50 protein-coding genes (1 of these 50 running past the window's edge) are annotated in these 57671 nt (G+C 57.6%); 29 read left to right on the plus strand and 21 right to left on the minus strand.

Going from position 1 to position 57671, the window contains the following annotated elements:
- The 5 genes from AABO57_09195 to AABO57_09215 all read left to right on the plus strand — a co-directional run.
- The coding region (locus AABO57_09195) for an amidohydrolase family protein (GenBank protein MEK6285900.1) at nt 1–1057 on the plus strand (1057 nt) is incomplete at its 5' end.
- Nucleotides 1054–1821, plus strand: a complete 768-nt coding sequence (locus tag AABO57_09200; GenBank protein MEK6285901.1) for a creatininase family protein — start codon at nt 1054–1056, stop codon at nt 1819–1821. The genes AABO57_09195 and AABO57_09200, both read left to right, overlap by 4 nt.
- A gap of 105 nt (nt 1822–1926) precedes the next feature.
- Nucleotides 1927–3042: a DNA methyltransferase gene (locus tag AABO57_09205; GenBank protein MEK6285902.1), complete on the plus strand. Its 1116-nt coding sequence runs from the start codon at nt 1927–1929 to the stop codon at nt 3040–3042.
- Between the two features lie 313 nt (nt 3043–3355).
- Nucleotides 3356–6166: a protein kinase gene (locus AABO57_09210; GenBank protein ID MEK6285903.1), complete on the plus strand. Its 2811-nt coding sequence runs from the start codon at nt 3356–3358 to the stop codon at nt 6164–6166.
- Between the two features lie 281 nt (nt 6167–6447).
- Nucleotides 6448–7578 carry a hypothetical protein gene (locus AABO57_09215; protein MEK6285904.1) on the plus strand — a complete coding sequence of 377 codons (1131 nt, stop codon included), beginning with the start codon at nt 6448–6450 and terminating at the stop codon, nt 7576–7578.
- Nucleotides 7579–7857: 279 nt separating this feature from the next.
- On the opposite strand, the gene AABO57_09220 is transcribed toward AABO57_09215, so the two are convergent.
- Together AABO57_09220 and AABO57_09225 are read right to left on the minus strand one after the other, a co-directional pair.
- On the minus strand, nt 7858–8337 hold the full coding sequence (locus AABO57_09220) for a DUF4126 family protein (protein ID MEK6285905.1): 480 nt from the start codon (nt 8335–8337) through the stop codon (nt 7858–7860).
- A gap of 92 nt (nt 8338–8429) precedes the next feature.
- The gene (locus AABO57_09225; GenBank protein ID MEK6285906.1) at nt 8430–9404 is read right to left on the minus strand and encodes an aldo/keto reductase; all 975 of its coding nucleotides are present in this window, start codon (nt 9402–9404) and stop codon (nt 8430–8432) included.
- A gap of 226 nt (nt 9405–9630) precedes the next feature.
- On the opposite strand from AABO57_09225, the gene AABO57_09230 reads away from it, so the two are divergent.
- Nucleotides 9631–9882 (plus strand): hypothetical protein, encoded by a 252-nt coding sequence (locus AABO57_09230; protein MEK6285907.1) that lies wholly within the window; start codon nt 9631–9633, stop codon nt 9880–9882.
- Nucleotides 9883–10177: 295 nt separating this feature from the next.
- Nucleotides 10178–12526 carry a hypothetical protein gene (locus tag AABO57_09235; GenBank protein MEK6285908.1) on the plus strand — a complete coding sequence of 783 codons (2349 nt, stop codon included), beginning with the start codon at nt 10178–10180 and terminating at the stop codon, nt 12524–12526.
- A 425-nt stretch (nt 12527–12951) separates the two neighbouring features.
- Here AABO57_09235 and AABO57_09240 read toward each other — a convergent pair whose 3' ends face one another.
- The 3 genes from AABO57_09240 to AABO57_09250 form a co-directional block, all read right to left on the minus strand.
- On the minus strand, nt 12952–14457 hold the full coding sequence (locus AABO57_09240; protein ID MEK6285909.1) for a sigma-54 dependent transcriptional regulator: 1506 nt from the start codon (nt 14455–14457) through the stop codon (nt 12952–12954).
- A 111-nt stretch (nt 14458–14568) separates the two neighbouring features.
- The gene (locus tag AABO57_09245; protein ID MEK6285910.1) at nt 14569–16548 is read right to left on the minus strand and encodes a response regulator; all 1980 of its coding nucleotides are present in this window, start codon (nt 16546–16548) and stop codon (nt 14569–14571) included.
- A gap of 69 nt (nt 16549–16617) precedes the next feature.
- Nucleotides 16618–16809 carry a hypothetical protein gene (locus AABO57_09250; protein ID MEK6285911.1) on the minus strand — a complete coding sequence of 64 codons (192 nt, stop codon included), beginning with the start codon at nt 16807–16809 and terminating at the stop codon, nt 16618–16620.
- A 287-nt stretch (nt 16810–17096) separates the two neighbouring features.
- On the opposite strand from AABO57_09250, the gene AABO57_09255 reads away from it, so the two are divergent.
- From AABO57_09255 to AABO57_09275, 5 genes are all read left to right on the plus strand, one after another.
- Nucleotides 17097–18188 carry a hypothetical protein gene (locus AABO57_09255; protein ID MEK6285912.1) on the plus strand — a complete coding sequence of 364 codons (1092 nt, stop codon included), beginning with the start codon at nt 17097–17099 and terminating at the stop codon, nt 18186–18188.
- Nucleotides 18189–18197: 9 nt separating this feature from the next.
- Nucleotides 18198–19604: a glycosyltransferase family 4 protein gene (locus tag AABO57_09260; GenBank protein ID MEK6285913.1), complete on the plus strand. Its 1407-nt coding sequence runs from the start codon at nt 18198–18200 to the stop codon at nt 19602–19604.
- A 59-nt stretch (nt 19605–19663) separates the two neighbouring features.
- The gene (locus tag AABO57_09265; protein ID MEK6285914.1) at nt 19664–20176 is read left to right on the plus strand and encodes a hypothetical protein; all 513 of its coding nucleotides are present in this window, start codon (nt 19664–19666) and stop codon (nt 20174–20176) included.
- A gap of 118 nt (nt 20177–20294) precedes the next feature.
- Complete coding sequence (locus AABO57_09270) at nt 20295–21401, plus strand: hypothetical protein (protein ID MEK6285915.1); 1107 nt, start codon at nt 20295–20297, stop codon at nt 21399–21401.
- 69 nt (nt 21402–21470) lie between these two features.
- Entirely contained in the window at nt 21471–22910 is a 1440-nt protein-coding gene (locus tag AABO57_09275) for an aldehyde dehydrogenase family protein (protein ID MEK6285916.1), read from the plus strand.
- A gap of 17 nt (nt 22911–22927) precedes the next feature.
- Here AABO57_09275 and AABO57_09280 read toward each other — a convergent pair whose 3' ends face one another.
- Nucleotides 22928–23200: a helix-turn-helix domain-containing protein gene (locus AABO57_09280; protein ID MEK6285917.1), complete on the minus strand. Its 273-nt coding sequence runs from the start codon at nt 23198–23200 to the stop codon at nt 22928–22930.
- Nucleotides 23193–23507 carry a transcriptional regulator gene (locus AABO57_09285; GenBank protein MEK6285918.1) on the minus strand — a complete coding sequence of 105 codons (315 nt, stop codon included), beginning with the start codon at nt 23505–23507 and terminating at the stop codon, nt 23193–23195. The genes AABO57_09280 and AABO57_09285 overlap by 8 nt, the downstream gene beginning before the upstream one ends.
- A gap of 305 nt (nt 23508–23812) precedes the next feature.
- On the opposite strand from AABO57_09285, the gene AABO57_09290 reads away from it, so the two are divergent.
- On the plus strand, nt 23813–24877 hold the full coding sequence (locus AABO57_09290; protein MEK6285919.1) for a PQQ-binding-like beta-propeller repeat protein: 1065 nt from the start codon (nt 23813–23815) through the stop codon (nt 24875–24877).
- 238 nt (nt 24878–25115) lie between these two features.
- On the opposite strand, the gene AABO57_09295 is transcribed toward AABO57_09290, so the two are convergent.
- A complete protein-coding gene (locus tag AABO57_09295) occupies nt 25116–25427 on the minus strand; it encodes a hypothetical protein (GenBank protein MEK6285920.1) in 312 nt (103 codons plus the stop codon).
- Between the two features lie 389 nt (nt 25428–25816).
- Between AABO57_09295 and AABO57_09300 the strand changes: the two genes are divergently transcribed.
- From AABO57_09300 to AABO57_09335, 8 genes are all read left to right on the plus strand, one after another.
- Nucleotides 25817–26425, plus strand: coding sequence for an ABC transporter ATP-binding protein (locus AABO57_09300; protein ID MEK6285921.1), 609 nt, complete (start codon nt 25817–25819; stop codon nt 26423–26425).
- Nucleotides 26425–29865, plus strand: a complete 3441-nt coding sequence (locus tag AABO57_09305) for an FtsX-like permease family protein (protein ID MEK6285922.1) — start codon at nt 26425–26427, stop codon at nt 29863–29865. Before AABO57_09300 ends, AABO57_09305 begins: the two co-directional genes overlap by 1 nt.
- A 13-nt stretch (nt 29866–29878) precedes the next feature.
- Nucleotides 29879–31126, plus strand: a complete 1248-nt coding sequence (locus tag AABO57_09310) for a PQQ-binding-like beta-propeller repeat protein (protein ID MEK6285923.1) — start codon at nt 29879–29881, stop codon at nt 31124–31126.
- Between the two features lie 136 nt (nt 31127–31262).
- Entirely contained in the window at nt 31263–32699 is a 1437-nt protein-coding gene (locus AABO57_09315) for an MFS transporter (protein ID MEK6285924.1), read from the plus strand.
- 225 nt (nt 32700–32924) lie between these two features.
- Nucleotides 32925–34190 (plus strand): PQQ-binding-like beta-propeller repeat protein, encoded by a 1266-nt coding sequence (locus AABO57_09320; protein ID MEK6285925.1) that lies wholly within the window; start codon nt 32925–32927, stop codon nt 34188–34190.
- A gap of 153 nt (nt 34191–34343) precedes the next feature.
- Nucleotides 34344–35684, plus strand: a complete 1341-nt coding sequence (locus AABO57_09325; protein ID MEK6285926.1) for a PQQ-binding-like beta-propeller repeat protein — start codon at nt 34344–34346, stop codon at nt 35682–35684.
- A 189-nt stretch (nt 35685–35873) separates the two neighbouring features.
- A complete protein-coding gene (locus AABO57_09330) occupies nt 35874–36395 on the plus strand; it encodes a protein tyrosine phosphatase family protein (protein ID MEK6285927.1) in 522 nt (173 codons plus the stop codon).
- 13 nt (nt 36396–36408) lie between these two features.
- Nucleotides 36409–37104: a hypothetical protein gene (locus tag AABO57_09335; protein MEK6285928.1), complete on the plus strand. Its 696-nt coding sequence runs from the start codon at nt 36409–36411 to the stop codon at nt 37102–37104.
- A gap of 14 nt (nt 37105–37118) precedes the next feature.
- On the opposite strand, the gene AABO57_09340 is transcribed toward AABO57_09335, so the two are convergent.
- From AABO57_09340 to AABO57_09365, 6 genes are all read right to left on the minus strand, one after another.
- Nucleotides 37119–38339, minus strand: coding sequence for an Ig-like domain-containing protein (locus tag AABO57_09340; protein ID MEK6285929.1), 1221 nt, complete (start codon nt 38337–38339; stop codon nt 37119–37121).
- Nucleotides 38340–38346: 7 nt separating this feature from the next.
- Nucleotides 38347–39459 carry a hypothetical protein gene (locus AABO57_09345; protein MEK6285930.1) on the minus strand — a complete coding sequence of 371 codons (1113 nt, stop codon included), beginning with the start codon at nt 39457–39459 and terminating at the stop codon, nt 38347–38349.
- Nucleotides 39460–39607: 148 nt separating this feature from the next.
- A complete protein-coding gene (locus AABO57_09350) occupies nt 39608–39808 on the minus strand; it encodes a DUF433 domain-containing protein (protein MEK6285931.1) in 201 nt (66 codons plus the stop codon).
- 63 nt (nt 39809–39871) lie between these two features.
- Nucleotides 39872–40372: a hypothetical protein gene (locus tag AABO57_09355; GenBank protein MEK6285932.1), complete on the minus strand. Its 501-nt coding sequence runs from the start codon at nt 40370–40372 to the stop codon at nt 39872–39874.
- 50 nt (nt 40373–40422) lie between these two features.
- Complete coding sequence (locus tag AABO57_09360; GenBank protein ID MEK6285933.1) at nt 40423–41760, minus strand: PQQ-binding-like beta-propeller repeat protein; 1338 nt, start codon at nt 41758–41760, stop codon at nt 40423–40425.
- A 139-nt stretch (nt 41761–41899) separates the two neighbouring features.
- The gene (locus tag AABO57_09365; GenBank protein ID MEK6285934.1) at nt 41900–42592 is read right to left on the minus strand and encodes a DUF2470 domain-containing protein; all 693 of its coding nucleotides are present in this window, start codon (nt 42590–42592) and stop codon (nt 41900–41902) included.
- Between the two features lie 109 nt (nt 42593–42701).
- Here AABO57_09365 and AABO57_09370 point away from each other — a divergent pair, with 109 nt between their 5' ends.
- The 7 genes from AABO57_09370 to AABO57_09400 all read left to right on the plus strand — a co-directional run bounded on the left by AABO57_09370 (nt 42702) and on the right by AABO57_09400 (nt 47778).
- The gene (locus tag AABO57_09370; protein MEK6285935.1) at nt 42702–42941 is read left to right on the plus strand and encodes a hypothetical protein; all 240 of its coding nucleotides are present in this window, start codon (nt 42702–42704) and stop codon (nt 42939–42941) included.
- Complete coding sequence (locus AABO57_09375) at nt 42938–43282, plus strand: type II toxin-antitoxin system PemK/MazF family toxin (protein MEK6285936.1); 345 nt, start codon at nt 42938–42940, stop codon at nt 43280–43282. Before AABO57_09370 ends, AABO57_09375 begins: the two co-directional genes overlap by 4 nt.
- 133 nt (nt 43283–43415) lie before the next feature.
- Entirely contained in the window at nt 43416–44189 is a 774-nt protein-coding gene (locus AABO57_09380) for a DUF5677 domain-containing protein (GenBank protein MEK6285937.1), read from the plus strand.
- 72 nt (nt 44190–44261) lie between these two features.
- On the plus strand, nt 44262–44813 hold the full coding sequence (locus AABO57_09385) for a carboxymuconolactone decarboxylase family protein (protein MEK6285938.1): 552 nt from the start codon (nt 44262–44264) through the stop codon (nt 44811–44813).
- Nucleotides 44810–45604 (plus strand): glucose 1-dehydrogenase, encoded by a 795-nt coding sequence (locus AABO57_09390; GenBank protein ID MEK6285939.1) that lies wholly within the window; start codon nt 44810–44812, stop codon nt 45602–45604. The genes AABO57_09385 and AABO57_09390 overlap by 4 nt, the downstream gene beginning before the upstream one ends.
- Nucleotides 45605–45723: 119 nt before the next feature.
- Nucleotides 45724–47025 (plus strand): MFS transporter, encoded by a 1302-nt coding sequence (locus AABO57_09395; protein MEK6285940.1) that lies wholly within the window; start codon nt 45724–45726, stop codon nt 47023–47025.
- A gap of 330 nt (nt 47026–47355) precedes the next feature.
- A complete protein-coding gene (locus tag AABO57_09400; GenBank protein ID MEK6285941.1) occupies nt 47356–47778 on the plus strand; it encodes a DoxX family protein in 423 nt (140 codons plus the stop codon).
- Between the two features lie 149 nt (nt 47779–47927).
- Here the strand turns inward: AABO57_09400 and AABO57_09405 are convergent, their stop codons facing one another.
- Nucleotides 47928–49454, minus strand: a complete 1527-nt coding sequence (locus AABO57_09405; GenBank protein ID MEK6285942.1) for a hypothetical protein — start codon at nt 49452–49454, stop codon at nt 47928–47930.
- A 175-nt stretch (nt 49455–49629) separates the two neighbouring features.
- On the opposite strand from AABO57_09405, the gene AABO57_09410 reads away from it, so the two are divergent.
- Nucleotides 49630–50676 (plus strand): MBL fold metallo-hydrolase, encoded by a 1047-nt coding sequence (locus AABO57_09410; GenBank protein ID MEK6285943.1) that lies wholly within the window; start codon nt 49630–49632, stop codon nt 50674–50676.
- A gap of 274 nt (nt 50677–50950) precedes the next feature.
- Here AABO57_09410 and AABO57_09415 read toward each other — a convergent pair whose 3' ends face one another.
- The 6 genes from AABO57_09415 to AABO57_09440 form a co-directional block, all read right to left on the minus strand.
- Nucleotides 50951–52513 (minus strand): PQQ-binding-like beta-propeller repeat protein, encoded by a 1563-nt coding sequence (locus tag AABO57_09415; GenBank protein MEK6285944.1) that lies wholly within the window; start codon nt 52511–52513, stop codon nt 50951–50953.
- 64 nt (nt 52514–52577) lie between these two features.
- Nucleotides 52578–53069: a hypothetical protein gene (locus AABO57_09420; GenBank protein MEK6285945.1), complete on the minus strand. Its 492-nt coding sequence runs from the start codon at nt 53067–53069 to the stop codon at nt 52578–52580.
- Between the two features lie 18 nt (nt 53070–53087).
- Complete coding sequence (locus tag AABO57_09425) at nt 53088–54437, minus strand: PQQ-binding-like beta-propeller repeat protein (protein MEK6285946.1); 1350 nt, start codon at nt 54435–54437, stop codon at nt 53088–53090.
- A 59-nt stretch (nt 54438–54496) separates the two neighbouring features.
- Nucleotides 54497–55882, minus strand: coding sequence for a PQQ-binding-like beta-propeller repeat protein (locus tag AABO57_09430; protein MEK6285947.1), 1386 nt, complete (start codon nt 55880–55882; stop codon nt 54497–54499).
- 215 nt (nt 55883–56097) lie between these two features.
- The gene (locus AABO57_09435; GenBank protein MEK6285948.1) at nt 56098–57492 is read right to left on the minus strand and encodes a PQQ-binding-like beta-propeller repeat protein; all 1395 of its coding nucleotides are present in this window, start codon (nt 57490–57492) and stop codon (nt 56098–56100) included.
- Nucleotides 57493–57604: 112 nt separating this feature from the next.
- Nucleotides 57605–57671, minus strand: the final stretch of a protein-coding gene (locus tag AABO57_09440; protein MEK6285949.1) for an ankyrin repeat domain-containing protein. The gene runs 734 nt beyond the window's last position; the window shows 67 of its 801 coding nt (coding positions 735–801); the start codon falls outside the window, past its right edge; it ends in the stop codon at nt 57605–57607.

The raw sequence follows: 57671 nt of genomic DNA on the forward strand, positions 1-57671 counted from the left end.
CGCGTTCGGTCTCAGCTCGGGGTTGTTTTACGTGCCCGGTACTTTCACCCCAACAGACGAGGTCATTGAGCTGGCGCGAGTCGCCGCCCGTTTCGGCGGCATCTACATCTCGCACATGCGCGACGAAGCGGCGGGCATAGTCGATAGCGTCAAAGAGACGATAGCGATAGGCGAACGCGGCGGGCTTCCCACTCAGGTGACTCACCACAAAATCATCGGTCCCGCGAACTGGGGAAAGAGTCTCGAGACGTTGCGCTTGATCGACGAAGCGCGTGCGCGTGGAGTCGACGCGACGATCGATCAGTATCCTTACACCGCTTCGAGCACGAGCATTCAAGCGGCGCTGCTTCCCGCGTGGGCGCAAGAAGGTGGCCGCACTGAGATTATGAAGCGGCTCAAGGACCCGGCGACGCGCGCGCAGATCAAAGCAGAGACCATCAGGATCATCAAACACGAGCGCGGCGGCGGAGATCCAAAGAATATCGTCATCGCCGGCTGTGGATGGGATTCGTCGCTTGCGGGGAAGAACCTCGCCGATGTCGCTCGCTTGCGTGGAATGGAGCCGACGGTTGAAAACGCCGCCGAAGCCGCCTTGTGGATCGTTGAAAGCGGCGGCTGCGGTGGAATTTTTCACGCGATCAACGAAGCAGACCTCGAGAGGATCCTCAAACATCCGGCGACGATGATTGGCTCGGATGGTGAGATTCCGATCTTCGGACAAGCTCACCCGCATCCACGAAGCTACGGCACGTTTGCTCGAGTTCTGGCCGTGTACGTTCGCGACCGGCACACGATCACGCTCGAGGACGCGGTGCGAAAGATGTCTTCGTTCCCGGCCCAGCGTCTCGGCTTGATCGATCGCGGGCTGCTGCGGCCCGGAATGAAAGCCGACATCGCCATCTTCGATCCCGCTCGCGTACGCGACGCCGCGACGTTCGAGCGGCCGCACCAATACGCCGAAGGTTTTTCAGCGGTGATTGTGAATGGGCAGGTCGTGTTCGAGCGAGGAGGGATGACCGCGGCTCGACCCGGCAAGGTTTTGTACAAACGACAGTGAGCAACGACGTGAACGTGTTTCAAAACCAGACGTTGAAGGACGCGCGTGAAGCCATCTCGCGCGGCGTTGTTGTGATTCTGCCGGTCGGCTCTACCGAAGCTCACGGACCGCACTTGCCGCTCGCGACCGACGTCATCATCTCTGAAGAGATGTCGCGTCGCGCTGCTGAGAAGCTCAACGCACACGGCGTCGAAACGCTCGTCCTGCCCGCGGTCGCTTACAGCGTGACCGATTTCAGCTCAGAGTTTCCCGGCACCATTTCAATAAAGAGGGAAACGGCTGTCGCGTTGCTACACGACATCTGTGTGTCGCTCTACAAACAAGGCGCGCGGCTTGTCGCGGTAGCCAACTCGCACCTTGAGCCGGAACACGTCGCGTCAATCAACGAAGCGATCGAAAAGGTTAAGCAGGAAACCGGCCGCACGGTCGCGTTTCCCGATAAACGAAGGCGACGATGGGCCGGGACGCTCACGGAAGAGTTTCGCCGCGGCGATTGCCACGCCGGATCATATGAGACTTCGTTGGTTATGGCTGCCCGGCCCGATCTTGTGCGAGAAGAGATTCGCCGGTCGCTTGATCGAGTCCCCATCTCGATCTCGGAAAAGATCAGGGAAGGCGCGAGCACTTTCACCGAAGCGGGCGGGACGGAGGCGTACTTCGGCGATCCGCAAGCGGCCTCGCGAGAAGAAGGCGAGGCAACCTATGAAGCGCTATCGGACATGATCGTCACGTCCGTGATGGAAGCCTTGAAGGAGACTTCGTGAGGATGAATCAAACACAAAGGCACCAAGACACAAAGCTGGTTTGTTCTTTGTGTCTTCGTGCATTTGTGTTTAGGATCTGTTCTCGCTAGATCGTGTACTGAAGACATGGATCCTACGCTATCCGAAGACATTCAAGCAGCCCAGTCGAGCTATGGCTCTGTCCAACTTGATAGAGTTAAGTTCATCGCTCTGCTCGGCGGGTTAGAGTCCGACGACGATATCGGCTCACTGAGGCACAAGACAGCCGAGCTGAAGCGGATGATCACCTCACATGACGGAGCAGTTTTCGCCGATGCCGGTTCAAACGGGAATGTCGTCTCTTTGAGAACGGATGTCCTGGCTTCCGAGCTTGACCAGATCCTGGAAGCTCGTACGATCGAACGCGCCAAATACTATGTGAAGCGGCTGGAGCGCGGAGTCAAGAAGGTCAAGACATCAAAGATCAACGACATCAATCTCCACCGCTGGAAAGAACACACCGACATCATCACCGACAGCCTCTGGGTCTTGCCCAAACGTGACAGCGCCGGTGCACATCTCGCGTCCTATTGGGGAAATTTCATTCCACAGATTCCCCATCAACTGATGCTTCGCTACACCAAGAAGGGCGACTGGGTCCTGGATCCTTTTGTCGGAAGCGGAACGACGCTGATTGAATGCAGAAGGCTTGGCCGGAACGGCATCGGCATCGAGCTGAATTCCGGCGTTGCAAACCAGGCGCTTGAACTGGTGGGCAAAGAAAGAAACCGGTACTCGGTAAGAACAGAGATATTTGCCGGCGACGCGAGGAAGATTGACGCCCTGCGGATGATGGATGATCTCGATGCGAAGCAAGTCCAGCTTCTGATAATGCATCCGCCTTATCACGACATCATCAGCTTTTCAGAGGACGGCAACGACCTGTCGAACGCGGCGACCACCGATGAGTTCTTAAAGATGTTCGGGGAAACGCTGGACAACATCGATCCAGTTCTCGAGCGCGGAAGATATTTTGCTCTGGTCATTGGCGACAAATACTCCAAAGGTGAATGGATTCCCCTGGGATTTCATTGCATGAGTGAAGTGCTCAAACGGGCGTATTCGCTAAAGAGCATCGTCGTGAAGAACTTTGAAGAGACGCGGGCAAAGCGAGATCAGAAGCAGCTCTGGCGGTACCGGGCGCTCGCCGGCGGGTTCTACATCTTCAAGCACGAATACATTTTCATCTTCAAGAAGAAGTGAGGGCTCGCGGCCGAGGCCTCCCGAATACCCCACACAGCAGTGTGGGGATGCAACCACTACGTGGTTGGTGGGATTAGCCGTGACCACTTGTCTGTTATCGACTTTTTCAGCAGCCTGCCAGGCGACGGTGGTCTGCGTCTCCGGGCGACTGCTTCGTTCCGACAGGTTGAAGCGCATACGCGTCCGACCCTTACACAAACCCGGCAGGGCATCCCCCTCCAACAGCCTCAGAACCTATGACTCAAGTTATTGACTTAGCCTCTTTGGTTTTATAAGCTTCCGCCGACGCTTCAGAAGTTATCTCCCCAGCACCATGACACTAGCTAGTGGAACCCGGTTCGGCCCCTACGAGATACTCTCCCACCTTGGCGCGGGCGGGATGGGGCAGGTCTATTTGGCTCAAGACGTCAAGCTGCGTCGTAAAGTGGCTCTCAAGCTGCTCAGCGCTGAATTCGCCGACAATCAGGATAGGCTTCGGCGTTTCATTCGGGAGGCTGAAACTGCCGCGGGACTCAGCCATCCTAACGCCGCCCATATCTATGAGGTGAGTCAGGCGGATTCGATCAACTTTATCGCAATGGAGTATGTCGAAGGCGAGACGCTTCGCCGCCGTGCTGTTCATACCAAACTCAGCACGGATGAAATCCTTGATATAGCTGTTCAAGTTGCAAGCGCACTCACAGCGGCACACCAGGCAGGCATCGTTCACCGTGACATAAAGCCGGAAAACATCATGCTGCGCCCCGACGGCTACGTCAAAGTACTGGATTTTGGCCTCGCAAAGCTGACTGAAAGGCAAGCGCCGGCTGGCGACACCGAAGCGATTACCATGGCCAACGTGGATACAGATCCCGGTAAGGTGATGGGCACTGTGGCTTACATGTCACCCGAGCAGGCGCGGGGACTTGTGGTAGATGCCCGAAGCGACATCTTCAGCCTCGGCGTAGTGATCTACGAGATGGTCACAGGCCACAAACCGTTTCAAGGGGAAACTTCTACCGATGTCTTCGTTTCGATATTAAAGACCGAACCGGCGCCGCTCGCGAGGTATTCCCCAGAAGTCCCAACTGAACTTCAGCGAGTTGTCAGCAAAGCTCTGCGCAAAGACAGGGAAGAACGCTACCAAACCACCAAAGATCTACTCTTAGACGTAAGGAGCCTCAAACAGGAGTTGGAATTTCAGGCGAAGCTACAGTTCTCCCTGTCATCAGAAGTAAGTGGCGTAGCGGCGGCTGCATCAGGAAGCGGGCAGATAGCACTAGCAACGGCAAGGCAAACAGCAGCTCACTCCATCGATGCAGCAACACGGACAACGTCCAGCGCTGAGTATCTAATCAGTGAGTTCAAGAGTCACAAGAGAGCCGCCCTACTCGTTCTTGCAGTCATCATTGTTGCGGCAGCGGGACTTGCCTTCGGGCTGCTTAAAATAACCGGCCGGAACAATTCATCAGTGCCTTTCCAAGCGATGAAGATAACCAGGCTCACCACCACTGGCAAAGCCTTGTGGACATCGCTTTCCATCTCGGCCGATGGCAAGTACGTCACTTATGTGGTGGATGATGACAGGAGACAGAGCCTCTGGGTCAAGCACGTGGCAACCAACAGTAATGTCCAGCTCGTGCCCCCGGCTGACGTCGAGTACCGCGGAGTCACCTTCTCCCGCGATGGCAACTATGTTTATTACGCCAACTCGTATAAGAACGATCCTGTAGGCGCGCTCTACCAGGTCCCGGTTCTGGGAGGAACCGGAAGAAAGATACTGGAGGGTATTGATGGACCTGTCACATTTTCTCCTGATGGCAAGCGGCTCGCGTTTGTGCGCGAGTATCTAAGCAAAGCAGAGAGAGTATTGATAGTGGCAAACGTGGATGGCACCGGAGAACAGAAACTCGCCACGCGCAAGAACCCTGACTATTTTGTGCGAAGAGGCCCGGCCTGGTCGGCTGATGGAAAGATCATCGTATGTCCGGCTGGGAGTAATATCGGCAGTTACCAAAACCTGGTTGAAGTGCAGGTAGAAAGCGGATCAGAAAAGCCGATCTCCACTCATAGGTTTGTTGAAGTTGGACAGGTCGCCTGGCTGCCAAACGGTACTGGCCTGTTGATGACAGCCGCTGATCGACGCCCAAACCCAAGCCAGATCTACTACCTCTCGTATCCAGGCGGCGAGCTGCGGAAAGTCACCAATGACTTGAACAACTACTATGGCGTAAGCTTGACGGCAGACCTGAATACCCTGGTAGCTGTGCAACATGATGTGCTCTCCCGCATCTGGATCGCTCCGAGTGAAGATACCAGCCGAGCTAAGCAGATCACGTCCGGCAAGGTTGATGGAGGGGATGGTATCTGCTGGACTCCCGATGACCGGATAGTCTACCAATCAACTGCGGGCGGGAGTTACGAACTTTGGATTATGGACGCGGATGGAAGCAATCAAAAGCAACTGACGGGTCGAACCGGGGTTGAAGGTGCGGCTTCGAATGTTGCAAGGGGCTCTCCTTCGGTCTCACCCGACGGGCGCTACATCGTTTTCCGCGGTAACAGCACGGGTAGTTTTGATATCTGGCGCATGGACAGCAACGGTGACAATCTCAAACAATTGACGACTGACGGCGCCGCATTCAGCCCGGCGTGTTCACCCGACGGTCAATGGGTGGTTTACACATCGAATAGTTCTGGAAAGGATACCTTACTTAGAGTAGGCATCAATGGGGGCGAGCCTTTGCAGCTCACAGATAAGCCGTCACCTCACCCGGCCATCTCCCCTGATGGGAAGTTGATAGCGTGCTATTACGGCGACGAGCGGTCGAATTCGCCGTGGAAGATCGCGCTCATACCATTTGAAGGAGGGCAGCCGGCGAAACTGTTAGACGTCCCGCCAACCGTAAATTTAGACACGCCTATTAAGTGGACACCTGATGGGCGTGCGGTAGTATACGGTGACAGCCGCAACGGCATTTCAAATATTTGGAGCCAGCCCGTCGATGGTGGCCCGCCGAAACAGTTGACCAACTTCAATACTGATGGGATCTTGCACTTCGATTGGTCCCGTGATGGAAAGCAACTTGCCTGCTCGCGAGGCAATGAGATTTCTGACATCATCCTGATGGGTAACTCTAAATAAGAGTCACTAGTTCCCTTTAACAACGCATCATAGCAACCTCAACAAGACTCTGCCGCCTCCCGAGACGCTACCGATTTCAATGTTACAGTTCACTAGTCCCCTTTCAATTCCACACCTCCAAACGAAGAAACAATTGAACCAAACTCCTGCCTGTAGTAATCTGCACTTCGAATACTATCCCACATCTGCCCCTTCCTTTAAGCCTCCAATAAGCAGATAGAGTACAAGCCATTTCTAGTCACACTGTACAAGCGATCAGATCGGGCTCAGCTCCGGACGCGGTGAAGCTGGCCGCGGCCAGAGGTCTACTTCCGCTAACGAATGAGGCACTGCTCGAATCGTTGGTTGTGCTGAGTGCCGACGAAAACGAGGCCGTGCGCGCGGCGACCTCGGCGACCCTTGGCTCGCTCGATCCCGCAACGTTCTCTCATCTCGCCGCTCACGACGAGACTCCCGCGGAGGTGCTGGGTTTCCTTTGCTTGTGGCCGCGCGCGCCTCGCGAACTGGTCGAAGCCTTAATCTTCAATCCGTCCACACCCGATGCGGCGCTCGCCCAACTCGCGGCGCGCAGCCCCGACTCAAAGATCATCGAGGCTATATCGCTTAAGCAGCAAAGCCTTATTCGATCGCCCGAGATCATCGACGCGATCCTGACCAATCCCGCTCATACGTTTGAGGCAGCGCGACGCGCCCGCGAAGTGCAGGAAGAGTTCTTTCAAAAGCAGTTCGGCGTGCGGATGATCGCCGATGAGCAGCGCGTGCGCGCCGACGTGGCGCGCGAGGCCGCGCGTGAGGCACGCGATACAGTCTCAGTCGGCGGCATTGACGACTTGATACGGCTCGGCCTCATTGAAGAAGGAATTGATGACTGGCTGGTCACCGAGTATGAGCAAAGCTTTGGTCCCTTCGCTGCGTCGGCCCCGGGCCCAGATGAACAGTTGGACATCGAGCGAGCAGTAGGCGAGGTTGCCGCTGAAACGTTCGACTTGACCGTCGATAGGATACCGGTCTTTCAGCGGGTCGCTTTGATGAGCACGAAGGACAGGGTGATGCTCGCGATAAAAGGAACGCGCGAGGCTCGAATGATTCTGGTCCGCGATCCGAACCGCATAGTAGCGGGGGCGGTGTTGCGCAACCCGCGGTTGACTGACGCAGAGGTGGAAAACATTGCTTCGGTGAAGACCGTGCCGGAAGACGTGCTGCGGCAGATTGGCCAGAATCGCGCGTGGACCCGTTCCTATGTTGTCATACACAACCTTGTGCGAAATTCGCGGACTCCCATCCCAACCAGCCTTGCCTTTATCAATCGAATTCAAACGCGCGATCTACGCGTGCTTTCCCAGAACAAGAACATCCCCGATGTTATCCGGCAGACCTCGTACCGCCTTTACTTGAAACGCAGCAGCGGTTGATCAAAGGCTTTGGTTATACACCCGGCGGCCAAACTGGCGAACGGCGCCGCGTTGAGGACGAAGGGACAAGCCTCAGACGTTTGCTAGTGACTTGTAACAGGCCGTTTTGCTAGCGATCAGCTGGGTACCAAATCGGTGCGAATACGTCAAAGCCCGTGTCATCCGTGGTCTATGAGTTCGTAAGGATTGCATTGCCGACGCCGCATAGACCACGGATGACACTGCATTCGGCCGATTCGCGCGGATACCCCTCAGTCTTCACTCACTAGGCGAGGATGACTACTGAAATCGCGAGACGATGAAGAAGCCCCCACCAATCGCGATGGCGTCTTCCAACAGCGCCACCACGAAACCCGGCACCTTGAGAGTCTTGACCAGACGCGTTCGCGCCTCATAGCCGGCGAAGGCGCCGATTACTCCACCCAAACCACCCAGCACTGCTCCGAACAAAACGGATTGATGAGCGGCCGTGCAGAGGGCGGCGCCCGACAGACCACCGAGTACGAGCCGAGCGATCAGGCCGAGTGGCGCCTTTCGGCTTGGTGTCTGCGGGAGCTTGTCCACGACCAGTTCGACAATCGCCGCCGCGGCTAAGATGTATGCGGCCGCTGTCGAGCCTAAGAAGGCCAGGTTGGATTGTTGAAGGTCGAGCCACTTCCAGTGAGCAGCCCAACTGACCACCGCCGGCGCAGTCATCGAACGCAGGCCGGCTATTACGCCGATAGCAAACGCGAGGGCGAGAACTGAAGTTGTACTCATGGTCTGTCCGGTTTGGTCAACGTACCCTGGGAGCGCAGGCATTCCTGCCTGCCTCTTTTCGGTGAACGGCTATTTATCTTTCCAGCGCAACGCTAAGCAGGCAGGGATGCCTGCGCTCCCAGGGCGCTGGCAGCATTCAACAGCCCCATTGACGAGGGATCTAACTCAAGTCTTGTCGCTTCGATCAGATCGTTCAGTTGCTCGAGGCTAGTGGCGCTAGCTATTGGCGCCGTTATGCTCGGGCGTGCGATCAACCACGCCAGTGAAACTCTCGCGGGCGTTGAATTGAGTTGGCCAGCTACTTGATCCAGCGCCTCGAGAATCCGAAACCCGCGCTCGTTCAGATACTGCTTCACTCCCCGGCCTCGGGGGCTCTTTGATAGATCTTCTTCCGACCGGTACTTACCCGTGAGAAACCCGCGCGCCAGCGAGAAGTAACTGATCACGCCCAATCCCTTTTCCAGGCACAACGGTTCAAGATTGACTTCATAGTCTTCACGATCATAGAGATTGTATAACGGCTGCAGGCTTTGGTAGCTGGGGAAACGATGCTGCTCGCTTACCTGCAATGCATGGCAGAGCCGCTCCGCCGTGTAGTTGGAAGCGCCAATCGCCCTGACTTTCCCTTGCTCGATCAATTGCGCGTGAGCTTCCAGAGTTTCTTCCAAAGGCGTTTCAGCGTCGTCGGTGTGTGATTGATAGAGATCGATGTAGTCTGTTTGCAAGCGCTCGAGTGAACTCTCAACCGAACGGAGTATGTAGGTCCGCGAGAGTCCCTTCTTATCGGGACTCATCTCCATACCGACCTTGGTGGCGATGACTATGCTTTGGCGGCGGCCAGTTCGCTTCAGCCATTTGCCGATGATTGTCTCGGATTCGCCGCCGTAGTGTCCGGGAACCCATACCGAATACACATCGGCCGTATCAATAAGATTCAATCCGGCCGCGGCGAAAGCATCAAGCAGTCTGAATGACGCCGGCTCATCCGCGGTCCATCCGAAGACGTTACCGCCGAGAGCCAGTGGAGAAATCTCCAACCCGGAGCGTCCTAGTTTACGTTTATTCATTTCTTTTTCTCGAGCACGCGGTCGTCCAATCATATGCCGATCGCAATATCATACCAAGCGAATTCCGAACTGGGCTGTGCGCCTTACGCGGTCGCGGTCTGACAATTGCACGGGCACTAATGAACCCACCTCCGACGCATTCATGCCACGAGGGGGTTGAGTGGTGCATGAGGGCAATCAGTTCCGACGAAGTTCAGTTTGTGAACTGAGTCGTCTATGCGACGCTATGGATTCAGATCAATCACGCTTGAGGGAGCCAACCCCGGATTTGGATCACAATCCGGACGTTGATCATCAGCCGCCTCCATCCGACCTTCCACCAGACATTGATAAGGGCAGGCCGGTAAGAATACCTCCCGATCCGCCAGGGTTTCCGGAGGAGAATCAGCCGGACCCGCCACCTGAAGGCGATCCTCCAGGAAACGAGCCTACCCGGCTGTTCGACGCAACCTACCAGGACCCTGCGTCCGACTGCTAAACGCTTCGCGTAGCGCCGCATTCAACTAATAAGCTCAATTGCTAAAAGCGATTCGATGATCGTCAATCGATGCACACGTACCGTCAAACTGCCTAGAATTTCGTACGAGGTGTAGGAAACCAAGACACGGAAGTGCCACCGGGAGCGGCATCCGTATTGCACTTACCTCAAGCGACGAGGGCGTCCATTTAGTTGCGTATGCAGCGGAGGCTTGATTCAACCAGCGGGGTAGTCGCTAAGAAGGCACCCATTAAACACGGATCGAACCCAACCTGGAGCTATTTGGAGGTAAACCATGTACACACTAAGGCAGTTCATTTCAGCCGCTCTTCTGGTCGCGCTGACGATTACGACGATCGTTGGCGGCCTGAGCGTTTCGGCGCAACAGCGTTCGTTTAGCGTCAGCGAACAAGAAGTCGATCAGCTTCTCCGGCGCATCGAGATGCGATCGACACGGTTTCGTCAGGACGTCTTGCCGGCGCTTAATCAGACCCGAATCGACGGGACTAGGCAAGAAGACAGAATCACTGACCTCGTCCGAAACTTTGAAGCTGTGACCGCAACTCTGCGGGACCGTTTCAGACAAAGACGTGACGTGGCCGGCGATGTCCGCGAAGTATTAAACCAGGCCGCGCTCATCGATCGCTTCATGACGCGCATTCGCGTCGATGCAAACGCGGAACGGAGCTGGTCCGAGATTCGATCGGATCTCGAAGTGCTGGCACGCTACTACAACGTCACGTGGCGTTGGGACGCGGGGACGAGCGTTTCGGCGCAACAGCGTTCGTTTAGCGTCAGCGAACAAGAAGTCGATCAGCTTCTCAGGCGCATTGAGATGCGATCGACACGGTTTCGTCAGGACATCTTGGCGGCGCTTAATCAGACCTCGATCGACGGGACCAGGCAAGAAGACAGAATCAGTGACCTCGTCCGAAACTTTGAAGCTGCGACCGCAACTCTGCGGGACCGTTTCAGACAAAGACGTGACGTGGCCGGCGATGTTAGCGAAGTATTAAATCAGGCCGCGTTCATCGATCGCTTCATGGCGCGTAATCGTCTTGGGGCAAACGCGGAACGGACCTGGTCCGAGCTTCGTTCGGATCTCGAGGTGCTGACGCGCTACTACAACGTCACCTGGCGTTGGGACGCGGGGACCAGCGTTTCGGCGCAACAGCGTTCGTTTAGCGTCAGCGAACAACAAGTCGATCAGCTTCTCGGGCGCATTGAGACGCGATCGACACGGTTTCGTCAGGACATTTTGCCGGCGCTTAATCAGACCCCGATCGACGGGACCAGGCAAGAAGACAGAATCAGTGACCTCGTCCGAAACTTTGAAGCTGCGACCGCAACTCTGCGGGACCGTTTCAGACAAAGACGTGACGTGGCCGGCGATGTTAGCGAAGTATTAAACCAGGCCGCGTTCATCGATCGCTTCATGGCGCGCAATCGCCTTGAGGCAAACGCGGAACGGAGCTGGTCCGAGCTTCGTTCGGATCTCGAGGTGCTGGCGCGCTACTACAACGTCACCTGGCGTTGGGACGCGGGGACCGGGACGCCTGGACGCGTTGGGGGTAACGGACCGGGGCGGGGTCAGGCGGCACGCCTCCTAACAGGGACCTATCGCTTGGATCCTGCCCGAAGCGACAGGGTAGGGAGAGCAGCAAAGATTGCGACGCGCGGGGTTTCGCCTGCAGAGCAGCAACGTCTCCGCGAGATGCTCTCGCGGCGCCTGGAAGCGCCGGAGATGATCGCCATTCAACGCGAGGGTCGTAACGTTACGATCGCTTCGACCCGCGCGCCACAGGTTACCTTTGAGGCGGACGGACGCGACAGAGTGGAGCAGACGCCGCGGGGGCGCACCATTCGCGTCAATGCCAGACTCATCGGAGATCAACTGGTAGTCACGCAGACCGGCGACCGGGGTAACGATTTCACCGTAACTTTCGATGCGGTTGCCAACGGCCGCGAGCTTCGTGTCACCCGCCGTATGGAAGTTGAAAGTCTGACTGAGCCGGTATTGGTTACCAGTTCCTACAACAAAACTTCAGAGGTTGCTCAGTTGGATTTGTACAGAGAAACCTCTCCGGTTGTAGGAAGCGGTGTGGGAACGTCGGACAGCACACAGCTAGTCGCGATTCTCGACAACGCGCTGTCCACCAGACAGGCACGTGAGGGCGACCGCTTTACCATGACCGTTCGATCGCCGTCACAGTATGACGGCGCCGTAATCGAAGGCAATCTCGGCCGCGTTGGCCGCTCGGGTAGGGTTACGGGGCGACCCGAGCTCGCGATGAATTTCGAGCGAATTCGCATGCGAAACGGAGTGACCCGTCCATTCGACGGCTATATCGAGAGCGTCCGTACTCCGAACGGAGAGGACGTACGGGTTGATAACGAGGGGATCGTATCCGAACGTAATAGCCAGACCACGACTACGGTGGCGCGTACGGGCATCGGCGGCGCCCTCGGCGCAATCATCGGGGCAATCGCGGGTGGAGGCAAGGGCGCGGCTATCGGGGCGGCAGTTGGCGCAGGCACCGGAGCAGGCTCGGTCTACATTCAGGGCCGCGACGATCTCGAATTGATCAGGGGCACCGAGTTCACGATTCGCGCCAACGCGAATCGAGATCAGCCCGGCGATTAATCGCCTCGCCCAGTTCTTGTGGAGAGACCCGGTTTGTTGAACGGGAATGACTGAATGATCAGTGGTACAGACAAAAAAAGTGCGCGCATGCGGGTTGTCACTGTTTCGGTCCCGGCGGACAGTGACTACTTGCAGCCGGCATTGTCAGACGAACCCGCTCGAAACCTGTGCGGCTGTCGGCATCAGGATTGCTGACATAGAAGCGGGAGGAACGACGCTGACTGAGCCAATGATTCTTACAATTGTTGCCGGGGGTTGACTACGCTTCTAGGCGTTGGCTTCGGATGTCTGGTCCTCGAGCTGACCGTACGAGCAATGGCGCACAACTTAAGAGAGCCGCAGGCGGAGACTGCGCGAATGCACTACACGCTGGGTCGCCCGGGGGTTGTCAATACGCTGAGACCACGATGCGCGGTCCCGCGGCGTTAGTTGTTGTTCGACAGGTTGTGTTTCTTGATCATGCTGTAAAGCCGCGGCCGATAAACGCCGAGAAGGTTAGCCGCTGCTTGCTTGTTGCCGCCCGTGCGGTCAAGCGCGGCTCCGACTATTGCGCGTTCGACCTCGCCGAACACGTTGACCGGCTCGCCTCCGGACTTGGGGTCCGGCACCTTCTCGACGATTATTCTGCCGAGCTCCTCGAAGGAAAATTCCTTCGGGCCCACCGGCTGTTGTATGGGATCTACAGTGGTTGGTCCGGCTCTCGATGTAGAGACGCTTCCGCTTGTCGCGCCGGCCGCGGCCACTGCCGACACCGCTCTCACCGCCTGCCCGTAGGGCAAGGGTTCGAGTTCTATCGTACCGGTCTTGCATAGAAGCACCGCGCGTTCGATGGTGTGCTGAAGCTCGCGCACGTTGCCAGGCCACGAATACTCAAACAGCCGCTGATAAGACTCCTGTGACATTTTGCACACGGGGCGCTGATACTTCGCGGCCATTTCCTTTAGAAAGTGGTCGGCCATGTGCTGAATGTCCTCGACACGGTCGCGCAGCGGCGGCACGTGGATCTCGATCGTGTTGATCCGATAGTAAAGATCCTCGCGCAAACGTCCTTCGCGCATCGCCTCGTGCGGATTGCAATTGGTCGCCGATATGAGCCGGAAGTCGGCCTCCTGGGCCTTCTCGCTCCCCAACCGGTAATAAACTCGCTCCTGGAGGACTCGCAGCAACTTGGGCTGCAACTCAACGGGCATCTCGGCGATCTCGTCGAGCAAAAGACTTCCGCTATCGGCCCGGCTGATGAGCCCAGTCTTATCCATCGCCGCCCCGGTGAACGCCCCTTTGGTGTGCCCGAACAACTCCGACTCGATCAGCTCCTTGGGCAGAGCCGAGCAATTAATCTTGACGAAGGGCTTCTTGGCCCGGCTGCTCTTGTAGTGAATGGCGTTGGCGATCAGCTCCTTGCCGGTTCCCGATTCTCCAACGATCAAAATGTTGGCGTCACTTTCGGCGACGCTGTCGATCATCTCGTAGATGTCTTGCATTGCTTTGCTGCTGCCGATGATGTTGTAGTATGAGGCGCGGTTGGTCAGGCGGCCGCGCAGTTGTTTGATTTCTTCGGCTTGCTGCCGCCGTTCGATCGCCTTTTCGATCAACACCATCAGCTCTTCAAACTCTACGGGCTTCTCAACAAAGTAGAACGCGCCGGCCTTGGTCGCTTCGACTGCTTTTGATACCGAGCCATGCCCGGAAATCATGATGATCTCGGTTTCGGGCGAGATCTCCTTGAGCCGCTTGACGACTTCGATTCCACCCAGATCGGGAAGCTGCAGATCCGTGAGGACCACGGCGAAGTAACTGTCCTCGACCAGCTTCAGTCCTTGTTCGCCCGTTTCGGCGCGCCTCGTTTCATACCCTCGAGCCTGAAGATGAAACTCCGCGAGCTCGAGCATGTTCTGGTCATCGTCAATTATCAGGACTCTTGTCTTAGTCATTAGCAGTCACCTCGTAGCGTTTGGTTATCTTTGATCGTCGCCGCGTAAGAAACTAGTTGGAACCGATCCACGCTGGCTCCAAGATTGTTTTCCAACCCTCCCGGCGAACACTCATCGAGCTTTCATTACCCTGCCGGCGCGGCCCGTAAGGCTTGCGACGACGGTGGCGAGTTCTGCGGGTTCGACCGGCTTCGGCATATGCATCTGAAAGCCGGCCGATAGTGCGCGGATGCGATCGACGGAACGCCCATAAGCTGTCAGCGCCACCGCCGGAATGTGCCCGCCACGTTCTGCGGCAAGCTCTCTAACACGCCGGATCAGCTCATGCCCGTCTGCGTCCGGCATGCTGATATCGGACACAATCACATCGGGCTGCCTCCCGGTCTCGCCGGCTGCAAGCACATCCAAAGCTTCCTCGGCAGAAGCCACCGCGGTAACCCTCGCGCCGCATTGCTGAAGTAGCGTTGCGACCAGTTCGCGAGCATCAGCCTCATCATCCACAACCAGAACCCACACCCCCGAGAGGGAAGGGGCTTTCAACATCCCGGCCGCTCCGAACACCGGCGGCTCTCCGTCGTGCGATCGCGGGAGAACCGCGCGCAACGGCAGGTTGACGGTGAAGGTCGCCCCCTGCCCTTCACCGGGGCTCGTGGCGTTGACCGCGCCTCCATGCAGTTCCACTAGATAGCGCACGAGTGACAGACCAAGGCCAAGACCGGTGTTACGGCGGGTGCTCGAGCTGTCCGCTTGATGGAAGCGATCGAAGATGAACGGCAGATACTCTGGACTGATGCCCTTTCCTGTATCGCTTACGGTAATACGCACGTGAGGATCGGCCCGCTCGAGACGCATCTCGACGCGCCCTCCGTGGGGCGTGAACTTAATGGCATTCGACAGCAGGTTTGAGACGATCTGCTGCAACCGGTCCGCGTCGCCGGTGATCACTTCTCTAGAGGCGTTGAGGGAGAGCTGAACGTCGATCCCTTTGCCTTCGGCGGCCGGCCGTGAAAGTTCTACTGCATTCTCGATGACCGATGTGAGATCCACTGGTTTGATATCAAGCCGGAGTTTGCCGCTGACTATGCGAGCCGTGTCGAGCAAATCCTCAATTAATCTCGACTGAGTTCGGGCGCTGCGTTCGATGATTTCAATCGCATGAGTCATCGTGGCCTGGTCAACCGGCGTCGACCTCAGGATGTGGGCCCAACCGAGCATCGCGTTGAGCGGCGCGCGCAGCTCGTGCGAGACCATTGCGAGAAACTCGTCCTTGGCACGGCTGGCGGCCTCAGCTTGCTCGCGAGCATGCTGCTCCTGGCTCAATAGCCGCTCGCGTTCCGCTTCTGCCCGCTTCCGTTCAGTGATGTCGTTGGCCAGGACCAGCAAGGCGCGCCGCCCCTGGTATAACAGTTCGTGCCAGATGACCTCCGTCTCTACGATCGTCCCGTCCTTTTTCTTGTGCCGCCACTCCACGGCATTTGGGACAGCCTCAATCCTGGAGACATATTCTTCCATTGAGGCAACGTCTTCCGGAGGCCGGATGTCCCGGGTGGTCATCGTCAAAAACTCTTCTCGGGAATATCCGTAATGCTTGACCGCGGCTTGATTGACCTCCAGAAACTCGAGGGATTCCAAATCGCAGATCCAGGTCGGGTACGAACTGCTCTCGAACAAGAGCTGGTAGCGCTGTTCCGTCTCGCGTCGCGCCTCTTCCGCGTTTCGCATCCGCAGAAGTGCTTTGACGTTAGCGATCAACTCGGCGGGTTCCACTGGCTTGACTAGATAACCGTCGGCCCCGCTCTCTAAGCCATGAGCTCTGTCTTGATCGGTCACATATGAAGCTGAGATCTGAAGAATCGGTATCGAAGCAGTAGCGTGGTCCGCTTTCAGGCGGCGGCAGACCTCGTGCCCGCTGATGTCGGGAAGCTTCACGTCGAGAAGCACTAGCTGCGGCTTGACGTCCGCTACAACCTTCAGCGCCTCGCTTCCAGTCGCAGCCTCAAAGACGGCAAAGCCCTCGAGCCTGAGCAGCTCGGTCGTCGCCTCCCTGCTGCTTGCGTGATCCTCCACATTTACGATTTTGATCTGAGACATCATGGTTCTCGATCTGGCTCTCGCAGTGCGCGCTCGATTCTCAGTCCCTATGCGAGCACTTTATCAGTTTCATTTTGAAAGCGCACTCTCACGGAATGAAAGCGGCCCGGTGCTTCCAGGAAGCCGTCCGGTCACGCTCCCGAGCACGGTCAGCAATTCGGCAGGCTCTACCGGCTTGGGCGCGTGCATCTGAAAGCCCGCCGCGAGAGCTTTCATTCGGTCTTCGGCTCGCGCCTGCGCCGTCAGCGCCACAGCCGGCACAAACCCGCCGTTTCAGCGGCCAGCCTTCGCACCCGGAGCGCGCGGCTTCGCTCGATGGACGGGTGCAATTAGAAGTTGGACTTGTTTGGGGAAGACCACCTACTTCAAGTTGGGGGTTCGCCCTCCGGTTAGGAGGGCCATGTCCCAACTGAAGTTGGAGGTTTTCTTGATACGGACCTGAAGTCCCGCTGTTCATTGCACCCCCGATCGGACTCTGCCGACGCGCTCGTCTTGACAGCGTGCCCGGCCGTGACAAGAATCGAATCCAGTCTTCAGGACAAATCGAAATGAAATCAACGGCTGAAACCGACCTCGAATCGAGAATGAAAAACTCACGCGACGCGCTGGATTCTTGGGTTCGTGAGATCGTCGAGTGGCACTTCAATCCAGAGACCGGCTGTCCGTTCTGGCTGGAATACGCGAAGCAGCTTGATTGGGACCCGCGGCGCGAGATTCGCAGCTACGACGATCTCGCGAGGTTCGGCGGCTTCAAGGATGAATGGCTGCGCGGCGGTCCCGTTCGACGCTGGGTGCCGAAAGCGTATGCCGATCGACCCATCTACACTTTTGAGACAGGCGGAAGCACCGGCGTGCCCAAGTCGCGAATCAACATCGATGATTTTCGCATAGACTACGAAGCGTTCAGCGATACGCTTCCGGACCAATCGTTCCCCCAAGGCTCGGACTGGCTCATGCTCGGACCAACAGGACCGCGAAGACTCAGGCTGGCGGTCGAGCACCTCGCTCAGCACCGCGGCGGCATTTGCTTCATGGTGGATCTCGATCCTCGCTGGGTCATAAAGCTCATCAAGAGGGGTCAGGGTGAGATGGCCGACAAGTACAAACAGCACGTGATAGATCAGGGGCTCACGCTGTTGAAAGCTCACGACAACATTCGGTGTTTGTTCACGACGCCGAAGTTGCTTGAAGCGCTTTGCGATAAGGTCTCTTTGAAGCGCGTTGGCATCACCGGCGTGTTTTGCGGAGGGACCGAAATGACTCCGCAGTTCTACCGCTACGCCGTGGAAGAACTGCTGGATGGCGTTTACTTCGCGCCGACCTACGGGAACACACTGATGGGGCTGGCGGTTCATAAGCCGCGTGTTCCTGAAGACAACTACGCGGTTATCTATTATCCCCCCGCACCGCGCGCGATGATCGAAGTCGTTGACCCGGACGAGCCGGACAGAGTCGTCGAGTACGGGGAGACCGGCCGTGTACGGCTCACGACTCTGACGCGCGAGTTCTTCATGCCGAGATTTCTGGAACGAGACGAAGCTGAACGCGAGCCGCCGTGCGATCTGTACCCGTGGGATGGGGTTCGCAACGTCAGGCCGTTCTCGCGGTTCCAGACGAGCGTCGTTGAGGGAGTGTACTGAAATTGGCGATTGCCGATTGGCGATTTCGGAGTTGATCTGGATCGACCCCAATTCGTAATCGGCAATCGGCAATCGGCAATCATGAAGATCCTTTCCATCACAGCGGGCGCGGCGGGTATGTACTGCGGCAGTTGTCTCCGTGACAACGCGCTTGCCGCTGAGCTGTTGAAGCAAGGACACGACGTTCTGCTTGTCCCGATCTACACACCTACACTGACCGACGAAGAAAACGTCAGCATGCATCGAGTCTTCTTTGGCGGGATCAGCGTTTATCTCGAACAACACGTTCCAATATTCAGACACACGCCGAAGCTGCTCGACCGGCTGTGGGACTCCGAGGCCGCGCTGAAGATGGTTGCCCGGCGCTCGATAGCAGTCGATCCGCGCGCTCTTGCCGAGATGACGATCTCGATGTTGAAGGGCGAAGACGGGTATCAGCGCAAGGAACTCGACAAGCTGATCGACTGGCTCAAGTCCGAAGCGCGGCCTGAAGTAGTGAACCTGCCCAACTCGCTTTTGATCGCGCTGGCCCGGCCTATAAAACGAGAGTTGAATCTTCCGATCTTTTGCACGTTGCAAGGCGAGGACCTTTTCATCGACGGTCTCGGTGAACCTTATCGCAGCGAAGCTCTGGAATTGATCCGCTCGAACGTCGAGTTTGTGGACGGCTTTCTTGCGGTGAGCGATTTCTACGCCGGGGCTATGTGCCGCGACCTCGGCATTCCCGAAAGCAAGATGCACGTCGTGCCGCTGGGAATCAGTTTCGACGGATATGAAAAGAGAGAGCGCTCGGCGTCGGGCGAGTTCGTAGTCGGCTATTTCGCCAGGGTCGCGCCTGAGAAAGGGCTGCACGTTCTCTGCGACGCATATCGGCTGCTGAGACAACGAACACCCGAGCGGCGGATCAGACTCGAAGTCGCCGGTTACCTTGCGCCGGAGCACCACGATTACCTCGGAGGGATCGAGCGTCAGATGAACGACTGGGGACTTGGTATCGAGTTTCAGTATCGAGGCGTGCTCGATCGCGAAGCGAAGCTCGTGTTTCTGAAAGGACTCGACGCGCTCTCGGTGCCAGCGACTTATGACGAGCCAAAGGGCATGTCGCTGCTCGAGGCGATGGCCGCGGGTGTGCCGGTTGTTCAGCCGCGAAGAGGTTCCTTCACGGAGATCATCGAGCGAACCGGCGGCGGACTGCTGGTAGACGGCTCCGGCGCCGAGAGTCTCGCGTTGGGGCTGCTATCGTTGATTGAAAGCCCCTCGCTGACCGCGGAATTGAGTCAAAGGGCTTTTGCGGGGGTGCGAGAGCATTATGGAGTGTCGAACATGGCGCGTCGTGCGATCGAGGCATATGCCTCGGCGGCGAATCGCGCGCGAGACGCCGGTATCACGACGGCCGTCGAGCTTGCGCGCGGATGAAGGATCAGTCCACCATGCACCTGTCGTATGCTCAAATCCCTCGTCGCCATGTGGATCTTATGGACCTGAAAGAGGTGTTTCGCTTCGTTGCGCCGCGCGTGCGTGACGCGGCGATCAAGAGCGCCGCTCAGTTGAATGATCTTGGCATTCGCCATGCGTTGGCTGGGGGATTGGCGGTCGGCGCTCACGGCTACATTCGAGCCACTGTCGATGTGGATTTCCTGGTGGGAGAAGAGGCGTTTGAGCATCACGGTTCGGTCGTGGCCTTCAAAGCCGGCGTCCCAATCGAAGTGGATGGGGTGCGCATCGACTACCTGTCGCCCGTCTCGCTCGGTCCGCAACTGGAAGAAGTCCTTGACCATCCTCTTATGAATGAAGGCCTGGCGATCGTTCCGATTGAAGTGCTGATTTACATGAAGCTCGCTGCCAAACGGCGAAGAGACCTGGTGGATGTAATCGAGCTTGTGAAAGTTGGCGCGGATGTCAGTCGCGTGCGGGACTACCTGCGGCAATATGCGAGCGATCTGGTTCCATCGTTTGAAGAGTTGGTCAACGAGGCGCTCGGTGAATGATACATCCAGTCCCACACGAGAGTCCGTTCACCTAGAGGGGATCAGGGATTCCAAAGAAGGTCTCGTGACCTTCTTAGACTCCATCCGAGGATCAAGACCCAAGGAGTGAGACAACTGAATGAGTGTTGCTGCAACAGACTTATCTCTCAGAGCGGAGGAAGCAAAGATCCAACTCAATGCCCACGTGCGCGAGATCGTCCAGTGGCATTTCAACCCCGAGACCGGGTGTCCCTTCTGGCTCGATTTCGCATCGAAGCTCGGTTGGGATCCAAGACAAGAGATCAACTCCTTCGAGGATCTCAGGAAGTTTCCGCCTTTCGAAGACGAATGGTTGCGCGGAGGGCCCGTGCGGCGATGGCTGCCGAAGGGACTTTCTGGCAAGCCTCTCTTCACGTTCGAAACCGGAGGAACGACGGGCGTGCCTAAGAGCCGCCTCCAAATCGAAGACTTCCGCACCGATTATGAAATGTTCAGCGAGACGCTTCCGGACGAGTATTTTCCACGAGGCGCCAACTGGCTGATGCTCGGGCCTTCGGGTCCGCGAAGGCTGCGGCTAGCAGTAGAACATTTATGTCAATACCGAGGCGGGATCTGCTTCGGCGTAGATCTCGACCCACGCTGGGTGATCAAGCTGATCAAGTGGGGCGAGTCCGAAGCGCTCGACGAATATAAAGCCCACGTGATTGAGCAGGCGATAACGGTTCTCGGGGCCGGTCACGATATACGCTGCCTGTTCACGACTCCAAAGCTGCTCGAGTCGCTGGCCGAGGAACTCGAGAACCGCGGGACTAGCATTGCAAAGTCAGGGATCACGGGGATCTTTGCGGGCGGAACCGAATTCACTCCGCAGTACACGCGCTTCGCGATGGAAGAACTGCTTGGCCCGGGCGTGTACCTGACGCCGACCTACGGCAACACACTGATGGGGCTGGCTTGCTCGAAGCCGGTCACGCCGGAGGACGGCTATAAGATCGCCTACTACGCGCCGCAGCCTCGCGCAGTCATCGAAGTAGTCGAATTCAACGACCGCGATCTGGCCGTAGGCTACGGCGAAACCGGCCGGGTGCGATTGACTACTCTGACTCGTGAGACATTTATTCCGGGATTCTTAGAGAGAGACGAAGGCGAGCGCGAGAAGCCTTGTGAACAGTATCCGTGGGACGGCGTGAGCGGAGTTCGTCCCTTTCGCAAACTTGCGGGCCAGACAACAGTTGGAGTGTACTGAATTGCCGATTGCCGATTGGCGATTGGCGATTTTCGATTGAAGATTTGGCGTTCATCTTGTGAGGAACCGATGGCAGTCCTAAATATTCCAATCTTTAGATGGGGGCAGCCCTACACCAGTCTCGACACCGAAGACGTTGTCCATTTCATCAGCGGCGAAACTCTGGCGCGCGTCAGTCAGGCTAACACGGGATTGCTCGCCCGCGACATGCGACTTGCAGAGCGAGCCCGGCAGGTTCTCACCGAGATTCCAGTCTCGGACCTGATCGCCATTATGAAAAAGGCTGCGGATCTCTATCTCAACGGAACGCTTCCGATGGGCGACGGCGCGCAAACACCTGATGATTTCGCTCGCCAGCAGTCGGCGAGCACCGGCCTGCCTGAGCATATGTCCAAGGCCAACATGAGTAAGAATCACTTCGTGCTGTCGAATATGGACAAGATTCTGGACGCGCTCACGCGAGGATTGGATCTGAATATCCTGACTCGCGGCTATGGAATCGAGTCTCGTGGAGTGATGGTGAGCTATCAGGCGCAAGCGCCCGTGTTGGGGCTGGTGCTGCCGTCGAATTCGCCGGGCGTGCACACTCTCTGGCTGCCGGTGATACCGATGCAGATCGGGCTGCTGCTCAAGCCCGGCCCTCAAGAACCGTGGACTCCGTACCGAATGGCCGCAGCTTTTACCGAAGCAGGCGTGCCCAAAGAAGCGATTGCGATCTATCCGGGCGGCGGCGAGATGGGCGCGGAAGTCGTCAGGCGATCCAACCGCACGATGATATTCGGCGGCACGCCGACGGTTGAACGCTACCGCGGCGACACTCGCGTTCAAGTGCATGGACCGGGGTTCACGAAGATCCTGCTGGGCGACGACGTGGTGGACGACTGGGAGAAATACCTGGACGTGATGGTTGACAGTGTGTTTCTCAATAGCGGCCGCGGCTGCATCAACTGCTCGGGAGTTTGGGCCTCGCGTCACACGAAGGAAATCGCAGAGGCTCTCGCCGAACGAATAGGCCCGGTCGAGCCCAAGCCGCCCGAAGACCCCCAAGCGAGCCTCGCCGCGTTCACCGTTCCTGGCGCCGCGAAAGCGATCTGGAAGAGCATCGAGTCGGGCTTGCACGAGGCGGGCGTCGAACATGTGACGGCGAAGTTTGGCTCGCGGCTAGTCGAGAAGGAGCGCTGCGGATATCTGAGACCGGTGGTTATCCATTGCGACGCCCCGGATAGGACGCTGGCCAACACCGAGTTCATGTTCCCCTTTGTGAGCGTGGTCAGGTGTCCGCAAGACGAGATGCTCAAGCGGATCGGATCGACGCTGGTGGGCAGCGCGATCACTTATGATGAGAAGTTTCAAAGCCAACTGGTAAATGCGACTCACATTGACAGGTTGAACCTTGGTCCGGTGCCGACGATTCAACTCGATTGGCTCCAGCCGCACGAAGGAAACATCGTTGAGTTCCTCTTCCGCCCTCGGGCGTTTCAGTCAAGGCTTGAGAAGGTGGCGGTTTAAGAGATAGACGGCAGCACTCACGCGACATCGAGCAGCACCTTTGGGTTTCGTTCAGCAATGAGCAGCAATGTGCGAGCCGCACCCGAAGGCGCACGGCGGCCCTGCTCCCAGTCCTGCAAAGTTCGGATGGACACGCCAAGCAACGCAGCGAAGCGCTCCTGAGAAAGGCCGGTCTTCTCCCGAATGGTGGCGACGCTGGGAATGTTGACGACGCGTCCGTGCTGACCGCGTTTGATCTCTCGAAGTCCTTGCAGTATCTCGCGACCGATGTCTCGCTTGGCCTTAGCCATTTTCAATCTCCTCCCGAATCTTTCGTAACGCGTGCGCCGGAATGCTTTCGATTACGTTCTTCGGATACATGGTCAGCATCCAGATCACGCCGTCAGCCCGCTTCACGTAGTAGATGACTCGATACCCACCACGCTTGCCCCGACCCGGAGCTTGCCATCTGAGCTTCCTCACTCCGCCCGCGCCCGGAATCACCGGACCGCTTTCCGGGTTCGACGCGAGAAACAATTGAAGCTCGCTGTACTCGTCGTCGGTCAGATACTCCTGGACGAGCCGAGTGAAGAGCTTCGTTTCAATGAAGCTGAACACGTGACTAGTATACGGCTTTGCCGTACCCCGTCAAGCCTGATGTCCTCAGGCCAGAGCCCGAGGGAACTTCCTTGGACGCAAACGATTATGAGAGACTGGCTAGTCGCAGACCGTCATGGTCGGAGCGCTGATTCAGTTCGTGTCACCTTTTGATTTCGGGCACTTCAACAAATATGAGAGTTCTCCTCATTCTTCTTCTCTCAGTCCCAATCCTCGTCGAAGACTGGCCTGAGTTCAGGGGACCTACAGGTCAGGGCCTTTCCGATGAGCGTGGACTTCCTCTAACATGGAGTGAAACTAAGAACGTGAAGTGGAAGATTGCGATTCCCGGAAAGGGATGGTCTTCGCCGGCGATACTTGGAGATCGCATTTGGCTGACAACCGCCACAGAAGACGGAAGATCATTGCGCGCGATCTGTGTAGACCGCAACACCGGCGCGATCACTCAAAACGTCGAAGTGTTTCGCCTCAAGAACCTCGGACCGATGAGTCCGAAGAACAGCCTCGCGTCACCGACGCCGGTGCTCGAAGGCGATCGCGTGTATCTGCACTTCGGCGCTCACGGGACTGCTTGTATCACTCAAGCTGGTGAGATCGTTTGGAAAACGCGGCTCGAATACGATAACGGACAGCATGGTCCGGGCGGCTCTCCAGTGCTTTATGACAATCTGCTGATCGTTAGCTGCGATGGCCTGGAGGTCCAGTATGTCGCAGCGCTCGACAAGCTGACCGGCAAAACCAAATGGAAGAAACTGCGCGAGGGCTATCAAGCCTACACCACCCCGCTCGTGGTGAGGCTTCCGGCAGGCGATCAAGTGATCAGCCCGGGCTCGTTTCGTGCGGTTGCTTATGAACCGCGCACCGGAAAAGAGATCTGGCAGGTGAAGTACGGCGACGGGTTCTCGAATGTCCCTCGGCCGGTGTATGGAAACGGATTGGTTTTCATCTGCACCGGATTTCAGGAACCGTCTCTACTGGCGGTTCGGGTGGACGGCCGCGGCGACGTAACCAAGAAGCAGATCGCGTGGACTCTCAAGCGAGGCGCGCCGCTGACGCCGTCTCCGCTTCTGGTTGGCGAGGAGCTATACGTGATCACTGACAACGGCATCGCAACTTGTCTGGATGCGGCTACTGGAAAAGAGCATTGGAAGGCGCGCGTAGGCGGCAATCATTCGGCTTCTCCGATTTACGCCGACGGACGGATCTACTTTCTCAGCGAAGAGGGCGAGTCGGTAGTGATAGCGCCCGGGAAGGAATTCAAAGTACTCGCGAAGAACGAACTGGATGGGGAAACGCTGGCGTCGATGGCTGTGTCGGCGGGCTCGATCTTCGTTCGAAGCCGCACGCATCTCTACCGGCTGTGCAATTAGAGCGCGTATGCCGACATGATAAGACCAGGACCGTATCGGTTTTGTTTCTACAGCCATGAGGCCAACGAGCCGCCAAATATTCATGTAGATCTGTGATTCTGGCTCGGCAAAGCTTTGGGTGAGTCCCCTGGGCCTGGCTCGCAACTTGGATTTAACGCGCGCGAACTCCGTAAGCTACAATCTCTGGTGATTGAACACCGGATAGAATTTCTGAGGGCGTGGAATGGGTATTTTGGCGTTAGCCGAGATCAAATCGTCTCGGCGTGCCATTAATAGAGATGATTTGCGGAACGCAGGCGATGAACGGGTTATGCAGAACAATGTCTTTCGAATAGCGCTTTGCGTCGTAGTCGCTGGCTTCGTGTTCGGCAGCGCTGGTCATCTCCCTCGGTGCCGAGCACAGAGGCTCGACGAACCCCGTGTCGCATCTACAAATGTTCCTGCGTATCCTCCACTCGCGCGGGCTGCCTGTGTACAAGGGCGGGTGGCAGTTGTAGTGACCCTTGATCAAGATGGTAAGGTAACCAACGTCGAAACTCTGTTTGGGCATCCGCTCCTACGCCAGTTGTCTGAAGCGGCTGCACGCCTGTGGACGTTCGAACCCGTGCGGGACGGAGGTGTTCAGCGTCGACAAGTGATCAAGTTCGTTTTTCGGATTCTTCCTTTTGAGACACCGCCGAAAAAGGTCCGCGCGGTTTTTCTAACGCCAACTGACGTCGAGGTGCGCTCTTATCCTTTCGAACCAAGTTGCGATGATTGCTCGCCGAGGCGGCAGAAGGAGCTGCGAAAGGGCGGTTGTCCAGAGAGCCGGTAGCGCAAGGTTTTGAGCCTGATGGGTGAGCGTACGGAAAGCCTGCTGCCTTTGACTAACCAGGGATTGTTTTGCTTCAAGTCATCAACCTAAAAAAAAACTACCCAACACCCCGAGGGCCGCTCCCGGTGCTATGTGGAATCTCGTTCCATCTCTCACGCGGGGATGCGGTCGCGATCATGGGTCCGTCGGGCAGCGGCAAGAGCACTCTGCTGCACATACTCGGCGCGCTGGATACTCCCAGCTCGGGCAGCGTCACTCTCGACGGCGCCAATCCCTTCGAGCTTGATGAGAAAGCGCTCGCGGCTTTTAGGAACGAGAAGGTAGGCTTTGTCTTTCAGGATCATTGTCTGCTGCCGCAGTGTTCGGTGCTGGAGAATGTCCTCACTCCGACTCTTGTTTCGCGATCGAACACCGACCGCACCGAACGCGCACGAATGCTGCTGGATCAAGTGGGTCTTAATGAGCGGCTCGATCATCGCCCAGCCGAGTTGTCGGGTGGGGAGAAGCAGCGCGTAGCTCTGGCGCGAGCGCTCATCAATGAGCCCGTGTTGCTGTTGTGTGATGAGCCCACTGGCAACCTGGATTTTCAGTCCGCCGAGACAGTAGCGTCCCTGCTCTTGGAACTGCACGCGCGGCAGAAGACTATTCTCGTCGTGGTCACTCACAGCGCGGAGCTCGCCGCGAGGTTTCCCATTCGTTACGAAATGGCCGGGCAGACTATCAGGCAAGCGTGATGCGACTCTCCACTCTCCTCTCTCGAAATCTCATCTACTTCTGGCGCAGCAATCTCGCCGTCGTGCTAGGAGTCGCAACCGCGGTGGCCGTCCTGTCCGGGGCTTTGCTGGTAGGCGACTCGGTGCGCGGCAGCCTGCGCGACCTGTTCGTACAAAGACTCGGCAACACCGGCGAGGTCATCGGAGCGACGAGTTTTTTCAGAGAGAAGCTTGCTGACGAGATCCAAGCTGATTCCAGATTCGCCGGAGCCTTCAGCGGCGCGTGTCCGCTGATCGTGCTGAACGGTCTGGTGATCGACGAGAGGAGCGGCCGGCGCGCTTCAAGGGTTCAGGTCTATGGCGTGGACGATCGCTTCTGGAAGTTTCACGAACGCGACAGCAACGTGACGCCGCTGACCGAGCGCGAAGTCTTGCTGAGCCCGGACCTGGCGAGCGAGCTGGGCAGCGAACCCGGACAGACTGTTCTTCTGCGAATAGAGAAACCCTCAGCCATTCCCGCCGGATCGCTGCACGGCAAGAAGGACGACCTTGGCCGCACGATTCGGCTGACGGCTCGCGAGGCGCTTGCTGCGTCCAATCTGGGTGAGTTCTCACTTCGGCCAAGCCAGGGCCCGGTGCGAGCAGTCTTCGTGCCGCTCGCGCGATTGCAGAAAGACCTCGAGCAACCCGGCAAGGTCAACATAATTCTGCTTGACGAGAAGCCGTCAGGAACCGGTGACCAGGAAACCGCCAGGCCTTCGCTGATGGCAGAGGTATTAAAGGAAACCTTCATTCTTGAAGACCTTGGGATAAAGCTGCGGGTGCTCGACGAGCAACGCGGCATCGCGCTCGAAAGCGACAGCGCTATTATCAGCGATACGCTTTATTCAAGCGCGCAAGACGCGGCCGCGCGGGCGGGAATGCGGGTGTCGCCAATCCTCAGCTATCTCGCAAACTCTCTCCGCATAGGCGATCGAGAAGTTCCTTATTCGCTGATGACCGCGATCGACAGCGAGAGTCTTGAAGCATTGAAGCGCGCGGAGGCGCGAAGCCATGAGCCTCTAGACCCCCTTGCGGATACTCAGAAAACGATACCGCCGATTCTTTTGAATTCGTGGGCGGCAAACGATCTCGATGCGCGGCTGGGCGACGTGGTGACGCTTGAATACTACCTCTGGAAAGATGACGGCCAGCTCTCGACTCACACTGCTCCGTTCATGCTCGCGGGCGTTGTGCCTCTGACGGGTCAAGCCGCGGATCGCGATTATGTTCCGGATTATCCCGGGATCACCGCGACCCAAAACATTGGCGACTGGGACCCGCCTTTCCCCGTGGATCTCAAGCGCGTGCGGCCGCGCGACGAAGACTACTGGCACAAATACCGCACAACTCCCAAGGCGTTCATCCCGTTGGAAGCAGGTCAGCAGCTATGGCAGTCGCGCTACGGAAAGCTGACGTCGCTGCGAATGATCACGTCTCCGGGCGCGGACCCGCAATCGCATCTTGACTCCCTCAAGCAAAGTCTGCACGCTGCGCTTGATCCAACCGAGAACGGTTTTTCGATCAGCCCGGTGAGGCTCGAGGGTTTGCAAGCGTCGCGGGGGGCAACGGACTTTGGAGAGTACTTCGTCTACTTCAGCTTCTTTTTAGTCGCCGGCGCGCTGCTGCTTGCGAGTCTGTTCTTCAAGCTTGGCATCGAGCAACGACTGCGCGAGATCGGAACGCTTCGAGCGGTCGGCTTCCCGGCGGCCGTAGTGCGTTCGCTTTTTCTTCGCGAAGGATTGGTGCTCGCAACAGCGGGAAGCATTCTTGGGGTCATCGGCGCAGTTGGCTACGGCGAACTGATGATCTACGGTTTGCGCACCTGGTGGGTAGGCGCCGTTGGCACGACTAGGCTGAGCCTGCACATTTCTGCGTTGTCGCTGCTGCTGGGCGGCGCCGGCGGAATCGTCATTGCGTTGTCGTGCGTAGTGTGGACTCTGAGAACGCTTCAGCGTTCATCGCCGCGAAGTCTGCTCACCGGCAGCTTGGATGCGGCGACTCAACGCGAGCCGGCAGGCTCCGCGCGCGCGCGTGCGTTTCCTTCTGCGCAACTGCTCTCGATCGCCTTAGCCTTAGCGGGAGCGGTGTTGCTGATCGCGGCCTCGCTGGACCGGATCGGAAAGACGGCGGGATTCTTCGGCGCGGGAACCGCGCTACTCGCCGCGATGTTGTGCTTCGAGTATGGCTGGCTGCGGCGGAGGGTCAGGAACCCGATCAAGGGCAACGGCTGGTGGCCGGTTTCAAGGCTCGGCTTCAGAAACGCAACCTACCGTCCGGGCCGTAGCATTCTTTGCATTGCGCTGATCGCATCGGCGGCGTTCATCATCGTCGCGGTGGATGCCTTCAAGCGCGATAACCGAGACGCGGCGCTGGACAGGAAGTCGGGCAATGGAGGGTTCCCGCTACTGGCCGAGTCGCTGCTGCCTCTCTATCACGACCCGAACACACCCGGCGGCAGAGAGGCGTTGAACATCGCAGCTCAGAAAGGATTCGAACCCCAGAACGTGAGCTTCACCCGTTTCAGAGTTCGGCCCGGCGACGACACGAGCTGCCTGAACCTCTATCAGCCGCGCAACCCAAGGATCGTTGCGCCCGGCGACGACTTTGTTCAAAGCGGCCGCTTCTCGTTTCAGGAATCGTCGGCCGAGACGAAAGAAGAAAAGGAAAATCCGTGGTTGCTGCTGAATCGCGAGCTGCCCGATGGCGCGATCCCGATCATCGCCGATGCCAACTCGATGACTTACGTGCTTCATCGCAAACTCGGAGAAGAGATAGTCGTGAGCCGGGCGAATGGCGAGCCGGCGCGGCTGCGATTGGTGGCGGCGCTGGCCGACAGCATATTCCAGGGAGAGCTGTTGATGTCGGAGGCGAACTTCCTGCGGTTGTTTCCGGATCGCGGCGGCTACCGCTTTTTTCTGCTGGATGTGGCTCCCGAAGCCTCTTCCGTGGCAGCCGGCGTTTTGGAGGAGCAGTTGGCGGATTTTGGTTTCGACGCAATGCCGACTTCGGAACGGCTTGCGAGTTTTCATCGAGTAGAGAACACGTACCTGTCGACGTTTCAGACGTTGGGCGGGCTTGGGCTGGTGCTGGGAACATTGGGGCTTGCAACCGTGTTGCTTAGAAACGTGCTGGAGAGAAGACGCGAACTTGCGCTGCTCAAGGCGATCGGTTACAACTCGGGACACTTCGCGCTGATGGTGATCACCGAGAACGCGTTTCTTGTTAGCTGCGGTCTGGTGACGGGATCGCTAAGCGCGCTGGTCGCCATCGGACCGGCTTTCGTTTCAAGAGGCGGTCACCTTCCCGCTCTTTCGATGTGGTTGTTGCTGAGCGTGTTCGTAACCGGACTGTTTGCGTCGCTGGTGGCCACGATAGCCGCGCTGCGGACGCCGTTGCTCCCCGCGCTGCGCTCGGAGTAGATTGAGACCTCGTATGGCCAATACAATGCTCTCGAAAATCGCATTGCGGCTTTGCGTCGCCGCCGCACTCGCTGGTCAGGTTTGTTTTGCACAAGACTGGCCTCAATGGCGCGGCCCTAATCGCGACGGACTGGTCGCTTCCTTCACCGCTCCGCGAGTCTGGCCCGACAAGCTGAAGACAATCTGGAAAGTGCAGGCCGGGATCGGGCACGCATCGCCCGTCGTTGTTGGACGCCGAGTCTATCTGCACTCGCGGCAGGACGAGAACGAAGTCGCCTCGTGTTTTGATCTCGACACGGGAAAGCTGATATGGCACGACAGCTATCCTACTCCTTACATGATGAACCCGGCCGCGTTTGCTCACGGTAAGGGTCCTAAATCAACTCCGGTTGTTTACAACAACAGGCTGTACACCTTTGGCATCAGCGGCATTCTCTCCTGTTACGACGCTGCTACCGGAAAGCTGAGCTGGCGCAAGGAGTTTTCCAAACAGTTCAAAGCGACCTCGCCTCTCTTTGGCGCGGCGGCTTCGCCTGTTGTGCACAACGGTCTGGTGATTGTGCACGTTGGCGGCCACGATGCGGGCGCGCTCACAGCTTTTGATTCCCAGACGGGAGACGTGAAGTGGAGCTGGACGGGAGACGGGCCCGGCTATGCGTCGCCGATAGTTTTCCAGAGTAGTGGGACAAGTCAGATCGTCACGCAAACGCAGAAGTCGATTGCCGGGTTTTCAGCCGAAAGCGGTGAGCTGCTCTGGCGCATTCCGTTCGAGACCGAATACGTTCAGAACATCGTGACCCCGGTTGTCTACAAGCAGACGCTGATCTTCTCAGGTTTGGACAAGGGAACGATGGCAGTCAGAGTGATCAAGCGCGGAGATAAATGGGAGACCGAGCGAGTCTGGCAGAACCCTGAAGTATCGATGTACATGAACTCGCCGGTCGTGAGTGGAGATTATCTGTTCGGGCTTTCACACAAGCGCAAAGGTCAGTTCTTCTGTCTCGACGCGCGCACGGGAGAGACTAAGTGGATCAGCAACGGCCGCGAGGGAGACAACGCGGCGATCGTCGCGGCGGGGTCGTTTCTGTTTCTGCTGACCGAGGCATCGGACCTGCTGGTCGCAAAGAACGGTGCGACGCAATTCGAGGTTTTGAAAAAGTATCCGGTGGCAGAGAGTCCAACCTGGGCGCACCCGGTTGTTGTGGGCAAGGGAATCCTGATAAAAGACACGAAGACAATCGCGCTGTTGAGTTTCGACTGAAAGCTGAGACCGAATGACCTATTCTTCCCGTCACCTCTCCGATCAGCCAGAGACAGCAGTTCAAACCACCGATATTGCCGAGCGGCCGGCGGACTACAAAATCCCTCAGATAATCGGTGCGTCCGCCGTGGGCACGATGATCGAGTGGTATGACTTCTACATCTTCGGCAGCCTTGCGACCGTCATTTCGCCGCTCTTTTACCCTAAGGGCGACGACACCCTCGCGCTGATCGCATACCTTTCGACTTTCGCCGTGGGGTTTGTCGTGCGCCCGTTCGGCGCGCTGTTCTTCGGGCGGATAGGCGATCTGGTCGGCCGAAAGTATGCGTTTCTGGTGACGCTGTTGATCATGGGAGGCGCAACGGCGCTGATCGGCTTTCTTCCAACCTATGCGACGATCGGGATCGCAGCTCCGATCATTCTTCTGGTGATTCGGATTCTGCAAGGCTTGGCGCTGGGAGGCGAGTACGGCGGGGCTGCCGTGTATGTTGCCGAGCACGTGCCCGATGGAAAGCGAGGCTTCTACACGAGCTTTATTCAGATCACGGCAACGCTCGGGCTGTTCCTTTCGCTTGCTGTGATCCTCGCCGTCCAGAACGCGATGAGCAAAGAAGCCTTCGGGTCGTGGGGCTGGCGGCTTCCGTTCCTGATCTCGATCTTTCTGGTAGCGATCTCACTGTACATTCGGCTGCGGATGAAGGAGTCGCCGATCTTCCAGCACATCAAGGGCGCCGGGATGACGTCGGCCCGGCCGTTAAAAGAGGCGTTCACCAATTGGGCGAATCTGAAGCTGGTGTTGATCTCTCTGTTTGGCGCGACGGCGGGACAAGGCGTGGTGTGGTACACCGGGCAGTTCTATGCGCTGTTCTACCTTCAGACGGTCCTCAGAGTGAACGGCACGTCGGCCAATTACATTATCGCCGCCGCGTTGTTGCTTGGGATGCCGTTATTCGTTCTGTTCGGCGCGCTGTCGGACCGTTTCGGCCGCAAGAAGATAATGATGATCGGGTGTCTGCTGGCCGCCGTCTCGTACATTCCGATCTATAAGGCGATGCAACAGGCGGCCGGCTCGAACGTGGTGACCGCCGCGTCGCAGAAGAACCCGGTAACCGGCGCGATCACTCTCGTGCCGCAAACCGTCGTTGATGGGGTGCTGCAACCTGCAAACGAGGTTCTGCCGTGGACGAACTTTGCCGGGCTCATGACCAATCCCATCGCCTGGAAGCTGATTCTGCTGGTGTTCATCCAGGTCATTTTTGTCACCATGGTTTACGGCCCGATCGCCGCGTACCTTGTCGAGGCGTTCCCGGCCAGGATCCGATACACCGCGTTGTCGCTCCCGTACCACATAGGCAACGGGATCTTCGGCGGATTGTTGCCGCTGATTGGACTGGCCGTGGTTGCGCAGACTGGCAACATCTACGCCGGGTTGTATTATCCGATTGTGATCGCGGGCATCACGTTCATCGTTGGGTCGCTTCTGTTGAAGGAGACCCACAGCGTGCTGATCTGGAAGGAGCTTGAGACGGAGCGGCCCGGCGAGCTGCAGAGCGATATCGACGGCCCGGTTTGAGGAGGCCTCGATTTGCGGCTCGCCAACCGAAACATGGCCCGGGCAAGAACGAGTGCTCAAGGCGGCGACCGCCGAGATGGCGTAAAGCATCTCGATCGAGGCCAGCGAGGGCTCGGCTTGCGGTTAGAATTGCTGTTTGGCCGCTGTTATACTAGGCGAATGAAGAAGGAGACTTCACCTGAGACAGAAGACGAATTGCGGCCCGAATACGATCGGAGTGAAAACGTGGTCCGAAAGCTTTTTCCTTTCTTGATCCTCGCGACCTTAGCTGCCGGTTCGGTGTACGCTGATAACTGGCCGCAGTGGCGCGGTCCGTTTCTAAACGGCGTCAGCGCCGAAAAGAACCTGCCTTTCAAGTGGAGTGCCGAGGAGAACGTCACCTGGAAGCTCACCTTGCCGAGCTGGACCGGCGCGACCCCCATCATCTGGGGCGAGCGCATCTTTCTGAACGTCGCCGATGGAAACGACCTGTTCCTTTGGTGCGTGGACCGAACGAAAGGCGAGCCCCTCTGGAAGAAGCTTCTTGGGAGCGGCAACACCAAGATGCGCAAACAGAACATGTCGTCGCCTTCGCCGGTCACCGACGGCAAGAGCGTTTGGGTGATGACCGGGACCGGCATCCTCAAGGCATTCGACTTCAGCGGCGTCGAGCTGTGGGCGCGCGATGTACAGAAAGACTATGGGCGCTTCGGCTTGAATTGGGGATACGCATCGTCGCCGCTGCTCTATGAAGACGCGTTGTTTGTTCAAGTGCTTCACGGTATGAGGACCGACGATCCGTCTTACGTGATGCGGCTGGACAAGAAGACAGGCAAGACTCTTTGGAAGGTCGAGCGCCCGACAAATGCGATCAGCGAATCGCCTGACTCCTACACGACTCCCGCGCTTCTGAAGTACGGCAAAAACGTCGAGATTGTGATCACCGGCGGCGATTGCGTGACCGGTCACGATCCGGCAACGGGCAAGGAACTTTGGCGCGCGAACGGACTGAACCCCGACAACCATCCCAACTATCGAATCGTCGCGTCTCCGGTCGTGTTCGAAGGCGTCGTGTACGCGCCGACCAGAGTAAAGCCGCTGCTGGCTCTTAAAGCTGGCGGGCGCGGCGACGTGACCGAATCAAGCCGCCTCTGGGCGTTCGCCAACGGGCCCGATGTTCCGACCCCGGTGACCGACGGCAAGTATTTCTATGTTGTCGACGACCGGGGCATCATGTGGTGCCTCGACGCCAAGACAGGTCAGGCCATCTGGGGACCGCAGCGCATCAAGCCGGCGACGTACAGTTCATCGCCGGTGCTGGCCGACGACAAGCTTTACGTCACCAACGAAGAAGGGCTAACGACGGTGTTGAAGGCGGGCCCGAAGTTCGAGGTGCTGGCCGAGAACAACTTGAACGATTACACGCTCAGCTCGCCGGCTGTTTCGGACGGGCAGATCTTCATGCGAACCGCTCAGTATCTCTACTGTATCGGTAAGCGAGTATCGAAGTAGTTCAGGGTTCCGGGTTCCGAGTTCCGGGTTCAGAGTTCAACCTTCAGGCTGCATTAGCGGAATACCAGCAGCAAGCTAAAGCTTGAACTCTGAACCCTGAACTCTGAACTCGGAACCCTGAACCCGGAACCCTGAACTCTTTGGAGGAGCCTTATGATCAAGAAAGCGATGGCGGCAGTCTTTCTCATCGGCGTGCTGCTTACGGCAGCCATGGCGCAAGCCAACTGGCCGCAGTTTCGCGGACCCGGTTCGCTCGGCGTAGCCGAAGATCCAAACCTGCCTGACAAATGGAGCACCACCGAGAACGTCGCGTGGAAGACCGAGATCCCCGGCATGGGATGGAGCTCGCCCGCCGTCTGGGGCGATAACATCTTTCTGACCTCGGTGGTCAGCTCGGTTGAAGGCGAGAAACCGAAGAAGGGTCTATACTTCGGCGGCGAGCGAAAACCGCCAACCGACATCCACCGGTGGATGGTCTACTGCGTGGATTTCAAGACCGGCAAGATTCGCTGGCAGCAGGAAGTCAAGAACGGTCCGCCCGAGAACCCGCGACACTTGAAGAACAGCTATGCTTCGGAGACTCCGGTGACCGACGGCGAGCGTGTCTATGCTTACTTCGGAAACGTGGGTCTGTTCTGCTTCGACATGAGCGGCAAGCTGCTGTGGTCCAAGAAGTGGGGGCCGTTTGCGACGCGCTACGGCTGGGGAACCGCCGCATCGCCGGTGTTGTACAAGGACCGGCTGTACGTAGTCAACGACAACGACACCGCGTCGTTCATGATCGCGCTGAATGCGAAGACCGGCGAACAGATATGGCGAGTCGAAAGAGAGCAGGGAACCAACTGGGCTACGCCATACGTGTGGGAGAGCGGCTCACGGACCGAGATAATCACGCCGGGAACAAAGAAGACCAGGTCTTACGATTTGAACGGCAAGCCGCTGTGGGAGTTCAGCGGGATGTCTTCGATCTCGATACCGACGCCGTTTTCGCGGCACGGACTTGTTTACATCGCGTCCGGTTACGTGGGCGATCAGCTCCGGCCGGTGTATGCGATCAAGCCGGGCGCTTCGGGTGACATCTCGCTAAAGCCGGGAGAGCTGAGCAACAACTACATCGCGTGGTACCAGCCGCAAGCGGGGCCTTACAACCCGTCGCCGATCGTCTACGGCGACTACTACTACACGCTTTACGATCGCGGCTTTTTCACCTGTCACGATGCGAAGGATGGAGGCGAGGTCTATCCAAAAGTACGAATCGATCCTGGCGTAAACGCGTTCACGTCGTCGCCGTGGGCATACAACGGCAAGATATTTTGCTTGAGTGAAGACGGCGACACGTTTGTGATTCAGGCGGGCAAAGAGTACAAGCTTGTGGGCAAGAACTCTCTGGACGAGATGTGCATGGCGACGCCGGCAATCGTGCGGGGGAGCTTGGTCATCCGCACCGCGACGAAGCTTTATCGAATCACGAAGGGCGGCGCTTCGAAGGCTTAACAGTAAACCCCGAAGGGAGTGGCGGAATAAAGCCACGGGGGCTTTACTTCCGCCATCCCTTCGGGATTCACAGGGGTTGCCGAGTTTACGCCTCATTGCTTGGTAACGCGGTTCGAGAGATGCAGACCCAATGCAGCGATGGCGTGTGGCGTATTGCTGCGTTTGGTAGTATCCGTGAGGAGTATGTTTATGAAGAAACTTGGCGTCATTCTGGTGACAGCATTCTGCGCCCTTGCCGCGTACGCTCAGATTCAGAAAGAGCAACCGGCCATTTTCAACTTCACCCGCGTGAGCGATCAGTATTGCACGGGTGGCCAGCCGAAGCTCGAGGCTCTGGAAAAGCTGAAGTCGGAAGGCGTGAAGTCGATCATCAACCTCCGCACACCGGGCGAGCACCGCGCCGCCGATGAAGAAGCTAAGGCGAAAGAACTCGGACTCAAGTACTTCAACATCCCGGTTGTGTACAGGGACCCAAAGGATGAACAGGCCACCGAGTTCCTCAAGATAACCGACGATCCTGCAAACCGCCCGGTCTTTATTCACTGCACCGCGGCGATTCGAGTCGGCGCGTTCTGGATGATCCGTCGTGTGTTGCGTGACGGCTGGACGGTTGAGGCCGCGGAAGAAGAAGCCAGGAAGATCGGCCTCCGCGAAGCGCCCCACCTAACCGAGTTCGCGCGGAACTACATCGCGAAGTACGGGAAGAAGTGAGGGTAGTCCTACCTTGCCTGAAGGCGACAATCAAAAGCTGATCATAACTCACGCGGTGCTGACCGGCCTCACTCCCTTGATTCCAGTTCCGATTGTCGACGATCTGGTTAAGAGCTACTTCCAGCGACGGCTTGTACGCGAGCTGACACGCGTTTACGCGATCACCCTGACCGAGCAAGAGATGAAAACCCTCGCCGACGATCCGGGCAGCGGGTGTCTGGCTGGCTGCCTCGGCGGCGCGCTCCTGCTCCCGTTCAAGCTGATCTTTCGCAAGCTGTTCTTCTTCCTCGAATGGAAACGTGCCGCCGACACGGTGAGCCGCACCTTTCATCAAGGCTATCTCCTCGATTGTGCGTTGAACGAGGGCTGGTTCCGGGGTCAGCGCAACGCTTTTGAGCTTCGGGCGGCGATTGACGCGGTCTGCCGCGAAGTGGGAACGGGTCCGGTTGAACGCGCGGTGAGCTTGACGCTCAGTCAATCGAAGGCGACGCTCAAGTCGGCCGCGAGTCTCCTGAACCGAAGCTTGAAGAGCGTTTCGGGTAAGCCTGATGCCGAGCGAGTTGCTTCAGCGGCCGAAGCAGTGGAAGCCGAGGAGGAGCGCGAGATCGAGGGCGTGATCAACAAGCTACAGAAGTCGATTCAAAGCGTGCCCGAAGACTACTTCCTCAACCTGCGCGGGCGCCTGGCCGCGGGGCTCCACGTTGGCTGAAAACTACAATCTGTTCAGCGAACCTCGAAAGCGAGCGTTACCGTCGATGAACCGGGCCGCCTCCTGATCGCCTCGCGCTTGTCTACATCGAACGGCTTGCCTATGTTGTTTCCCGCCAGGTCTTCGATCGTCGTTTCGATCAGAAGCTTGTACCCGCCACGACGCCATGGATTGTCTGGGACAAAAGTCCAACGACGTTCCTGATCCTCCAGCACGGACTTCCCGTCGATTGAACCTCCAGAGTCGCTGGTTACCCGGATCGAGCGTGGAGTGACGGCGTTATCCATTGGCTCCGGGAAAATGACCGACAGCCGTTCGAGCGTGCCGGAAGGTGGAGGCTGAGTCCTCCAGCGCGCCGGATCCACAGGCTCGCGATCAGAAGGACCAGCCTTGAACGTTTTCTCAAAAGACTGTTTGAGCGGGACCCCGGCGCCGTCCTTCCACGCGCTGTCGATTGCCAGTGTGTAGCTCTTTCCGGCTTCCAGCACGGGTCCAATCTCTTCGAGCGGACGAACTCCTCGCTTGATCCTGCCGGGATCGATGATCAGGGTCAGCCGAGTCATTGCCGGGTCCCACAACTCCTCGTCGATCTCCAGGAAGGGAAGCTCGACTTCCTTGCCCGCGCTGTCGCGCAAGTGAACGTGATCGTAGATGCGGCCGCGGCTCATCGGCGACGAGAAGTGGACGTAGAACTTGAGAAGGTTTTCAGGCAACACGTCGGCGCTTGGATAAACGTGACTCACGACGGTGGTTGGTGACGAGCTTAGCGAGGGTGATTTGTAGACCGAAGTGACCGGATCGCCCGCATCACCGCTTAACGAAACGGGACGAAACACTGCGCGATATTCGGCCTCCGGTTCAACCGGGAACTGCGACTCGAACAGGAGCACATTTGACTCGACGCGGTAGGCGCCAAGCATCGGCGGCAAGTTCGGATCCGATGTCGAGCCCGGCCGCCCGGCGTAAACCGACAACAGGCGTTGCCATTCGGCGGGCGTCCACGTTGATCCTCGCAAGCGGTCGAGCGATACCGCACCGAGCCCGTGCACTTCGACGAGCAGCCTGTTTGAGCCTGTTTGATCGAGCGTCCAGCGGAGGGAAACCGGCGCCGCCGAGCTTGAAGGCTCGGGCGGCGCCGCGCGTTTGCAGGCTTGAAAAGTGAGCGACGCGCCGAAGGTGATCAATGCCGCAACAAAAATGGCCGGCAGCTCGCCTTGCCGTCGAGGCCCGTTCATAGCTGCTTTACGGCAACGGCAGCGATTCGAGAATCATCGAGCCGCCTTCGACGCGGCGGACGACGACTGCGTATTTGCCGTCTAGTCGATCAAGTTGCTCGACTCCGGTCCAGCCCGTGATCGTCTCGTAGCTCAGCCCCTTTTTGTCCGGCACCGGCGCTACGATGCCCTCGGCCTTGTCGATGTTATCCGTGCTGATCTTCATCACCCCGCGGCTGCTGTTGGCCATCAGCAGATAAGGCTTGCCGTCCTTCTCGTAGACGATCATATCGAGCGGGCGGTTCCGGTTGCCAAGCTCGGCTATGGTCTTGCCCTGAATCTTTGCGCCGGGCTTCAGCTCGCTGATCGGAAACTGCACAAGCGGCGTGCAGGTGTAAGCGGCAAGGAGATGCTGCTGGCCGCCGACTTTGAACGCCGCGAAAGTTCGCACCGGCGCTCGCGTTTCGAATCGCCCGTGATTGCCGTGATAGATCTCGACGCTGGTGGGCGTGGCCAGGGTCTTGAACGGGAATGGTACAGCGCGGAGAGTCGAAGCGAACTCCTCATTTGACAGCCCGGCGATCACGACGCGGCCGTCGAGGAAGGCGATGTCCGTGATTGATTCCTGTCGCGGATTGCTCTGCCGGTTGCCCTGACCGACGACTGCATCCGCCGGCGCATTAGGCAACGATACTCGCGAGAATTTCACCTTGTCCAGCGAGACCACCTCGAGCTGTCCGTCGGCTCTTACCCGTACCAGCACCGGAACCGCGTCGGGACCGCGTCCACGTGAGACGGCCAGGTAGGCATTATGCGACACCGGGTTCACGGCCAGATCCTGGATTTGGATTTGATCGGCACTCGTGCCGAGGAGGCTTGCGAGCTTCTGATCGACGCCCTCGACCTTAATGAGTTTGGCAGCGGAAGCCTTGGCGTCGCCGGTAGCAATCGCCGTAACCGCGGCGGCTTTGGTGTCGGCGACAAAGAGAATTCCCTCAGGCCCAAATGCGAGCGGGCCCATGAACTGAAAAGCCGGCTTGCCTTCTTTTAGGTCGGTCGTCCAACTGGCAGTGCCCGCGCCGTTGGCGAGCATGCCGATGGTCAGGATCACGAGTAACAGCGGCAATAGAGAACGCTTCATAGATGCTCCTTTCTGTGACAGGTCGAAGATGAGACGCGCGGAACCGCGCGGGTATACGAGCTACGGCACACATAATCAAGCGCTCGTGGCGAATCTGTCAAGATCGGCGGCGGGTAGATCGCTATTGGCGGTACGCAGTGCTTGGCCTTCATTCTCGATCGGCGGCAAAGGCGAGACACGCGCGAATGTCATCGAGCGTTAGGTCGGGGAATTCAGCGACGATCTCTTCTGGAGACATTCCACCCGCAAGGTATTCCAGCACATCCGTAACCGTCATCCGAGTGCCACGAATGCATGGTTTGCCGCTTCGCTTGTCCGGCTCAATGGTGATGATCGATGTGTAATCCATCGCTGGAGACTCATAACACAGTCTTTCTCCGAGGACTGTCGGCAAAAATGCGTGAAGCGGCAATCAGAGACTCTCGAACACGATCTTTTTCGGCCTCGGCTTGGATTCTTGAAGCTTCTTCAAGAATGATTCCAGAGATTCCGTTGATAGAGCTGGAACGGAGTCTTTTTCAATGAAGAAATCGGTCCTGGCGTGCAGGTTCGAAAGTATGCGCCACTCCGTCGTCTTGGGGAATTCCGTCGGCTTGGTCTTCTCAAGGAATAGAATTCTGTACTCGCCTTTCTGATATGTGGGACCGACCCACGCCGTCTCAGTGAAGTTGAACTCCTTCCCAGCGGTAAAGGGGCCCTTTACAACCTTCAATACTCTTGCGGCTGCCACCATCGGTCCATCGGAAGGGGTCGCGGTGTAGTCAGTCGATAGAATCTCAACGGCCACCACTGCCTCAGCGGCCGCAATCAAGCCTTCGAAGGCGCGTTGTTCCTGCTTCAGCGCAATGGTTTCCGATCCGATTGCCAGGAACGCCATTAGTATGAGCGGACCGCTTGAAGCCAGCTTAGTCATGTCTGATCCCAATAGCTTACCTCAACGCGAATAACTGAGTTGCAGTGTTACTATCGCGCCGGACCCGAGGATTTCTTACCAATACAAAAAAGATACGCATCGGTTCGAATGAAGAGCTGTCCGTTTGAGATAGCCGGTGACGCCACCAGTCGCTCCCCCAGATCATTGCGCGCCATAACCTGGAACTCTCGCCCCGCCTTTAACACGATCGTCTCTCCTGTTTCGCTTAACAGGTAGACCTTTCCATCGCCGGCGACCGGTGAAGCACTGAATATTCCCTCCATCCGTGACTGCCAAACCTTCTCTCCGGTCTTTGCGTCGATGCAGGTTGCAACTCCGGCGTCGTTGGCCATGTAGATCAGGCCTTGATACAGCACAAGCGACGACACGTAGGGTGCACCCGTTGGTACGAGCCATTGGACGTGCGTGCCCGATATGTCGCCCTTGCCGCCGAGCCGGATTGCCATGAAGGGGCCGCTTCGATAGCCGCGGCTCGCATACATCACACCGTTCTCGGACGACGGCACCGGAATCGGAAATCGATTGGGCTCGCCGGTGTACCAGAGATGTTTGCCGGTCGCGGGATCATAAGCGTCGATTCGCTCGCTGGCATTTACGATCAGCTCATCGCCGCCTGGACCGCGAACTACCGTGGGCGTGCTGTAGGACCGGACGCCCTTGCCGCGATCCACCTTCCACTTTTCCTTTCCCGTCTTCTTATCCAGAGCCAGCAAGTGCGACGCAGGAATGTGGTCGCAGAGCAGGATCAACATGTCCCGGTAGAGTGCGGGTGAGCTTCCGTGTCCCCATTCGATCTCGAACGGCGAGTACTCCTTTCCAAGGTGGCGCTGCCAAACGAGCTTGCCCTCCATATTCACGGCGACAAGCTGACCGTTCCCGAACCAGGCATAAACCAGATCGCCATCGGTGACAGGGCTTGGACTCGCCAGGTTGTGCTTCTGGTGGAGAGGCGCGAGCTTTCCTTCCGCGGCCACCCGATACTCCCACAGACGGCTGCCGTCGGATCTGCGAAAGGCTTCAACCAGGAAGTAGAGTTGCTTCTCTGTCGTCGCCGCACCCTTACCCATAGGCTTTTCCGCCGCCGCTTCCGGGCCTCGAGCGAGAGTGGGATGCGATCCGGGGCGCAACTCTGCCTGGCCCAATTGAGAGGTGACGAACACCCGATCGCCCCAGGCGATTGGTGACGAGACGCCGAGTCCTTTCAGCGGAGCCTTCCACGCGACTTCATCCTTGCCCCAACGAGTCGGCAGACCGGTCTCATTCGAGACTCCGTTCCCGGAAGCGCCTCTCCACTGCGGCCAGTTGTCCGAATAGGCCGCGCCGGGAATGCCAATCATCACGATTATTACGCCGAACAGAATGCGCATCTCGCGTCCTCCTTTGAAAGAGTTTCGTAGTCCGGCCTTCAGGCGGAAGTTCGTAGTGCTCGGCCGGCAAAACGATAATTCGAACTTCCGCCTGAAGGCGGGACTACGAACGGGGCTACGAACGCTTCGTCGTTTCTTACTACATCCTGGCTAGTTGCACCAACCTGGCTCGCGCCTCTTCGGTTGTGTGGATAGGCGAGTCGAAATCTATTCGCAATTTGCGCTTGTCAGCTAAGAGATCAAATCCTTCGCTATCGATCCCCGTCATTGTTACGGCTTCCACATCAGCCTGTCCTGACATTTTGCAGTAGTGAAACAAGGCTTTACTGTGATCACGATTCATATGCTCGACAATCCCGCGCTCGGTCTCACGGAATGGATTCTTGACGAGCATAGCGTCCGGCTCGATCCAGAATATCTGTCCAAACCCGCCGATGAAGCGCGCTCTCCGCAGACGAATTCGATAGAACGAAAAGTCATGCGCCTCGAAGTATGATTCTGCTGAAGGAAAATAACGCAGGTAGCGATCGCGTATGTCTGTCTCAGATGGATCGATCGACTCAGCATCTCCTATCCATGTCAGGCGGCTGCTTGCCTGTTGGTCATCGGCGTGCGGATCAAAAACAGTCAGCGACACCTTGTTGTTCTGTTTGATATTGCGCGTATGCTGAGCGATGTCACTGATGAGAATGGCTGGCTCGCCGTCATAATCGAGAGAATATGGAGCTATCGAGCCGAAGGGGTATCCTTCGACATCGATCGAATGAGTGGACAGCACGCCGACGCTCTGGTGGTTCAGCAGTCGCCTCGCGGTAAGTGCCTGGTGTGACATGCTTCCTATTCTACGGGTGTGCTGGTATCTTGCACAGCGATGTTAGCAAGGGGCGTCCCACCCTGCAAACACTGTGATAAAATGCGGATGGTCGTGACATGGAGGATCGATGATGATAACAAAGGAGCAAATCGTTCAAACGGTTCATAGCTTGAGTCAAACCGAATTGGAACAGCTAGCTCAATATCTAGCATTCATCAAGTATCAGTCCCGAATCAGGACCATTCCATCATTTGATGAGAGTCAGTTGGCTGCGCTGTATGTCGAATCTTCAGAAGAAGACCTGGAACTGGCAGAAGAAGGACTATCAGACTATGCCATGGCGCTAGCGCAAGAGGATGCCGGATGACATTCAAGCGAAGCGAAGTGTGGCTAGCAGATCTCAATCCCACGCGGGCCTCGGAGCAGGCAGGCACGCGACCGGTGCTCATATTCCAGAACGATTTGATTAACAAGTTCACGACGACGGTGCTGACTATACCATTCACAACAAACTTGCGACGGGCTTCTTTACCATCCTGTGTGAAAGTTGCAAAGGGAGAAGGCGGCTTAACGAGCGATTCAGTCGCGCTATGTCACCAGTTGAGAGTTTTGGACAAGACTCGATTGCAAAAGAAGCTTGGCGACTTGAGTGAAGAGACAATGGCTTCCATCGAGAGTCGAGTCGTGTTCACGATGGGCATCGCCTGAGCGAGGCCACGAGTCTACCAATTCGTTTGAACCGAAAGCCGCTGGGCAATCCTCAGCATGACCGAGCGCGGTTGAGCGATCCCGTCAAAAAAGCGGGACGCCTATTGTGCGTCTGCTCGAAAAAAGCGAGCATATGAAACCGAAGGCACAACAACCTGCCCAGCTCCTTCGACGTTCGATCCGGCTGGCGCGGAAGCTAGAGAGAATCTCTTCGAACCGCGCCGCGTCGCGGCTGCTGACGCGGGTCGGATTTGGATTTCTGCTGCGCGGCCGGCGCCTCGCCACTGCGATCGAGGCCGTGCCCTCCGAATGCTCTTACGAAGCTCTCATTCTAGTTCGCACGATGTTTGAGATCTTCTTCGATTACAAATGGATTCGCCTAACGCATAAGCACTCTCGAGCCGTCCGTTTCCTTCGATATCAAGCTATAGACAAGCTGAAGTGCCTCGAAGCTATGCCCACCGTGTTTCCGCCTCCGAAGCTTCAAAGCATAATGAAGCGGCTCAAAGCTGAACGCTCGGAGACGCGTCACCTGTTTCGCTTCCGTGACAAGAAAGGTAACTTGCAGTGGGCTAGGTCCTGGGCTTATCCCGTGAATTCGGTGGAGGGCCGAGTTAGGGAACTTCGATTGAGCGCTCCAATCACCCCTCAAGATAACTACTGGTATGGCCTGTACAGATGGATGAGCTGGATTGTTCATGCAGGTCCACAATCGCTAGAGGCTATGCTAACCGCGAATGGCGCTTTGAAACCAAAACAGCCGCTTGAAGATCCTAGCCTGCCGCTCACCCTTGCTTGGGTGCTGCTCTTGTCGATCATCGATTTCCTTGCTAGCGATCTGAAGCTCCGGAAGGCCTTGGAACCGGAGCTCTCGCGACTCATAAAGCGACTGAACGCCAAAGGATAGTGCCGTGATGTGTTTAAGAGCACGACATGGACTTTGTTGACTCGATCCGTTTTATAAAAAGGAGATAAGCCGATGCGTCTGACCGAGCCACGTGTTAAACCTCTTCCGCAGGCCGAATGGGATGATGAGACCGGAGCGCTTATGGAAAGCCTCCGGCTAGATGGGCACGTCTACAACATCTTCACGACACTCGCGCGGCATCCGCAGCTCTTGAAACGATGGCTGGTATTCGCAGGCCATGTGCTGTCCAAATCTACGCTTTCCGCGCGGGAGCGAGAGATCGCCATCTTGCGCATGGCGTGGCTATGCCGAGCGGAATACGAATGGGGACATCACCTCGCAATCGGAAAGCAAGCCGGCCTCGGCGACGATGACATCAAGCGGATCGCAGAAGGCCCGGACGCGGCGGGACTCGACCCGTTTGAAGCCACGCTGATTTCCGCCGTTGACGAGTTGCACGCTGACTCTTTCATCGGCGATTCCACCTGGAAGGCGCTTGCCGAACGGTACAACACCCAACAGCTTATGGATCTGGTCTTCACCGCCGGCCAGTACAAGCTTGTGTCAATGGCGCTCAACTCGCTGGGGGTGCAGTTGGAAGAAGGCTTTGCGGGGTTCAAATGAGACTTAAAGATAAAGTAGCCATCGTAGTTGGAGCCGGCCAAACGCCGGGAGAAACGATCGGCAACGGCCGCGCAACCGCCATCCTCTTCGCCCGAGAAGGCGCTCGCGTGGTGCTGGTCGACCGCGACAACGAATCAGCGCTCGAGACTCAAGTCTTGATCGAAGGGGAAGGCGGAACCTGCTTCACGTTTGAGGCAGACGTCACTCGCCAGGATGATTGCGCCGGGTTCGTCCGGGCTGCAATGGAAACTTACGGCCGGGTCGATGTGCTGCATAACAACGTCGGCATCGGCAGCGGGGACGACGAGATCTTAAGCCTGAGTGAAGAGTCCTGGGACAGAATCATGAGCGTGAACCTCAAGGGCATGTTCCTGTCTTCAAGAAGTGTGCTGCCGTTGATGAGGGAACAGCGCAGCGGTTCGATCATCAACATCTCCTCGATTGCGGCGATCTGCTCGGCGAATATCGTCGCTTACAAGACTTCGAAGGCCGGCGTGAACGCGCTCACTCACCAGATCGCTCTCGAGAATGCAAAGTACAACATTCGCGCGAATGCGATAATGCCCGGCTTGATGAACACGCCGATGGCCATCGAGGGGATTTCAAAGTCACGCGGAGTTCCGAAAGAGGACTTGATCCGTCAGCGAGACGCGCGGGTGCCGCTCGGAGGAAAGATGGGAACGGCCTGGGACGTCGCTTACGCTGCGCTGTTTCTTGCTTCCGACGAAGCCAAGTTCATCACTGGAGTGATGCTGCCGGTCGATGGCGGGCAAAGCGCGCGAATAGGTTAGCCGCCGTTTCACAATTGGCTCTCTGACGACTAAGATTTGGCTTGCACAATCTGCCCTTGAATCGGTCCAACTCGAAGGCATTGTGCTCTGTGCCGAGTCTTCACGTATAGAACCGGAGGATGAAAATCCATTTGAACGCCTCGGTCCCCACGGGCGCGACGATTCGAAGAGTCGCCATCGCCAGCTTCATCGGCACGACTATCGAATGGTATGACTTCTTTCTCTATGGAACCGCCAGCGCGCTGATCTTCAACAAGCTCTTCTTCCCTAACTACGATCCACTGACAGGCACACTCGCATCGTTCGGCACTTATGCCGTCGGGTTTGCGGCCCGACCCATCGGCGGCATAGTGTGCGGCCACTTCGGCGACAAGATCGGACGCAAGTCCATGCTGATCCTCACTCTGCTCATCATGGGCATCGCGACTTTCCTGGTCGGCTGTCTTCCCACCTACAACCAGATTGGAATCTGGGCGCCGATACTGTTGATCGTGCTGCGAGTTGCGCAAGGTTTCGGAATCGGCGGGGAGTGGGGCGGCGCGGTGTTGATGGCGGTCGAGCATTCGCCAAAGGGGCGGCGCGGCTTCTACGGGAGCTGGCCTCAGATCGGCGTGCCCGCCGGACTGCTGCTGTCGACGGTCATCTTCGCACAGATCTCGAAGCTGCCCGACGAAGCGCTGCTCACGTGGGGCTGGCGCGTGCCGTTCCTTCTCAGCGTCGTCATGGTCGGCGTGGGAGTATTCATCAGACTCGCAGTAGTCGAGCCGCCAATTTTCGCGGAGATGAAGCGAGCCGGGGCCGGAGCCCGCATGCCGATCCTCGACGCGGTGCGCGAGCACCCAAAGAGCGTGTTGTTGGCGATGGGCGCGCGCATTGCGGAGAACGGCGCGTTTTATTTGTACACAGTGTTCGTGCTGACGTACGCGACCCAGCCGAAGATCGGGTTTTCCCGCGCGGGGGTTCTTACGGCCATCTCGATCGCCGCGGTGATCGAGCTGTTCACGATGCCGGCCTTTGGCGCGTTGTCGGATCGATTGGGGCGGCGGCCGGTCTATCTGTTTGGGGCAATCTTCACCGGTCTGTTCGCGTTCCCGTCTTTCTGGCTGATTGAAACATCGAGCACGGGTTTGATGGTGCTTGCGATCGTGCTCGCTCTGGTGTTTGGACATTCGGCGATGTACGGTCCGCAAGCGAGTTTCTTCTCGGAACTGTTCGGCACGCGAGTCAGGTACAGCGGCGCGTCGCTTGGTTATCAGCTCGCGTCGGTGATCGCGGGAGGACTTTCGCCTCTGATCGCGACGGGTCTTCTGAAGCGTTATGGCGCTTCGTGGCCGATCGCATTGTTTATTATCGGGATGGCTGCAGTCACTACGGTATCGGTGTATTGGGCGGCGGAGACTGCGCACACCGACATCGAGTAGTTGACATTGTTTAGATAAATGACACGCAATTCATGAGCTTGAGGAGAGCCTCGTTTCTACAGCACTGCCACAGCCCGCCGGCACGAGCGGCCGCGACTGAAAAGAAACCCAAGGGATGATCGATGGCGCTTTAATGAAGGGTCCCCGGGGACAGCTGGAGTTCTTTCGAGGAGCGCCGCTCGATTCTAATTTGCAGCGCGGACACCAGGGCGCCAGATCGCTATCGCCCGCGGCTCATCCTGATGTTATGCTTCTCGCACTCAACAGCCGAGCCCGATGGACGTTGCACCGGGGCAGCGGCGCAATCTCTCTGAGTGAAAGGAACGGCTAATGGAAAAATGGCTCGGAAAGTACTCGGACGTTTTCTACGCGTTGATGCGAATCATCGCCGGTTTTTTGTTTGCTTGTCACGGCGCGCAGAAGCTATTTGGCGTGCTCGGAGGACAGAAGCAGGAGGCCACGCTGATGATTGTAGCCGGTGTCATTGAACTCGTGGGCGGGATACTAATCGCCGTGGGTTTTTTCACCAGCATCGTCGCGTTCATCTGTAGCGGCCAGATGGCCGTCGCCTACTTCAAGCAGCACGCCCCCGCCGGCTTCTGGCCGATCACGAACCGCGGCGAGCTTGCCGTACTGTTCTGCTTCGTGTTTTTGTACATCGCTTCTCGAGGCTCGGGGATATTGAGCATCGATGCGCTGATAGCAAAAGCAAGAGGCGCCGAGATCCAGAAAGCAGAAGGCGGTAAAAAGTAGGCAGAAGGGAGTAGGCAGCCGACATTCAGTAGGTAGAAATCAAAACGGAGTCGAAAGGTAGGATGCCTGCTTTTGTTCCTACTCACTTTCTGCCTTCTGCTTTCTGCCTTCTGCCTTCTGCCTTCTGCCTTCTGCTTTCTGCCTTCCTCCTACTGTCCGTTCAGCCTCTCCCTCATCAGCACACGCACACCCCGGCGCCAGTCTTCGTTGATCCCAATCCGGTACACCGGCACGCGTTCGTGGATCGAACTCGCGATCAGCTTCGTGGTCTCGTGAAAGCGGAACAGCGGCGCGACCAGATATAGCAGCGGCGGCGCGTCGATCAAGCTCAACCCATCGAAATAACCACGTCGATGAAAGTCGTCACGCGCGCGGTGCCATTCCACTCGCAGCCAGTAATCGAGCGCCTGAAACGGAAACTCAGTCTCCTCGCTCACCTTGAGCTCCATCACCACAAGCCGCCCTTCACGAGTCGCCGCCAGAAGATCTATGAAAGTGCGCTGCTCGCCTCGATAGGTTGGCACTTGCGAGTAGACGAAACGCGGATCGAGCGTCGCGTCCAACGCAGTGACGTCGCAGCTGATGATCGCCTCCAGCCAGCGTTCGGGTTGATAGCGAAAGATCATCTCGTTGCGAAACTCAGCTTCGGGACGGCGGCGGATGATCGTCTCCCGAATCAGCCGCTCGAGCTCATGCTCGTTCTGGTGATTGAGTTTCACCCGAGCTTCTCCTATTCCGAACTCGACTCGGCGCCGGTTGATCCAGACGCGCGCGACTTCAAGGCCTCGAATTGAGAGCGAAACCCAGGGTCCCCGATGGTGCGCCTCGACGTGATCGGGAGCGAGCCTTCGCACCGACTCGACCAGCATTGCACAGTCCGGCGGCAGCATTCCCGGCCGCGGCCAATGAGCGCGGCGGGCAGCTTTGCGAAAGCTGTCGTTCAGATCGCCTTGATCGAAGGGGGAAACCGGCTCGACCGCGCCCTTCGTTTCGTTGATCCGAAACAACGAGACTCGCGTCGAAGGTGACATCGCCGTCAGGCGAATCGCGATCGTGTCGCTTCGAGGGGCAAAGATCATAAGGCCCTCAACCGAACCGCTTCTGCGGCGAAGCTCATCCAGCCAGATCATCCCTGCCGCGAGGACGGCGTCGACATTCGGCTGGAGCTCGGTTTCGCTAACGCCGATACCCGCAAGACGCTTGCCCCCTTTTAGACTGTCTCGACTGTCTCGAATGATCAGCCGCGCGTGAACCCCCGACAGATGACGCCGGTCGTTGCGCGCGGTGACGGCCCGCTCGACTCGGAGCCCAGGGAGATTGGCTTCGATCATCGCCGCAAGCTTGCGAGCGAAATCCTTTCGGGCCCCGGCCGCTTGCCGAACACCAACGCCGCGGCTCAAAGTGAGCGCGCATCGCTTGAGTCCCATCTGCTTGGAACATTCGAGCGTCAGCCGTTCGGCGGCCAGCTCGCACGAAATGATTCGCCACGACCGCGACCAGCCGTCGCCCCAGCACGACAGGATCAATTTGCCGTAGGAGACTTCTGCCGCGGCGCGCTCGGCCTCGATTCTCGATACCAGATTTTCGTCTTCGAAGAGATCGAACTCGCCGCCAAGCAGGAATAGTTCGAGCTCGTACTTGATTCGGCTTAGATCGAAAGTGATGGCGGGACGCATCACGCGCCGGTTGTAGCAGGGCGGAAGAGTAAGGTCAAGGCGTGTAGTCAGTCCTTTGTGCGACTGCTCTTCAGGTCATATAATGCCAAGCCCTGAACAAACAAGGTGAAGGGCGACACGAAGCGCGAAGAGAAGACCATTCAGACTGAAGTCTGTGCTAACCGGAGGACTCACTATGTGCGATATCACACGACGAGAAATGTTGATTGGAGGCGCGGCCCTCGCCGGCCTGTCGATGAAGGAAGCGAAGGCGCGAGCCGCTGGCTCGAGACCGGAAGTCGGCAAGGTGGACCCGATCGCCGCTGAAGTGTACTTCCACGAAGGCAACCTCGTGCGAGGCCACTGCAACAACGGCTGGATTATTTTTGAAGACTACGTTCTGGTCATCGACGCCAACTTCCCCTCTGGCGCTAACGAGATCCTACCAAAGATTCGCGCCATTACTGAGAAACCCATTCGCTTCGCGTTCGATACACATCATCACGGTGATCACGCTTATGGCAATCAGGTCTGGGTCGAGAACGGAGCGACGCCCGTCGCTCACACCGGGGTGCTGGACGAGATGAAGCGCTACGAGACCGGCTACTACGGCGGCAAGCCTGGCCGCTGGGAAGACGCGGCCAAGACTCGGCCGGATGTCGCCGCCTCGAAGCTCAAGCCTCCGTCGGTTCTTTTCCCGCGCGAGATGGTCTTCGACGACGGCAAGCACCGGGTCGAGCTTATGCACCTGGGCGTCGCGCACACCCACGGCGACGCGTTCGCGTGGCTCCCCAACGAACGCATCTTGTTCACCGGCGACGCGTGCGTGAACGGGCCATACAACTTCGTCGGCGATGGGAATGTCGAGAAGTGGGTGGCGACGCTGGAAGCGGCTCGCAAGCTGGGCGCTCGCATCGTGTGTCCCGGTCACGGCCCTCGCGGAGTGGACACGGTGCTGGCGGATCAGCAGCGATTCTTCAGGTCGCTGCGCGAAGGCGTGGGCGCGCTGGTGAAAGCGAAAAAGTCGGGGCAGGAGGTTCGCGATTCTATCGGCCAGATCAATGCGGCGCTTGCGGGAGACGCTCAGATTGCGCGGTACGTCGGGAAGGGGAACGGTTTTGCGGCTCAAGTGGAGAAGGTGTACACCGAGATGACAGGCCAGGAATTGCCTGCCGCGAAGAAGGTCGCACGCGTCGCGCGTGACCGGCACGCGCTCTCGCATGGGCTCGAATCGCTAGCCTAGAGCCCACGAATAGTAACCCCCGAAGGGGGTGGCGGCATAAAGCCACGGGTGAGTCCGCGAACCCGTGGAGGACGCGCGAAGCGATACACGAACCCCGAAAGGGGTGACGGTCGCCTTTGTAGAGATCGTAGGCCTGAGAACCGTCGCCCGCTTCGCGGGCTAGGATTGTAGCAACGACTTGGTCCACCGATTCGCGGATTCACCCGTGGCTTTATGCCGTCGCCCGCTTTGTGGGCTAGACTAAACCGCCGGGAATGCTAATCGGCTTGTCGGGTTATTTTCCCGACACATCGAAACACGCCATCTGCGTTTGATTGCGAACCAGCAAACGGCCATTGGCTATGGCAGGATAGTTCCAGGTCTTTCCTTCGAGTGCTGAGAACCTCGCCACCTCGGTGGGCTTGTCGGGAGTTGCCTTGACCAGCACCAGTTCTCCCGCGTCTGTTATGACGATCAAGTGCCCGCTTGCGAGAATAACCTGGCCGTAGCCGTAGCGCCCGCCCTTCCATTTGCGCTCGCCCGTCTTCACATCCAGACAAGTCAGAATCCCTTCATCAAGCCCATACACGTTGCCCTCATACACGACTGAGCTGTTGAACTTGTTCTTCATCGAGTTGTTTTCCCAGATCTTGCGCGCCGTCAATCCGTCGCCGCCGGCGGTGACCTCGATGAGCGCCGCACCCTTCCCGTAACCCGACGAGGCGAAGAAGCGATTCGCATCGATCACGATAGGCTGCGAGACGTTGATCCCCATGTCGGTGTTCCAACTCGACTCCCACAACAACGCTCCGTCCGCGACCGCAAGCCCGACGATGCGGTTGGCAGTTTCGACCAGGATCTGCCGCTTGCCTGCCAGCGTCACAAGCATAGGAGAAACGTAAGCCTGGGTGTCGTTGAGAGACCTCCAAACCGGCGCGCCGGTGAGTTTGTTGTAGGCAACTACCGACTTACCTGCTCGTCCGCCGGGAAGAACCACGACCTTGTCATCGACGATGAGCGGCGCGCCGGACATTCCCCACGAAAGATTGTCCGCGCCGTTGTCCTTGAGAATATTCTTAGACCAGTTCAGCTTTCCGGTCTTCGCGTCGAAGCAGCGAAGATCGCCTTCGGCGCCTAGGGCGTACAAGCGGCCAGCTTCCCAGGTGGGAGTTGCGCGCGGGCCATCCCCTCCCATCGATTCTTTGAATTCTGCGTCTGAGCCGTGGGTCCAAAGCTCGCGCCCGGTTTCGACATCGTAAGCGGCCACGATCTCCTGCCGCCTCCGCTGTTCTATAGTGAAGGCCACTCCTTCGGCTACTACGAACGACGCGTAGCCGCCGCCGATCGGCTGCTTCCAAAGAAGACGTAGTCCTTCAGCAGGCCAGGCAGTTTGAATTGGTCCTTCATCGTAGCGGCCATCTCGAGCGGGGCCGCGGAAGTCGGTCCAGTAGCTTCGAGCTGTTTTCACCGGAGCCGCAATAGCAGCCGGCTTTGATTCATTCGCATTCGCGGCGATTGTCGAGGGCGAAACCTCCGCCTTGTTATCCACCGTGGAAGGCCCGCCCCCGGCGCCGGTCGCAAGTTCTCGCTGTTGAGCGCGCTGCCGTTCAAGCTCGGCGTAGTGCGCTTCCGTTTGCGGGTCGGGTTTGCCGACAAAAAGGCGGCCGCCGAAAAGAAGGAAAACATATGCGGCGCCCAGTGCGAGAATCCCGACCGAGCCGAAAACCTTCTTGCCCGTCTCGGCGTCACTGCGCATCCAGAGAAGGATCAGCCCGAGCGGAGGGATAAGAATCGCGGCAAGAATAATGCCCGGCCACGAGCGATACCACGGCGTGGAAGCAGAAATCGATTCCATCATTGTTGGTCTCCTGCTTTGTCGTCTTGATCGCTCAAGAAGATTTTCTCAAGCCTAGAGTTACCGCCTACTTCTTCACGAATACGCGCTTCGCTTCAAATGATCCTCTCTGGTCATCGAAGTAGTAATCAACTGTCAATGTGCTGCCCTCGGATGAGAGCGTCCACTTGCGCATAGCCTTCCGCGTGACCGGACCATTGGGAGAATCAGAAGTGACGATGTCCTCGATGACCGCCCCTCGCCCATCCGGCAGCCACATTGCCTTGCGCTTACCCTTGGCGCCCGGCTGCGCTCCGGGAGGCGCAAACTCTGTCTCCTTGCCGTCAAGGGTGTACGTTTCATTGATCGTCTGCTCACCCTGCTGAGTTTTTAGTTTGGCGTCGACTTTGATTTGATCGCCGGTGTGAACGACCGTCAAGGTTTGCTCCAGCCCCGGCGGATTGCTATAGCTGCGGTTAGCGTCCATCACCCATGTGCCGCTGAAATCCGGCTTCGACGAAGCCGACGCGATAAGAGCGAGGGAAAGAAATATGAGCGAGCAACTGACTTTGAGTCTCATACCATCGTTCTCCAACTCTTAGCGGCCAATGCAATAAAGATTCTTCTCGCCGCGAATGAAGATCATTCCATCGGAGATCGCCGGCGAAGCATACACGGGCTCTGCGATGGAGTTGGTGGCGATCACTTCGTGCTTCGGACCGGCTTTGATCACAAACGTATCGCCGTCTTCGCTGGTCAGCAAAATCTTGCCGTCGAACGCCACCGGCGATGCGGTGAACGTAGCCGGAATCGGAATGCGCCCGCCTTCATAAACTATCTTGCCGGTCTTCGCCTCGAGGCAGGTTATGATTCCCCGGTCCGACAACAGGTACAGATATTCGCCGTACAAAATCGAAGAAGGCACGTAAGCCGCGCCTTTGTCATATTGCCAAACGATGTTCTTGCTATCGCTGAGATCGCCCGAAGCGCCAAGCGTGATCGCAAAGGTCTTCTTAACTGGAAAGCCCGCGTAGACGAAAACCATTCCCTTACCCGCCAACGGTGTTGCAATGGCGTTGCTTGCATGACCCTTAGTTCGCCATAGCTCCTTACCGGTTTTCGGATCGTAAGAAATGATCAGCTCATTGCCGCTGGTAATCATCTCCGTGCGCTGCGTACCGCGAACGATGAGCGGCGTCGACCAGCTTGCCTGGACTTTGCGGGCAGTCTTCCACACTTCTTTTCCGGTCTTCTTGTCCAGAGCGACTATGAATGACTTCTCGCCGTTGTCCTCATCGCATTGAAGGATGACGGTGTTCTCGAACAGCACCGGAGAAGTACCGGTTCCCATCCCAAACGTCGCGATCGGACCAGGTGAAACTTTCCAGATCAACTTGCCGCTGAAGTCATAGCAGTACAAACCTTCCGTGCCGAAGTATGCAAAGACATAGTTGCCATCGGTAGCCGGAGTGGGCGAAGCAAAGCTGGCCTTGCGATGCCGGTCATCGTAGACCGTGCCTTCGTAGGCCGTGCGTTCCCACAACGTCTTGCCCGTGCCGCGATCTATGCAGAGCACCTTGAACGCATGCTTGCGATCTGCGCCGATGCTGTCGGGATGCTTGTAGGGTTTTCCATCCTCCTTGTGCTCGACCGCCTTGGCTCCTGGAACCACATCGCCTTCAATGTCGGTGGTGAGAAAGATCCGGTTGTCCCATATGATCGGCGACGAATGCCCGCGCCCGGCGATCGGGATCTTCCATTTGATGTTCCTGGTATCGCTCCAGTCGGCTGGCAGGTTGGTTTCAGAAGAGACCCCGTTGCCATCAGGGCCGCGCCACTGCGACCAATTGTTTTTGGGCGCAGCGTCAGACGTGAAAGGTCTGACAACCCCGAAGACCATCAGGCAAGCGGTCAGAGTTAAGAGCGGCAGCGTTTGTATGCGTTTCATAGTGTAGTGACTCCTGGTGAACATCTAACCCGATCATTTCTTAGCCGGCCGCATGTTCGTCAGTTGTTTCGCGCCAAGTTAGCTTTGTTGCTGATGCAGAACAAACTCTTCTCACCCCGAACAAATAGTTTGCCGTCGGCGATCGCAATCGAAGTTCGGCTAGGCTCACCGATTGAATTCGTTCCCAGCACTTCGTGCTTCGGACCTGCCTTGATGACAAACGTGTCTCCGTCATCGCTCGTAAGCAGAATCTTGCCATCGAAGGCCACCGGCGATGCGCCGTAGAACTTCGTCGCAATCGGAACGCGCCCGCCTTCGTAAACCACTTCGCCGGTCTTTGCGTTCAAGCACGAGAGTATGCCTGCATCGCTCATCAGGTAGACGTATTCGCCATACAGAATCGGCGAGGGTACATACGAGGTTCCTTTGTTGTAGCGCCAAACGATCTTGTCTGTTTCATCAAGATTGCCCGACCCGCCGAGCCGAATCGCGACGATTGCTTTCGACGGGAAACCCGAGGAGAGAATGACCAGTCCGTGGCCAACCACCGGCGTGGCTATCGCGTGGCTCTTGAGCCCGGTAGCTCGCCACAGTTCCCTGCCGGTTGCCGGATCATAAGAGATCAAAAACTCATTGCCACTCACGACCATCTCGGCGCGTTCGGGGGTTTTAGCAATGACCGGCGTCGCCCAACTGCTTTGCACCGGCCGGCGCACGCGCCAGACTTCGTTGCCCGTCTTTTTGTCCAGCGCGGTCATGAACGAGTAGGTGCCGTCGAATTCCTGATCGCACAGCAGGATCACCAGGTTCTCGTAGAGCACCGGCGAAGTGCCCACCCCCATCCCCATCGTAGCGATGCCCCCGAGATTCTTCTTCCAGATCAGCTTGCCGTTGAAGTCGTAGCAGTAGAAGCCTTCCGATCCGAAGTAGACATAAACGTTCTTGCCATCCGTAACGGGCGTGGGCCCAGCGTACGTTCCGCGGCGATGGCGATAATCGTAGACGGGGCCTTCGTATGAAGTTCGCTCCCACAGAACTTTGCCCGAATCGCGATCGAGGCAAAACACCTTGAAGGTGTGAAGCTTGTCGGAGCCCGTCCAATCCGGGTGTGTGAACTCCTTATCGCGCATCATGTGTTTCACCGGTTTGTGATCCGCAGGCCCGGGGCCGCCTTCAATCGCGGTGGTCAAGAAGACTTTCTTCTCCCAAATGATCGGCGACGAAAAGCCGCGGCCGGGAATCGCGGTCTTCCAAAGCACGTTTTTTGTCTCGCTCCATTCTGTAGGGAGGTTCTTCTCGTTGGAGATGCCCTGGCTGTCAGGCCCGCGCCACTGCGCCCAGTTCGAGCCTGAGCTGGCAGGCTTTGTCTTTGACGGCCCCGAAAAACCTGAAACAACCGTGCAAGCAAGCGATGAGTAGAGCAACACTGTCAGAATTCGTTTCACGTAAGAGATCCCTCCTGGTTTTGTCTTCAAACGATGCTTCAAGCTCTTAGTCTAGTCTGGTAGTCAGTCATGCATTAGACCGTTCCGCCACAAAGACTCGAAGACACAAAGCCGCACGAAGTCGATAAGCTCTCTAAGTTACTGCCATCGTGCTCCTTCGTGCCTTGGTGGCTTGGTGGCAGAAGGGAGTTTCTCAGCACGCTGTTAGTACGGCCTCACTTCGCTTGTGACGCCGATGAACGCTCAGCGATTGCAAAGACGTTATGCTGGCCTCGCACGAAGATCATACCGTCGGAAATCGCAGGTGTTGCCATCAACACCTCGCCCATCTGGTTCGTCGCCAACAACTCATACTTGGCGCCTGCCTTCACGACGAAGATTTCTCCGTCTTCGCTCGATAGATAAATCTTGCCGTCAGCGGCGACGGGCGACGCGCTGTAGGAACCGCCCTTGTCACCGATGCGCTGCTGATAAAGCCGCTCGCCGGTCTTCGGATTGTAGCAGGCCATCACGCCTTGATTCGCGCACGTGTAGAGATACTCGCCGTAGATCAGCGGCGACGGCATATAAGTTCCGCCGCGCTGCATGCTCCAGGCCACGTGCTGATTGGACGTTTCATTTGGTTTGAGCGAGATGTCTCCGGTTGCGCCGGCGCGAATCGCATAGATCGGCTGATTCGGGCGGTAGCTGTTACAGATGAAGATCAGGCCGTGACCCGTTACTGGCGTCGTCGCAGTGACCTCGGGATTTCCTGTCAGCTTCCAAAGCTCCTTGCCGGTCATCGGATCGTACGCTCGTGCCGCCCTGGTCGCGTTTGTTATCAGCTCGACGCGCGCGGGGCCTTCGTAAATGGTCGGCGTGCCCCACGATGGAATCTCCTCGCGCGGCGTCATCCAAAGCTGCTTGCCGTTCTTCAAGTCATAAGCCGCTATGAACGAGTTCTTCTGAACATCGCACTGCACGATGACCATGTTCTTGTAGATGATCGGCGAGCTGGCCGTTCCCCATTGATAGTCAGGGTCGTAGAACCAGCCTGTATCGAGCACGCCCAGGTCTTTCTTCCAGACTAGCTTGCCCGTCATGTCGTAACAGTAGAGCCCTTCCGAGCCAAAGAACGCCACAACGTTCTTGCCGTCGGTCACAGGAGTCGAGCTTGCGTGAGTTGACTTGATGTGACGCTTGATCTTGGGCACGCCTTCCCAAGCTATGCGGTCCCAGATGATCTTGCCGGTTCCTTTATCGAGGGCGTAGACGTGCCAGCTATGCTTCGACGTGTCTTTGTCCGAATCAACGTCACCGTAGAGCCCGTGACGAAAGTACTCGCCGCCCTTACTGCTGACGGCCGTCGTGACAAAAACCTTGTCTCCCCAGACCACCGGGCTGGCATGCGCAAGTCCAGGGATCGGAGTCTTCCACAGAATGTTTGTGCCTTTGGTTGCGTCCCAACTCGTAGGGGTCGGCTTGCCGTCTGCGACCCCGGAAGCATTCGGCCCACGAAACGATGGCCAGTTCTGTGCTTGTCCGAAAGCGGCGCCACTAGCGATGAGAACGATGAGCAGCGCAAAGCTGCAGGTGCGCCGGGCTCCGTTAATAGTGCGATGACGAAACATTGATCCCTCCCAAAGAAAGTTCGTAGTTCGGCCTTCAGGCGGAAGTTTGTAGAATGGCCTTAGCGTTGAATGCTGCTACAAACTTCCGCCTGAAGGCCGAACTACGAACATGCTATTTCTTCTCGACTCGTTTGAAGACGAAGTTCGCGCCCCCCTGGCTCAACGCCAACCCGGTGACT

It is taken from the genome of Acidobacteriota bacterium (genome assembly GCA_038040445.1).
In the GTDB taxonomy this organism is placed as follows: Bacteria; Acidobacteriota; Blastocatellia; order UBA7656; family UBA7656; genus Onstottus_A; species Onstottus_A frigus.

Coding starts and splice junctions, on each gene's coding strand:
- AABO57_09305 (MEK6285922.1), top strand. CDS start 26,425: ATGCGACTCTCCACTCTCCTCTCTCGAAATCTCATCTACTTCTGGCGC.
- AABO57_09270 (MEK6285915.1), top strand. CDS start 20,295: ATGAGTGTTGCTGCAACAGACTTATCTCTCAGAGCGGAGGAAGCAAAG.
- AABO57_09355 (MEK6285932.1), bottom strand. CDS start 40,372: ATGACTAAGCTGGCTTCAAGCGGTCCGCTCATACTAATGGCGTTCCTG.
- AABO57_09375 (MEK6285936.1), top strand. CDS start 42,938: ATGACATTCAAGCGAAGCGAAGTGTGGCTAGCAGATCTCAATCCCACG.
- AABO57_09435 (MEK6285948.1), bottom strand. CDS start 57,492: ATGTTTCGTCATCGCACTATTAACGGAGCCCGGCGCACCTGCAGCTTT.
- AABO57_09325 (MEK6285926.1), top strand. CDS start 34,344: ATGATCAAGAAAGCGATGGCGGCAGTCTTTCTCATCGGCGTGCTGCTT.
- AABO57_09340 (MEK6285929.1), bottom strand. CDS start 38,339: ATGAACGGGCCTCGACGGCAAGGCGAGCTGCCGGCCATTTTTGTTGCG.
- AABO57_09405 (MEK6285942.1), bottom strand. CDS start 49,454: ATGCGTCCCGCCATCACTTTCGATCTAAGCCGAATCAAGTACGAGCTC.
- AABO57_09400 (MEK6285941.1), top strand. CDS start 47,356: ATGGAAAAATGGCTCGGAAAGTACTCGGACGTTTTCTACGCGTTGATG.
- AABO57_09280 (MEK6285917.1), bottom strand. CDS start 23,200: ATGGCTAAGGCCAAGCGAGACATCGGTCGCGAGATACTGCAAGGACTT.
- AABO57_09295 (MEK6285920.1), bottom strand. CDS start 25,427: ATGCCCAAACAGAGTTTCGACGTTGGTTACCTTACCATCTTGATCAAG.
- AABO57_09220 (MEK6285905.1), bottom strand. CDS start 8,337: ATGAGTACAACTTCAGTTCTCGCCCTCGCGTTTGCTATCGGCGTAATA.
- AABO57_09365 (MEK6285934.1), bottom strand. CDS start 42,592: ATGTCACACCAGGCACTTACCGCGAGGCGACTGCTGAACCACCAGAGC.
- AABO57_09235 (MEK6285908.1), top strand. CDS start 10,178: ATGTACACACTAAGGCAGTTCATTTCAGCCGCTCTTCTGGTCGCGCTG.
- AABO57_09245 (MEK6285910.1), bottom strand. CDS start 16,548: ATGTCTCAGATCAAAATCGTAAATGTGGAGGATCACGCAAGCAGCAGG.
- AABO57_09415 (MEK6285944.1), bottom strand. CDS start 52,513: ATGATGGAATCGATTTCTGCTTCCACGCCGTGGTATCGCTCGTGGCCG.
- AABO57_09310 (MEK6285923.1), top strand. CDS start 29,879: ATGGCCAATACAATGCTCTCGAAAATCGCATTGCGGCTTTGCGTCGCC.
- AABO57_09410 (MEK6285943.1), top strand. CDS start 49,630: ATGTGCGATATCACACGACGAGAAATGTTGATTGGAGGCGCGGCCCTC.
- AABO57_09370 (MEK6285935.1), top strand. CDS start 42,702: ATGATGATAACAAAGGAGCAAATCGTTCAAACGGTTCATAGCTTGAGT.
- AABO57_09230 (MEK6285907.1), top strand. CDS start 9,631: ATGGATTCAGATCAATCACGCTTGAGGGAGCCAACCCCGGATTTGGAT.
- AABO57_09380 (MEK6285937.1), top strand. CDS start 43,416: ATGAAACCGAAGGCACAACAACCTGCCCAGCTCCTTCGACGTTCGATC.
- AABO57_09395 (MEK6285940.1), top strand. CDS start 45,724: ATGAAAATCCATTTGAACGCCTCGGTCCCCACGGGCGCGACGATTCGA.
- AABO57_09390 (MEK6285939.1), top strand. CDS start 44,810: ATGAGACTTAAAGATAAAGTAGCCATCGTAGTTGGAGCCGGCCAAACG.
- AABO57_09350 (MEK6285931.1), bottom strand. CDS start 39,808: ATGGATTACACATCGATCATCACCATTGAGCCGGACAAGCGAAGCGGC.
- AABO57_09360 (MEK6285933.1), bottom strand. CDS start 41,760: ATGCGCATTCTGTTCGGCGTAATAATCGTGATGATTGGCATTCCCGGC.
- AABO57_09205 (MEK6285902.1), top strand. CDS start 1,927: ATGGATCCTACGCTATCCGAAGACATTCAAGCAGCCCAGTCGAGCTAT.
- AABO57_09225 (MEK6285906.1), bottom strand. CDS start 9,404: ATGAATAAACGTAAACTAGGACGCTCCGGGTTGGAGATTTCTCCACTG.
- AABO57_09330 (MEK6285927.1), top strand. CDS start 35,874: ATGAAGAAACTTGGCGTCATTCTGGTGACAGCATTCTGCGCCCTTGCC.
- AABO57_09315 (MEK6285924.1), top strand. CDS start 31,263: ATGATCGAGTGGTATGACTTCTACATCTTCGGCAGCCTTGCGACCGTC.
- AABO57_09385 (MEK6285938.1), top strand. CDS start 44,262: ATGCGTCTGACCGAGCCACGTGTTAAACCTCTTCCGCAGGCCGAATGG.
- AABO57_09345 (MEK6285930.1), bottom strand. CDS start 39,459: ATGAAGCGTTCTCTATTGCCGCTGTTACTCGTGATCCTGACCATCGGC.
- AABO57_09255 (MEK6285912.1), top strand. CDS start 17,097: ATGAAATCAACGGCTGAAACCGACCTCGAATCGAGAATGAAAAACTCA.
- AABO57_09275 (MEK6285916.1), top strand. CDS start 21,471: ATGGCAGTCCTAAATATTCCAATCTTTAGATGGGGGCAGCCCTACACC.
- AABO57_09240 (MEK6285909.1), bottom strand. CDS start 14,457: ATGACTAAGACAAGAGTCCTGATAATTGACGATGACCAGAACATGCTC.
- AABO57_09265 (MEK6285914.1), top strand. CDS start 19,664: ATGGACCTGAAAGAGGTGTTTCGCTTCGTTGCGCCGCGCGTGCGTGAC.
- AABO57_09420 (MEK6285945.1), bottom strand. CDS start 53,069: ATGAGACTCAAAGTCAGTTGCTCGCTCATATTTCTTTCCCTCGCTCTT.
- AABO57_09425 (MEK6285946.1), bottom strand. CDS start 54,437: ATGAAACGCATACAAACGCTGCCGCTCTTAACTCTGACCGCTTGCCTG.
- AABO57_09210 (MEK6285903.1), top strand. CDS start 3,356: ATGACACTAGCTAGTGGAACCCGGTTCGGCCCCTACGAGATACTCTCC.